Origin of the sequence: Edaphobacter modestus (genome assembly GCF_004217555.1) — a bacterium.
Classification (GTDB): Bacteria; Acidobacteriota; Terriglobia; order Terriglobales; family Acidobacteriaceae; genus Edaphobacter; species Edaphobacter modestus.
In genome coordinates this window covers 2,710,565-2,765,769 of the sequence record NZ_SHKW01000001.1, presented here as the reverse complement: position 1 = coordinate 2,765,769, position 55,205 = coordinate 2,710,565, and the positions used below count along the sequence as shown (strand labels likewise).

General features: G+C 60.1%; 58 protein-coding genes (2 of these 58 running past the window's edge). 37 read left to right on the top strand and 21 right to left on the bottom strand.

Going from position 1 to position 55,205, the window contains the following annotated elements; all coding sequences use genetic code 11:
* The 5 genes from BDD14_RS11650 to BDD14_RS11630 form a co-directional block, all read left to right on the top strand.
* On the top strand, positions 1-164 hold the end of the coding sequence (locus BDD14_RS11650; protein ID WP_130418954.1) for a YfiT family bacillithiol transferase. It extends 370 nt beyond the left edge of the window; 164 of the gene's 534 nt are visible here — the last part of the coding sequence; the start codon falls outside the window, past its left edge; it ends in the stop codon at positions 162-164.
* A 5-nt stretch (positions 165-169) separates the two neighbouring features.
* Positions 170-592 carry a GNAT family N-acetyltransferase gene (locus BDD14_RS11645; protein WP_130418953.1) on the top strand — a complete coding sequence of 141 codons (423 nt, stop codon included), beginning with the start codon at positions 170-172 and terminating at the stop codon, positions 590-592.
* Between the two features lie 23 nt (positions 593-615).
* Positions 616-2,262 carry a hypothetical protein gene (locus BDD14_RS11640; RefSeq protein WP_165420033.1) on the top strand — a complete coding sequence of 549 codons (1,647 nt, stop codon included), beginning with the start codon at positions 616-618 and terminating at the stop codon, positions 2,260-2,262.
* Between the two features lie 28 nt (positions 2,263-2,290).
* Positions 2,291-3,133, top strand: coding sequence for a glycoside hydrolase family 16 protein (locus BDD14_RS11635; protein WP_242617893.1), 843 nt, complete (start codon positions 2,291-2,293; stop codon positions 3,131-3,133).
* Between the two features lie 116 nt (positions 3,134-3,249).
* Positions 3,250-4,809 carry a flavin monoamine oxidase family protein gene (locus tag BDD14_RS11630; RefSeq protein WP_130418951.1) on the top strand — a complete coding sequence of 520 codons (1,560 nt, stop codon included), beginning with the start codon at positions 3,250-3,252 and terminating at the stop codon, positions 4,807-4,809.
* Between the two features lie 11 nt (positions 4,810-4,820).
* On the opposite strand, the gene BDD14_RS32395 is transcribed toward BDD14_RS11630, so the two are convergent.
* Both BDD14_RS32395 and rpmE read right to left on the bottom strand, forming a co-directional pair.
* Positions 4,821-6,224 (bottom strand): tRNA dihydrouridine synthase, encoded by a 1,404-nt coding sequence (locus BDD14_RS32395; RefSeq protein ID WP_207231721.1) that lies wholly within the window; start codon positions 6,222-6,224, stop codon positions 4,821-4,823.
* An 83-nt stretch (positions 6,225-6,307) separates the two neighbouring features.
* Positions 6,308-6,541 (bottom strand): 50S ribosomal protein L31, encoded by a 234-nt coding sequence (gene rpmE, locus BDD14_RS11620; RefSeq protein ID WP_130418950.1) that lies wholly within the window; start codon positions 6,539-6,541, stop codon positions 6,308-6,310.
* 238 nt (positions 6,542-6,779) lie between these two features.
* On the opposite strand from rpmE, the gene BDD14_RS11615 reads away from it, so the two are divergent.
* The gene (locus BDD14_RS11615) at positions 6,780-7,538 is read left to right on the top strand and encodes an ATP-binding protein (RefSeq protein ID WP_130418949.1); all 759 of its coding nucleotides are present in this window, start codon (positions 6,780-6,782) and stop codon (positions 7,536-7,538) included.
* 12 nt (positions 7,539-7,550) lie between these two features.
* Here the strand turns inward: BDD14_RS11615 and BDD14_RS11610 are convergent, their stop codons facing one another.
* Complete coding sequence (locus BDD14_RS11610) at positions 7,551-7,739, bottom strand: hypothetical protein (RefSeq protein ID WP_130418948.1); 189 nt, start codon at positions 7,737-7,739, stop codon at positions 7,551-7,553.
* A 179-nt stretch (positions 7,740-7,918) separates the two neighbouring features.
* On the opposite strand from BDD14_RS11610, the gene BDD14_RS11605 reads away from it, so the two are divergent.
* Entirely contained in the window at positions 7,919-8,530 is a 612-nt protein-coding gene (locus tag BDD14_RS11605) for a DUF2393 family protein (protein WP_130418947.1), read from the top strand.
* A 224-nt stretch (positions 8,531-8,754) separates the two neighbouring features.
* Positions 8,755-9,672, top strand: coding sequence for an OmpA family protein (locus tag BDD14_RS11600; RefSeq protein ID WP_130418946.1), 918 nt, complete (start codon positions 8,755-8,757; stop codon positions 9,670-9,672).
* A gap of 218 nt (positions 9,673-9,890) precedes the next feature.
* Here the strand turns inward: BDD14_RS11600 and kdsA are convergent, their stop codons facing one another.
* A complete protein-coding gene (kdsA, locus tag BDD14_RS11595; protein ID WP_130418945.1) occupies positions 9,891-10,727 on the bottom strand; it encodes a 3-deoxy-8-phosphooctulonate synthase in 837 nt (278 codons plus the stop codon).
* A 108-nt stretch (positions 10,728-10,835) separates the two neighbouring features.
* Between kdsA and BDD14_RS11590 the strand changes: the two genes are divergently transcribed.
* The 3 genes from BDD14_RS11590 to BDD14_RS11580 are packed head-to-tail and all read left to right on the top strand — an operon-like array spanning position 10,836 to position 12,633.
* Complete coding sequence (locus BDD14_RS11590) at positions 10,836-11,246, top strand: hypothetical protein (RefSeq protein WP_207231720.1); 411 nt, start codon at positions 10,836-10,838, stop codon at positions 11,244-11,246.
* Between the two features lie 9 nt (positions 11,247-11,255).
* Positions 11,256-11,726 carry a MarR family winged helix-turn-helix transcriptional regulator gene (locus BDD14_RS11585; RefSeq protein WP_130418944.1) on the top strand — a complete coding sequence of 157 codons (471 nt, stop codon included), beginning with the start codon at positions 11,256-11,258 and terminating at the stop codon, positions 11,724-11,726.
* A gap of 16 nt (positions 11,727-11,742) precedes the next feature.
* Positions 11,743-12,633, top strand: coding sequence for a hypothetical protein (locus BDD14_RS11580; RefSeq protein WP_130418943.1), 891 nt, complete (start codon positions 11,743-11,745; stop codon positions 12,631-12,633).
* Position 12,634: 1 nt separating this feature from the next.
* On the opposite strand, the gene BDD14_RS11575 is transcribed toward BDD14_RS11580, so the two are convergent.
* The 4 genes from BDD14_RS11575 to fdhF form a co-directional block, all read right to left on the bottom strand.
* On the bottom strand, positions 12,635-13,018 hold the full coding sequence (locus BDD14_RS11575) for a VOC family protein (protein ID WP_130418942.1): 384 nt from the start codon (positions 13,016-13,018) through the stop codon (positions 12,635-12,637).
* A gap of 46 nt (positions 13,019-13,064) precedes the next feature.
* On the bottom strand, positions 13,065-13,262 hold the full coding sequence (locus tag BDD14_RS11570; protein WP_130418941.1) for a hypothetical protein: 198 nt from the start codon (positions 13,260-13,262) through the stop codon (positions 13,065-13,067).
* A 1-nt stretch (position 13,263) separates the two neighbouring features.
* Entirely contained in the window at positions 13,264-13,722 is a 459-nt protein-coding gene (locus tag BDD14_RS11565; protein ID WP_130418940.1) for a helical membrane plugin domain-containing protein, read from the bottom strand.
* 117 nt (positions 13,723-13,839) lie between these two features.
* Positions 13,840-16,893 (bottom strand): formate dehydrogenase subunit alpha, encoded by a 3,054-nt coding sequence (gene fdhF / locus BDD14_RS11560; RefSeq protein WP_130423000.1) that lies wholly within the window; start codon positions 16,891-16,893, stop codon positions 13,840-13,842.
* Between the two features lie 107 nt (positions 16,894-17,000).
* On the opposite strand from fdhF, the gene BDD14_RS11555 reads away from it, so the two are divergent.
* The 4 genes from BDD14_RS11555 to BDD14_RS11545 all read left to right on the top strand — a co-directional run bounded on the left by BDD14_RS11555 (position 17,001) and on the right by BDD14_RS11545 (position 18,868).
* Positions 17,001-17,960 carry a DUF72 domain-containing protein gene (locus BDD14_RS11555; protein WP_130418939.1) on the top strand — a complete coding sequence of 320 codons (960 nt, stop codon included), beginning with the start codon at positions 17,001-17,003 and terminating at the stop codon, positions 17,958-17,960.
* A gap of 59 nt (positions 17,961-18,019) precedes the next feature.
* Positions 18,020-18,274, top strand: a complete 255-nt coding sequence (locus BDD14_RS11550; RefSeq protein WP_130418938.1) for a glycosyltransferase — start codon at positions 18,020-18,022, stop codon at positions 18,272-18,274.
* A gap of 207 nt (positions 18,275-18,481) precedes the next feature.
* On the top strand, positions 18,482-18,604 hold the full coding sequence (locus tag BDD14_RS33715; protein ID WP_278045478.1) for a glycosyltransferase family protein: 123 nt from the start codon (positions 18,482-18,484) through the stop codon (positions 18,602-18,604).
* Positions 18,605-18,679: 75 nt separating this feature from the next.
* The gene (locus BDD14_RS11545) at positions 18,680-18,868 is read left to right on the top strand and encodes a hypothetical protein (protein ID WP_130418937.1); all 189 of its coding nucleotides are present in this window, start codon (positions 18,680-18,682) and stop codon (positions 18,866-18,868) included.
* A gap of 44 nt (positions 18,869-18,912) precedes the next feature.
* On the opposite strand, the gene BDD14_RS11540 is transcribed toward BDD14_RS11545, so the two are convergent.
* Both BDD14_RS11540 and BDD14_RS11535 read right to left on the bottom strand, forming a co-directional pair.
* Positions 18,913-20,193 (bottom strand): flavin monoamine oxidase family protein, encoded by a 1,281-nt coding sequence (locus BDD14_RS11540; protein WP_130418936.1) that lies wholly within the window; start codon positions 20,191-20,193, stop codon positions 18,913-18,915.
* Positions 20,194-20,431: 238 nt separating this feature from the next.
* On the bottom strand, positions 20,432-21,829 hold the full coding sequence (locus BDD14_RS11535; protein WP_130418935.1) for a CCA tRNA nucleotidyltransferase: 1,398 nt from the start codon (positions 21,827-21,829) through the stop codon (positions 20,432-20,434).
* Between the two features lie 22 nt (positions 21,830-21,851).
* Here BDD14_RS11535 and tsaD point away from each other — a divergent pair, with 22 nt between their 5' ends.
* From tsaD to pqqE, 7 genes are all read left to right on the top strand, one after another.
* Complete coding sequence (gene tsaD, locus BDD14_RS11530) at positions 21,852-23,063, top strand: tRNA (adenosine(37)-N6)-threonylcarbamoyltransferase complex transferase subunit TsaD (protein ID WP_130418934.1); 1,212 nt, start codon at positions 21,852-21,854, stop codon at positions 23,061-23,063.
* A gap of 125 nt (positions 23,064-23,188) precedes the next feature.
* The gene (gene cysS / locus BDD14_RS11525; protein ID WP_130422998.1) at positions 23,189-24,661 is read left to right on the top strand and encodes a cysteine--tRNA ligase; all 1,473 of its coding nucleotides are present in this window, start codon (positions 23,189-23,191) and stop codon (positions 24,659-24,661) included.
* Positions 24,662-24,797: 136 nt separating this feature from the next.
* Positions 24,798-24,878 carry a pyrroloquinoline quinone precursor peptide PqqA gene (gene pqqA / locus BDD14_RS34445; RefSeq protein WP_130422996.1) on the top strand — a complete coding sequence of 27 codons (81 nt, stop codon included), beginning with the start codon at positions 24,798-24,800 and terminating at the stop codon, positions 24,876-24,878.
* A 3-nt stretch (positions 24,879-24,881) separates the two neighbouring features.
* On the top strand, positions 24,882-25,793 hold the full coding sequence (pqqB, locus tag BDD14_RS11515) for a pyrroloquinoline quinone biosynthesis protein PqqB (RefSeq protein ID WP_130418933.1): 912 nt from the start codon (positions 24,882-24,884) through the stop codon (positions 25,791-25,793).
* Between the two features lie 2 nt (positions 25,794-25,795).
* Positions 25,796-26,545, top strand: a complete 750-nt coding sequence (gene pqqC, locus BDD14_RS11510; RefSeq protein ID WP_242617892.1) for a pyrroloquinoline-quinone synthase PqqC — start codon at positions 25,796-25,798, stop codon at positions 26,543-26,545.
* Between the two features lie 19 nt (positions 26,546-26,564).
* Complete coding sequence (locus BDD14_RS11505; RefSeq protein WP_130418932.1) at positions 26,565-26,825, top strand: PqqD family peptide modification chaperone; 261 nt, start codon at positions 26,565-26,567, stop codon at positions 26,823-26,825.
* Positions 26,826-26,830: 5 nt separating this feature from the next.
* Complete coding sequence (gene pqqE, locus BDD14_RS11500) at positions 26,831-27,916, top strand: pyrroloquinoline quinone biosynthesis protein PqqE (RefSeq protein WP_130418931.1); 1,086 nt, start codon at positions 26,831-26,833, stop codon at positions 27,914-27,916.
* 34 nt (positions 27,917-27,950) lie between these two features.
* Here the strand turns inward: pqqE and BDD14_RS11495 are convergent, their stop codons facing one another.
* From BDD14_RS11495 to BDD14_RS11485, 3 genes are all read right to left on the bottom strand, one after another.
* The gene (locus tag BDD14_RS11495) at positions 27,951-28,394 is read right to left on the bottom strand and encodes a MerC domain-containing protein (RefSeq protein WP_130418930.1); all 444 of its coding nucleotides are present in this window, start codon (positions 28,392-28,394) and stop codon (positions 27,951-27,953) included.
* Positions 28,395-28,494: 100 nt separating this feature from the next.
* Positions 28,495-31,224 (bottom strand): TonB-dependent receptor, encoded by a 2,730-nt coding sequence (locus BDD14_RS11490; protein WP_130418929.1) that lies wholly within the window; start codon positions 31,222-31,224, stop codon positions 28,495-28,497.
* Positions 31,225-31,345: 121 nt separating this feature from the next.
* Positions 31,346-31,696, bottom strand: a complete 351-nt coding sequence (locus BDD14_RS11485; protein WP_130418928.1) for a hypothetical protein — start codon at positions 31,694-31,696, stop codon at positions 31,346-31,348.
* Between the two features lie 126 nt (positions 31,697-31,822).
* Here BDD14_RS11485 and BDD14_RS11480 point away from each other — a divergent pair, with 126 nt between their 5' ends.
* Positions 31,823-32,890 carry a hypothetical protein gene (locus tag BDD14_RS11480; RefSeq protein ID WP_242617891.1) on the top strand — a complete coding sequence of 356 codons (1,068 nt, stop codon included), beginning with the start codon at positions 31,823-31,825 and terminating at the stop codon, positions 32,888-32,890.
* Between the two features lies 1 nt (position 32,891).
* On the opposite strand, the gene BDD14_RS11475 is transcribed toward BDD14_RS11480, so the two are convergent.
* The 7 genes from BDD14_RS11475 to BDD14_RS11445 form a co-directional block, all read right to left on the bottom strand.
* Positions 32,892-33,977, bottom strand: coding sequence for a sensor domain-containing diguanylate cyclase (locus BDD14_RS11475; RefSeq protein ID WP_242617890.1), 1,086 nt, complete (start codon positions 33,975-33,977; stop codon positions 32,892-32,894).
* A gap of 85 nt (positions 33,978-34,062) precedes the next feature.
* Positions 34,063-35,157 carry a GTP 3',8-cyclase MoaA gene (gene moaA, locus BDD14_RS11470; RefSeq protein WP_130418927.1) on the bottom strand — a complete coding sequence of 365 codons (1,095 nt, stop codon included), beginning with the start codon at positions 35,155-35,157 and terminating at the stop codon, positions 34,063-34,065.
* 161 nt (positions 35,158-35,318) lie between these two features.
* Positions 35,319-36,290, bottom strand: coding sequence for an electron transfer flavoprotein subunit alpha/FixB family protein (locus BDD14_RS11465; RefSeq protein WP_130418926.1), 972 nt, complete (start codon positions 36,288-36,290; stop codon positions 35,319-35,321).
* The gene (locus BDD14_RS11460) at positions 36,287-37,054 is read right to left on the bottom strand and encodes an electron transfer flavoprotein subunit beta/FixA family protein (protein WP_130418925.1); all 768 of its coding nucleotides are present in this window, start codon (positions 37,052-37,054) and stop codon (positions 36,287-36,289) included. The genes BDD14_RS11465 and BDD14_RS11460 overlap by 4 nt, the downstream gene beginning before the upstream one ends.
* Entirely contained in the window at positions 37,051-38,940 is a 1,890-nt protein-coding gene (locus tag BDD14_RS11455; RefSeq protein ID WP_242617889.1) for a (Fe-S)-binding protein, read from the bottom strand. The genes BDD14_RS11460 and BDD14_RS11455 overlap by 4 nt, the downstream gene beginning before the upstream one ends.
* Before the next feature lie 234 nt (positions 38,941-39,174).
* A complete protein-coding gene (locus BDD14_RS11450) occupies positions 39,175-39,459 on the bottom strand; it encodes a hypothetical protein (protein ID WP_130418923.1) in 285 nt (94 codons plus the stop codon).
* Between the two features lie 246 nt (positions 39,460-39,705).
* Positions 39,706-39,978 (bottom strand): hypothetical protein, encoded by a 273-nt coding sequence (locus tag BDD14_RS11445; protein ID WP_130418922.1) that lies wholly within the window; start codon positions 39,976-39,978, stop codon positions 39,706-39,708.
* 145 nt (positions 39,979-40,123) lie between these two features.
* Here BDD14_RS11445 and BDD14_RS11440 point away from each other — a divergent pair, with 145 nt between their 5' ends.
* Genes BDD14_RS11440 through BDD14_RS11415 form a run of 6 tightly spaced genes read left to right on the top strand, consistent with a single transcriptional unit; the run spans position 40,124 to position 44,828 of the window.
* Positions 40,124-40,306 (top strand): hypothetical protein, encoded by a 183-nt coding sequence (locus BDD14_RS11440; protein ID WP_130418921.1) that lies wholly within the window; start codon positions 40,124-40,126, stop codon positions 40,304-40,306.
* Positions 40,303-41,031, top strand: coding sequence for an SIMPL domain-containing protein (locus BDD14_RS11435; RefSeq protein WP_130418920.1), 729 nt, complete (start codon positions 40,303-40,305; stop codon positions 41,029-41,031). Before BDD14_RS11440 ends, BDD14_RS11435 begins: the two co-directional genes overlap by 4 nt.
* A gap of 40 nt (positions 41,032-41,071) precedes the next feature.
* On the top strand, positions 41,072-41,872 hold the full coding sequence (locus tag BDD14_RS11430) for an acyltransferase (protein WP_130418919.1): 801 nt from the start codon (positions 41,072-41,074) through the stop codon (positions 41,870-41,872).
* A 57-nt stretch (positions 41,873-41,929) separates the two neighbouring features.
* Positions 41,930-42,631, top strand: coding sequence for a site-2 protease family protein (locus tag BDD14_RS11425; protein ID WP_130418918.1), 702 nt, complete (start codon positions 41,930-41,932; stop codon positions 42,629-42,631).
* A gap of 35 nt (positions 42,632-42,666) precedes the next feature.
* Positions 42,667-43,836, top strand: a complete 1,170-nt coding sequence (gene trpS, locus BDD14_RS11420; protein ID WP_130418917.1) for a tryptophan--tRNA ligase — start codon at positions 42,667-42,669, stop codon at positions 43,834-43,836.
* A 2-nt stretch (positions 43,837-43,838) separates the two neighbouring features.
* A complete protein-coding gene (locus tag BDD14_RS11415; protein WP_130418916.1) occupies positions 43,839-44,828 on the top strand; it encodes a segregation and condensation protein A in 990 nt (329 codons plus the stop codon).
* Between the two features lie 161 nt (positions 44,829-44,989).
* On the opposite strand, the gene BDD14_RS11410 is transcribed toward BDD14_RS11415, so the two are convergent.
* Positions 44,990-46,000 (bottom strand): choice-of-anchor A family protein, encoded by a 1,011-nt coding sequence (locus BDD14_RS11410; protein ID WP_165420032.1) that lies wholly within the window; start codon positions 45,998-46,000, stop codon positions 44,990-44,992.
* A 252-nt stretch (positions 46,001-46,252) separates the two neighbouring features.
* Here BDD14_RS11410 and BDD14_RS11405 point away from each other — a divergent pair, with 252 nt between their 5' ends.
* From BDD14_RS11405 to BDD14_RS11370, 8 genes are all read left to right on the top strand, one after another.
* Entirely contained in the window at positions 46,253-47,857 is a 1,605-nt protein-coding gene (locus BDD14_RS11405; RefSeq protein WP_130418914.1) for an inorganic phosphate transporter, read from the top strand.
* Between the two features lie 138 nt (positions 47,858-47,995).
* Positions 47,996-49,039, top strand: coding sequence for an SMC-Scp complex subunit ScpB (scpB, locus tag BDD14_RS11400; protein WP_207231719.1), 1,044 nt, complete (start codon positions 47,996-47,998; stop codon positions 49,037-49,039).
* A 78-nt stretch (positions 49,040-49,117) separates the two neighbouring features.
* Complete coding sequence (locus BDD14_RS11395) at positions 49,118-49,534, top strand: cupin domain-containing protein (protein WP_130418913.1); 417 nt, start codon at positions 49,118-49,120, stop codon at positions 49,532-49,534.
* A 46-nt stretch (positions 49,535-49,580) separates the two neighbouring features.
* Positions 49,581-50,492: a pseudouridine synthase gene (locus BDD14_RS11390; RefSeq protein ID WP_130418912.1), complete on the top strand. Its 912-nt coding sequence runs from the start codon at positions 49,581-49,583 to the stop codon at positions 50,490-50,492.
* Between the two features lie 306 nt (positions 50,493-50,798).
* Positions 50,799-51,275 carry a peptide-methionine (S)-S-oxide reductase MsrA gene (gene msrA / locus BDD14_RS11385; RefSeq protein ID WP_207231718.1) on the top strand — a complete coding sequence of 159 codons (477 nt, stop codon included), beginning with the start codon at positions 50,799-50,801 and terminating at the stop codon, positions 51,273-51,275.
* Positions 51,276-52,138: 863 nt separating this feature from the next.
* Positions 52,139-53,686 (top strand): DEAD/DEAH box helicase, encoded by a 1,548-nt coding sequence (locus BDD14_RS11380; RefSeq protein WP_130418911.1) that lies wholly within the window; start codon positions 52,139-52,141, stop codon positions 53,684-53,686.
* A 121-nt stretch (positions 53,687-53,807) separates the two neighbouring features.
* Positions 53,808-54,098: an ArsR/SmtB family transcription factor gene (locus BDD14_RS11375; protein ID WP_130418910.1), complete on the top strand. Its 291-nt coding sequence runs from the start codon at positions 53,808-53,810 to the stop codon at positions 54,096-54,098.
* Between the two features lie 94 nt (positions 54,099-54,192).
* Positions 54,193-55,205, top strand: partial view of an ABC-F family ATP-binding cassette domain-containing protein gene (locus tag BDD14_RS11370; RefSeq protein WP_130422986.1) — the 5' portion only. It continues 625 nt past the right edge of the window; 1,013 of the gene's 1,638 nt are visible here — the first part of the coding sequence; the start codon lies at positions 54,193-54,195; its stop codon lies off the right edge, out of view.

Below are 55,205 nucleotides of genomic sequence, written 5' to 3'. Positions count from 1 at the left end.
GGGTGATGCTGCTGCAATCTTTAACGGAAGAACAGTGGATGCGGGGCTTTCGCCATCCGGAGAGCGGGGAGACGCCGCTTCCGGTGGTGTTGCTGATGTATGCCTGGCATTCGCGTCATCACGTCGCTCATATCACGCATCTGCGCGCAGCCGAAGGCTGGTAAGCACCATGGTCTCCATCCGGCTCGCGGAGAGCAGGGAGCAGATTGCCCGCTGTTTTCCTGTGATGCATCAGCTTCGGCCAAGGCTGGTGGCCGATGACTTCGTGGAGCGCATCGAGCAGCAGCAGCGAGAAGGGTATCGCCTGGCTTTCCTGGAGCAGGACGGAGCCGTCGCGTCGGTTGCTGGATTTCGCGTGATGAGCGTTCTCTGGAGCGGACGAACTCTCTATGTGGACGACCTGGTGACGGATGAGGCTATGCGCTCTCAGGGGTTCGGGGAGCAGATGATCTCCTGGCTGGCGGCGCTGGCGCGGGAAGAAGGCTGCGAGACGTTTTCGCTCGACTCGGGAACGCACCGCCAGCAGGCGCATGCGTTCTATTTTCGGCAGGGTCTCCGCATCACGGATTTCCACTTTCAAATGCAGCTCTGATGGATTGTGGTAGCGTTCGGGCTATGCCTTTCACTCGAGGAGCAGGGACCGGCTCGGCCGGCAGGGCACGGAAGCCGGTCGAGGAGCAGGCGCCGGAGACGATTGCCGCAACTCTTGAGGATTTTCTTACCCGCTCTCCTCAGGCTGTGGTGCTGGAAGATGGCCGGGTTCTCTTTGATATGCGTTCCACGAAGTACCGGCTGAGCGACGAGCATGGCCGTTGCACGCTTCAGTTGTGGAGCGACGACGCGAATCTTGTTCGCCGGGTGACGGCGATTGAGGAACGCAATGGAGTTTTGCGTGTCTCCGTTCTGCGCTTCGGACAGACGAAACCCCAGACGCTCGAGATAGCCCGAGACCGTGACCGGAGAACGCCTTCGACACGCGAAGCCACGAGGGTGAAGTATCTTCGTGTGCTTGAACGTATCGCTGTGCGGGCATTTCCCGAGTGGAAACTCGAGGGTCTGCGGACGGCGATGGACCTCGAGAAGAGCTTTGGTCCTGCCTATGCTCGCGGATCGCTGGTGCAGGGGCAGCGCGCCTGGGCTGTGATCGCAGTAAACCCTGAGGAGACGCAGGCGACCATCGACGGCATTCTGACAATCGGGATTCTCTGGCTCGAGCATTGCCGCTCGACTGGTGACGGACGTCGCGTCTGGCAGGGGCTCAAGGTGATTGTTCCGCGAGGAGCAGGAACGCTGACGGTCTCGCGCATGGCGTGGCTGAACGAGCGTGCGGCACAGTGGCAGCTGTGGGAGCTGGATTCCCAGACGGAAGAGCTTGAGCAGCGCGAGGCCGCCGACACGGGCAACGTCACGACACGCCTGATCCATGCTCCCAACCGCCAGGCGGTGCGAGAACGCCTTTCCCATGCTGCGGCACGGGTGATGGCGCTGGTCCCGGAGGCGATGCAATCCCAGGTCGAGATTGTGATTGCGAGTGGAGCGGAGATGGCCTTCCTGCTTCATGGCCTGGAGTTTGCACGAATCCGGTCGGGATATGCGGGCAATTCGTTCAACGTGCAGGAGCAGATCACCTTCGGTGCAGGGCCGAGCGAGACACCGCTCGCGACTGACAACGAAGATGTTCTGCGCGAGCTTGTGACAAGGCTCTTTGAGCGCAGGCACGCCGGGGGAGATCGTCGCGATCCTCTTTACCGCATGCAGCCGGAGCGCTGGCTCGAAAGTATCCTTCGCCAGAACCTCGAACCGCTGGACCCACATCTGGACCCCAACCACGTCTACACCCAGGTTCCCGCGTTCGTGGCTGGAGATCGCGGGATGCTGGACCTGCTCGGTGTATTGCACGATGGCCGGCTTGCCGTGATCGAGCTGAAGGCGGAGGAAGATCTGCACCTGGCGCTGCAGGGGCTCGACTACTGGATCCGCGTGCGCTGGCACCACCTGCGCACGGACGCCGGCGGTCCGGGAGAGCTTCAGCGAGCAGGCTACTTTGGCAGGATGGTTCTCTCGCAGCTCCCGCCGAAGCTCTACCTGGTGGCGCCGGCGCTGCGTGTGCATCCCGCAACCGAGCTGGTGCTGCGTTATCTCTCACCCAAAGTCGATTGGGAACTCGTCGCACTCGATGAGCGCTGGAGGACGAAGGCGAAGGTGGTGTGGCGCAAGCGCAGCACCGATCCTCGCGATGGTGCAGGAATCGCGGCGGGGTAGGATGGCTGTGCAGGTTCGGAGGTGCAGGATGCGCTTGCCTGTTTGTGCCACTTTGCTGGCGGTATCTTTCTGCTGTGCCCTCGTCTTCCGCTCGGAGATGACGCCGGCCCATGCCGCGGAAGCGCAATGGAAGCTGGTTTGGAGCGACGAGTTCAACGGAGTGGATGGGTCTCCGCCGGATCTGGCGAAGTGGACCTACGATACCGGAGGCGGCGGCTGGGGCAACAAGGAGCTGGAGAGCTACACGTCGCGTCTCGAGAACGTGCAGCAGAGAGGCGGCAACCTCGTCATCACAGCGATCAAGGAGCCTTACACGGGGTTGGACACGATCGCCAGACCCTACTCTTCGGCGCGGATCACCACCAAGGGACAGTTCCTCCAGGCCTACGGCAGGTTCGAGGCGAGGATGCAGCTTCCACTCGGCAAAGGAATCTGGCCTGCCTTCTGGCTGCTGGGCAACGACATCGACAGTGTGCGCTGGCCCGGTGCGGGCGAGATTGATGTGATGGAGAACATCGGCGAGGCCGGAAGGATCTACAGCACGCTGCATGGTCCGGGTTACAGCGGCGCGAAGGGCATCTCCGCTCCGTACGATCTTCCTTCCGGAGAGACAGTGAATGGAGGGTTCCACACCTATGCGGTCGAGTGGGCTCCGGGGAGCATTCGGTTCTATCTGGATGACAAACTGATCGTGGAGCGCACCCCGAAGAACCTTCCCGTGGGAACCAGGTGGGTCTACGATCATCCGTTTTTTATGATCCTGAACGTTGCTGTCGGAGGCGGGTGGCCGGGTTATCCGGATGAGACGACAACCTTTCCGCAGCGAATGCTGGTGGACTATGTGCGGGTATATTCGAGGGTTCGAGGATGATACCTCCAGCACTCTAGTCACCGCGCTCTATTTGCTTGCGTGCGGTTGTTGCCGTGTCCGATACTGAAGGCAGGCTACCCCTATATTTCAGTCACGAGAGAAGAGGCGTTTTCGATATGAGCCTTACCCGTCGTGTTTTTATCCAGCGTATCGCGCAGCTTGGCGGATACTCCGCCGCGTACTCGACGATGCACGCACTTGGACTGATTCCAGCTACGGGCGCGTCGGAGCTGCCGGACCTGCCATCGGACTTTGGCAAGGGCAAAAAGGTAGTCATTCTTGGCGCGGGTATTGCTGGGCTGGTGTCTGCGTATGAGTTGCGTAAGGCTGGGTTTACGGTGGCGATTCTTGAGGCACGAAATCGTCCTGGCGGACGCTCGTGGTCGGTGAGAAAAGGATCGACGGTTGAATTTACAGATGGCACGAAGCAGGAGTGTACGTGGGAGGATGGGCACTACCTGAATGCCGGGCCTGCACGCATTCCGTCACATCACACACACATTCTCGACTACTGCGAGAAGCTGAACGTACCGCTGGAGGTGGAGATCAACTTCTCACGTTCGGCGCTGATGCAGGCCGATGTGTTGAACGGTGGCAAGGCGGTTGAGGAGCGGCAGGTGGTGCACGATACGCGGGGCTACATCGCTGAGCTGCTTTCGAAGGCTGTGAATCAACATGCACTCGATCAAGAGCTTACGAAGGAAGACTCGACGCGCCTGCTGGACTTTCTCCAGGGCTTCGGCGATCTGAATGAAAAAGGCAAGTACATGGGAACTCTTCGCGCCGGATTTACGCGGCCGCGCGGAGCTGGACCGGACAATGTGCATCTTCATGATCCGCTGAAGTTTTCGGAGTTGCTTGCGGCGGATATGTCGAAGGGCGAGTTTTACGAAGAGCAGATCGACTGGCAGGCGACGATGTTCCAGCCGATCGGCGGCATGGATCGCATCGGCTATGGCTTCGCGAAGGTGCTCGGCGACCTGATTACGTATGAGGCTCCGGTATCGGAGATTACAACCGGGATCAACTCCGTGACGGTGAGCTACACCAGGGGTGGCAAGACGCAGACGATGACTGCGGACTGGTGTATTTGTACGATGCCCCTCTCGGTGCTGGCGAAGACGAAGAACAACTTTTCGGCGGAAGCGCAGAGAGCGTTTACGGCTATGCCGATGACGGCGCTCTACAAAATTGCGTGGGAGTCGCCGCGGTTCTGGGAAAAGGAGTATCGCATCTATGGCGGAATAAGCTTCGCGCAACAGATGGTCGACCTGGTGTGGTATCCGTCGAACAAGTTGTTTTCGCCGAAGGGCATTCTTATTGCCGGCTTCAATGCGGAGCGCGACGAGATGGGTGCGCCCACGCCGTTTGGTGCGCTGTCGCGTGAAGGCAAGCTGGATGCTTCGCGTGCGGCTGTCGATAAGCTGCATCCAGGCAAGTCATCGCTGCTGACGAAGCCGATCTACGTGAGCTGGGAGAAGATTCCGTACTCGCTTGGGTGCTTCGCGAACAATCACCTGCCCAGCAGTGATTCGGCGTACAAGCAGCTCGACAATCCGGAGGGCCGCACAGTGTTTGCGGGTGACTACTTGTCGCACCTTGTGGCATGGCAGGAGGGAGCGGCGTTATCGGCTCATCGCGCGATCGATCGGATTGCGGCTGCAATGCGAGGGTAGGTGCTGCGTTGCTAGTCGCAGTATGCGGCTTCGGTGAGGAGTGTTGTGTCGTCCGTCACAGCATCGAGCGAAGCCTCATCGACGATCTGGTGTGATTCGAAGAAATTCTCGACTGCGGCTATGACAGCATTGCCGTTCTTCGACTCGAAGATCTGCTTGCGCAGCGCGCCTCCACCGGGCACGCCGTGCGTGAACCAGGCGGCGAACTGCTTCATCTTTCCGACGGCGTCGCGATTGCGCTTGTCGCGGGCGATTTGACCGGAGGCGATGATGGCCTCGGCACGGGCCGCTTCGGCGGCCTCTTCGAGCGCGATCTCGTCGACCAGCATCTGGAAGTAGGTGCGGATCATGCGGTAGCGGTCTTCGTTGGTGGGATGGTCGTAGGTGCCAACGCCGGTAGCTTCCTTCGAAGCGGTGTACTGCGCGATCTGGCGGAAGATCCACGGATTCGCCGGGGCGGTGCGGCCGATCATGACGGCGTCGCATCCGGTCGCCTCGACCATCGCTGCTGCGTCCTCGGGGGTGCGGATGTCGCCGTTGCCGATGACAGGGATGCTCACGGCATCTTTGACCTGAGCGATGTACTCCCAGCGCGCCTGACCGGTGTAGCCGTCTTCGCGGGTGCGGGCGTGCAGCGCGCAGGCGTTCAGGCCGCAGTCTTCGGCCATCTTCGCCAGCTCGACGCAGACGATGTGGTGGTCGTTCCAGCCCATGCGGAACTTCACCGTGAAGGGGATCGAGACGGCGGTGCGGATGGCTTTGAAGATGCGCTCGATCTGGGGCAGGTCCTTGAGCAGGCCGGAGCCGCCGTTGCAGGCGACGACGCGCTTGGCCGGGCAGCCGAGGTTCAGGTCGACGAGATCGAAACCGGCGTCCTGAACGATGCGGGCGGAGTCGGCGAGGGTCTCGGGATTGGAGCCGAAGAGCTGCGCGGAGATTGGGTGCTCGTCGTCGTAGTAGGTGAGGTAACGCTTGCGCTTGGTCTCGCGCATTCGAGAAAGCCCGTCGGCCGAGGTGAACTCGGTCATGATGAGGCCGCAGCCGGATTGCTGGTTGGTGGTCTCGGCAGCTACGTTGGTGGCGTCTGAGGCAAACCGCAGGTCCTTCGACTCCGCCCCTCCGGGGCTCCGCTCAGGATGACAACTCTGAGGAGGATCAAAGCTCCGCTCAGGATGACAACTCTGAGGAGGATCAAAGCTCTGCTCAGAATCCCTGTGGGCATTGAACTGGCTGGCGTTCTTGATGAAGCGGCGGAAGACGGTGTCGGTCACGCCGGCCATCGGGGCGAGGACGGTCGCCGGAGCGATGGTGACGTTGCCGATGGTGAAGCTGGCAGGCACGCGAGTTTGCGCGGGCATCGCGTGTTCGACCGGCGAGTCCCACTTCTTCTGCTCGAGCGTGTAGCGCTTCTTCATACGGGAATCAGTATCTCAGGTGAGGTCCAAGAAGAAGGCCTCCGCAGTGGCGGAGGCCCCTTCGATGGTTTTCGCTTCGTCGCTTACTTTGTAGCAGCTGCCTTGCCTGCATCCGACTGGGCGAATTTGCGACGGAAACGCTCGACGCGTCCGGCGGTGTCGACCAACTTCTGCTTGCCGGTAAAGAACGGGTGGCAGGCGGAGCAGATTTCGAGGACGATATCGCCTTTGTGTGTGGAACGGGTCTCAAAGTGGGTCCCGCAGGCACACTTTACGGTGATGGTCTGGTACTTCGGGTGAATTCCTTCTTTCGGCATGAACCGATCCTTTCGCCGGACGATCTTCTCGCCGGCGTTTGAATTTGGCTTTTCCGGGTCGCGGATCGCTTGCAACGGTACGGTCACGTCACATCGATGGGCCTGTCGCGACGCCGTGCCAGGCCAGCAGAGCCGGAATGGCGAGCACATAGCTTATTTTACCATTTCGCAGCCTGTTTTCGCACAGGGGCAGCGAAGCCGGACTGCTGCGATACTGAGGATACGAAACGAGAAGGCAATGGCTGAAGTCTGTTCCATCTGCGAAGGCGCGGGGCTGCGGGTCGTCGAGCGCGACGGCCGCAGGTTTGCCGAGGACTGCATCTGCCGCATCCAGGAACGCGCCCGGCTCCGGGTAAAACGCGCGGCGATCCCGCGCCGCTACGAGCACTGCACGCTCGAGAGCTACGAGACCAACTTTCCCTCATCCCACCGATCGCTGGGGGTGGCGCTGCTGCGGGCAAAGCGGTTTGTCGAAAGCTACCCCCTGGAGACAGACGGCACGGGTCTGCTTCTGACCGGATCGATTGGGGTCGGCAAGACGCACCTGGCGGTGGGCATTCTGCAGTCGCTCGTAGTCGAACGCGGAGCAACGGGATTGTTCTACGACTACCGGGACCTTCTGAAGCAGGTTCAGAACAGCTACAACCCCCAGGTTCGCGAGACCGAGCTTGAGGTTCTTCGGCCCGTCTTCGAGACCGAGGTTCTCGTTCTGGACGAGCTGGGAGCTGCAAAGCCGACGGATTGGGTATGGGATACGGTCGCTCACATTCTGAACACGCGCTACAACGACCGGCGCACGACCATCATCACCACCAACTATGCCAACCAGGGGCCGCTTGGAACCATGGCCGGTGACGGGGCAGGCAGGATGCGCGAGGAGAGCCTGGGGGATCGCATCGGCGAACGAATGAGGTCGCGGCTGCAGGAGATGTGCGTCGTGGTGGAGATGCAGGGCGAGGACTTTCGCCAGAAGGTCAAACGCGCCAGCTTCGCCTAAGCGGGCAGGCGATTACATGACGGTCGCGAGCAGTACCAGGCCGGCGGTCAGGGCGGCTATGCGATAGGCATAGTCAGCGCCCCGGGAAGGAGCTCCCGAGCCGGGGACAATGGGGTCTGAAGAAACGGCAGGGCGAATCCCCATCGAGGTGCTGTTGGAGTCCGTCGATTTACTGGTCCGAAAGCCGATAGGGGGAGTCATGGCTCGGTTCTCCTGCTGCTACTCCATGTAGATGACGATGTTTGACCCGATGATGCATCTATCTGGTGGATTTCAACAATGAAAATTACGCTAAGTTCTGACCAGCGGAGTGTTGACGCCGGAACAGACCCGATATGGGAAGATCGCGGATGGGCATGACGGTATAGAATTTCGGCCATATGAGCGACCAGGAACGCAGACGTCAAGGTACGGACGGCCCGGATGGGAAGGAAGCGACTCCCAGCGAAGAATCTCCCGTTGCTTCGAATCACATTCCGCAGTCACCAGAGATCTTCGTTCCCCCGCTGGCTCGCTCCTCGGGCATGCCGCTCTCCGCCTGGCTGATTGCGGGAGCAGTGGTGCTTGCCGTCCTGGGAGGTCTTTTGCTTGCGGGACATCGCAAGGCACCAGTGGTCACCGGGGTTCAGCCCATCGATGCCTACGCTTCCAATCTGCAGCTTTCACAGCTCCAGATGAGCGAATCGACGAGCCTCTCAGGAGGCAAGTCGACCTTCATCGACGGGCATATTCGAAACTTGGGCCCGGCGGTGGTGACCGGGGTGACGGTTCAGGTTCTCTTTCACAACCAGGAGCAGATGCCTCCCCAGGTGGAGACACTGCCGCTGGCCCTCATCCGGACCCGCGAACCCTATGTCGATACCCAACCCGTCAGCGCGGCACCTTTGAATCCGGGGGATGAGCGCGAGTTTCGTCTTATCTTCGAGTCGATCCCGGCGAACTGGAACATGCAGATGCCCGAGATCCGGGTGATCCGGGTGGATACGAAATAACTACTCGGCGAAGAAGGCTGCGGAGGCTCCTCCGAAATACTTACCGGCTGCCTGGAAGAAATTGCAGGAGCTCCTGGAAAGCCTATTTTGGGGGAAGAATCTACAACTAGCTAACTTACTTGTTTTCAGTGCAAGTTAGCGCTAAGTGGTTTGGCACGGCACATGCTTTAGTTCCCGGTATACAGGCGTCTGAAACGGCAGATGCAGTGCAGAGGAGCGAAGACATGATAACCGGAACTAGATTTGGTCTCTCAGTTGTAGTACTCGGCACCGCGATGAGTATGAGCGCCCTGGCTCAGTCGGCTACGCAGGCGACTCCGTCGGGACAGGACACGAGCACCTCCGCCCCAGCCGCGGGAAGCCAGATGAGCGTGGACGACAAGTCCACCTATGCTACGGGTAAGCCTCTTGAATCGCAATCGAAGGAGGGTTTCTGGGGCAAGATGAACCCCTTGGCCCGTAAGAAGTGGGTACACAGACAGGTGGATCCGATCAAGGACCGGACCAACGAACTGGATCAGCTTCAAGCGAAGAATGCGAATGACATCCGTGACGTCGATTCGCGTGCGACAACCGGAATCAATAAGGCACAGAGTGCCGCAGATCTGGCCGATCAGCATGCAGCTGACGCCGCCAATAAGGCTGGCGCCGCACAGCAGACGGCAACCAACGCAAGCAGCCGCGCTACCTCCCTCAACACCACGGTCAGCAATCTTGATCAGTACAAGGAGATAAGCTCATCGTCCGTAGCCTTCGTTTCCGGACGTACCACTCTCGGTCCGAAGGCCAAGGCCGAACTGGACGATGTAGCAGCAAAGCTGGCCAACGAGAAGGGATACATTGTCGAGGTTCAGGGATATAGCCGCTCCGGCGTGCAGACCTCGCAGGCGATGGCGGACGCTGTTGTCCGCTATCTCGTAACGGAACACCAGGTCCCGGTATATCGCATTTACCGTACCGGCCTCGGGAAGAATACGGCTAAGCCAGTCGATGGCGAAAAGGCTGTCACAAATGGCGTCCGAGTAACGTTGCTGCACAACAGCCTGGCAACTATGGACTCCAACTCCGCATCGAACACGGTACCGGCCTCTCCCCAGCCCTCTCATTCGGGCGTCAGCGCACCACCAGAGGCAAACCAGTAATGTAGGCCCTCCCCCCAAAAGGGCGGCATAGTTCCCTCTATGTCGCCCGCAAGTTTAGTACGGTTTGTCGGCGAGCGGCTTAGATCGCTCCCGCAATAGACTCTCCTAACCAGAGAGAACCAAGGCAGATTGGCCCCTCAAGCGAGGGGCCGTTTTTTTTGTGTGTGGGAAGTGACAACAGGAAACCAAGGGAGACCGGGCGGGGAGTGACCAGAATGCTAGGCCACTACCCGATGGATCGCAAGAAGTTGTTCCAGAACGCCGCGCAGATGGTTTAGATGTAGCGCGTTTGCTCCATCGGATTTCGCCTTCGGCGGGTCGTTGTGGACCTCGAGAAAGACGCCGTCCACCCCGGCTGCGACCGCGGCCCGGGTGAGGATGGGGATAAACTCCGGCTGGCCTCCTGAGACGCCGTTCGCTGCAGAAGGTGTTTGAACGGAATGAGTTCCGTCAAAGACGACCGGCGCGAATTCCCGCATGATGGGGAGCGATCGCATGTCCACGACGAGGTTGTTGTAGCCGAAGCTGGCTCCCCGTTCGGTGAGCGAGACGCGGTTGCAGCCGCTCTCGCGAACCTTTTCGACGGCATGGCGCATATCGGCCGGGGCTACAAACTGTCCCTTTTTGATATTGATGGCCCTGCCATGCTGGCTGGCGGCCTCTGCAGCCGCGATCAGCAGATCGGTCTGGCGGCAGAGGAAGGCCGGGATCTGGAGAACGTTGACGGCTTCGGCAACCCTTGCGCAATCCTCGGAGGTGTGGACGTCGGTGAGGACCGGCAACCCTGTGGTCTCTGCGATGGTTTGGAGGATACGGGTACCTTCCTGGAGGCCGGGACCGCGAAAGCTATGAATGGAGGTGCGGTTGGCCTTGTCGTAGCTGGCTTTGAAGATGAGGGGAATCCCAAGGTCGGAGGTGATCCGCTGGATGGAGTCGGCCATCATGCGGGCATGCGGTTCGGATTCGATGACACAGGGGCCCGCAATCAGGAAGAGCGTTCCACGGCCTACGGAGAGATTGCCGATTTCGAAGGGATGGCTGGTTGGGTTGCTCACAAGGATTATTTGACCACGGCGAAGAATAGGCTGAAAGTTTTTGAAGCCCTCACTTTAAGGTTGCATCTGCAACTAAACAGTTGCATGTGCAACTGAAGGAGCGCTTCCGTGAATCTTCTCAGTCTTTCTGCTCTCGTTCTTGGTGTGGGTATGCATGCGCAGGCACAGGGTGCTGCGATGCCTGCGCCTCCTCCCGTGCCGGTAACCGATGTGATGGTGCTGCTTACCCGTAAGCCGAGTGTCAGTGTGTCCGATTTGATGAAGGTGCTTCCGGAGGAGGCACGGGAGACGATGCTGTTGTATCTGGATGGAAAGATCGATCAGTGGTACTCGCGCGCCGATGGCAAGGGGGTTGTCTTCTTTCTGCGCTGCAATACCGTGGAGGAGGCGAAGGCGATTATGGGGAGTCTGCCGCTGGACAAGGCGGGGATGGTTGATCTGGAATTTATTCCAGTGGGCCCGTTGTCTCCTATGCGGCTGTTGATGAAGCCTCAGACGGGAGAGACAGGAACGAAGTAGGGTTAAGAAATGAACGGAAGACGAACGGATGACGCGTCAAGCGGAGGTTTATCGTGCGCGCTGGCGGCGACGAGGCGCACGGCCCGGTTGATGACGCAGTTCTACGATGCCTGTCTGTCGGAGGCAGGCATCGAGGCGGCACAGTTTGCGTTGCTGCTGGCGCTGGATACGGCGAAGGACAAGGGACAGGCCGCGCTGGGGCAGATGCTGGGGATGGACAAGACGACGCTCTCGCGGAATCTGAAGGTATTGCGGGAGAAGGGATGGGTGGAGTCGGTCGCGGGAAAGGATGCCAGACGGAGATGTGTGTCTCTGACTGCGGAGGGAAGGGTCCGGCTGCGTGAGGCGAAGCCGGCCTGGCGCAGGGCAGGGGAGAGGTTTCGCGATGGAATGACGGAGAGGGAGTGGGCGGCGATGTGGTCGAGCCTGGAGACGATGACGCGGGCGGTGGCGAGAGCCGGGGAACGAAAGGGCGGCTAGCGGTGTCTGTGGAGGCATGGGACAGCGTGGTGGGTTGAGTTGGCAGACGATTCTCTGCGCGGTTATTACCGTTGCCGGCGCTCTCTCGGCTCCAGCGCAGACGGGCACTTCACCAGAGGGGAGTCCTTATCGGGGCAGGGTTGTGACTGATCCGGAGGGATTGTCGGGGTTATGGGAGACTCCGAACGGACACGGCGGCTTTGTCGGGATTCACATGGTGTTGTGGACTTCGGTGGCACCGGATGCGACATCGGACCACCAGACCCTTGCCGGAGTAGAGCAGCAATGGGAGTCTCTGGATCTTGGCGTGTATGAGCAGAAGGGAGCCGAGTTCACCTTTGGAGAAGAAGGTTATTTCTCGGACCATGCGCGCGCGGCACAGGTGAAACTTGAGGATGGACATCTGGAGTTGCACTTCGTTCCGCCAGTTGCAAGTATGCCAGCTGTAGATCTGAACCTGACGAAACAGGAAGGCGATTTCTGGGTGGGACGTTTCCGTCGTGGAAGCTTCGATGAGCAGGTGACGCTGGAGCGTCCGGAGGCGGGAATGAAGACGCACAATGCGATCACGGGCTCGTGGAGTTCAGTTGGATTTATGAGCAGAGTGGTCCACATTGGGGAGCAGGCTCCGGGCCAGTTTGTCGGTTGGTCGGACATACTGCAGATTCCGGGTACGGTTCGATTGGCGCCAGGGATTCAGCCTCACCGTCTTTTTGAGATCTATGGCGACCGTCTTAAGGTTCAACGAGCGGGGGAACGAGGTGTCCTGTTTGAGTTTGGGGCGTACTCAGGCGCATGTTGTTCGCGAACCTTCGCAGGCAAACTGTCTTCGGACGAGAGTTGGATCGAGAGCGGAGCAGGGCCGAGCGCGGCAGGTCCTTTTACGAAGTTGACGCGAGTTCACTGAGTCAGACACTGGCGTGTTGAGAGAGCGAGAGGACGTTGCCGTCAGGGTCTTTGAACCAGGCGACCTTGGCGGCACCGTCGGGAGCGGTCCAGATACCGGAGGCGTCCTGTTCGAGGAAGGGATAGCGTTCAAATTTGATTCCGGCAGCGGCAAACTGCTGGACGGAGGCATCGATCGACGGGACCTTCCAGCCAAGGATGGTGTGAGGAGACGGATTGAATGCCGCGATACGGGAGATGCGGATGTCGATGCCACCGGAGCGGACGACGATAGCGAACTCATCGTCGGAGACGAAGGTGAGTCCGAGGGTATCGACGTAGAATTTGCGGGCGCGGTCGGCATCGACGGTGGGGATGAAGCCGATAAGTTGAGTCTGTGCGAGCATGGAGAGCTCCTCGGTTACAAGAGATCGAGCTGCCAGTCCTGAGAGATCAAATCTTTTCCGAAGGCAGTGTACGGCTTTTCGTGCATAAGCCGGTAGCCTTCGCGCTCATCGATGCGACGGACGAATAGAGCGCGCCGTGGCGTTCGATGACCCAGCCAATGTCGCCCTGGCGATGGGTGCGAAGGAGGATCGGCGGAGTTTGGTGGACTTCGGCACGGGGCTTCTTTGCGGGCTTTCGGCTCATCTTACCGCTTGAACGACCTGCCGAGATTGGTGAGTACAAGCGTGAAGAGGGAGAGTCCGCGCCGTCCATCTGCGCTGGTGGCGCGACGAAGGAGCTGCCAGGCTGAGGGCGGAGTGCTCTCGCGACGGTACTCTTCGGAGCTCTGCCGCACGACATCGGCGAGTGGCGCCAGCAACTCGGGATCGAGGGAGGCGAGCACCTTTGCCGCTTCAAGGAGGTTGAGCAGAGCGGCCTTTCCTTCCTCGGTGTTTGCGGCTTCGGCGAGGCGTCCTGCAATTTTGTCGCGCGCCGTGATGAGACCGTGGATCGCGTCCAGGGTGCCGTTATCATGGGCGGCCTGAATGACGTCGTAGACGACTAACAGAGCTTCGGCGTGCTCGCGCGGGGCACGGGCGAGGCGGCGCTCGAGCTCCAGGTGCGGATCGACGGGCTGGGGTTTGAAGCTGAGCGGGTTAGCCATGCGGATTCCTTGGGTGAATCGAAGTTTACGGCGGAGCGGAAGAAATACTGAGATTCTTTGCTGCGCTCAGAATGACGTTGATACGGTTGGCGATGACGTTGATACGGTTGATGCAGATCAGACCTTTCTGGAGGCGATTTGCACCAGCTTATCTCCGGCACCGGTGCCGGGAAGGTAGTAATCGGGACGTGCCCATTTGCGTTCGATCTCCACTCCGTTCTGGGGCGTGCGGGTTCCGAAGCGGAAGTTTCCTCGGGGGAGCGGGCCCTTGTCTTCGTGCGCGGCCTGGTTGGGGAGGATGGTCATGTTGACGGCCGTCTCCTTGAAGGCCGGCGTGTGCGTGGCCCGGTCGGTGTAGCTGCTGGTGAGGCGGTTGACGGGTTCGTCGACGGAGTTGAGGGGCATGTAGAGCTGCTTGCCCTCGACCCGGTCGGTGACGAGGACCTGGACGCGAACCTCGCCGTAGGGCGAGCGAAGTTTGACGTGAGTTCCGGTGGTGACGCCGCGCTCGCGGGCGAGCTCAGGGGAGACCTCGACGAAGTTGTCTGGGGTCATGGCGTGGATGCCAGGGGTGCGGCGGGTCATCGAACCCTGCTCGAAGTGCTCGAGCAGGCGGCCGTTGTTGAGATGAAGGTCGTAGATGCTGTCCTGCGCCTCGGAGGGACCGCGGTACTCGATGGGGTAGAAGCGCGCCTTGCCGTCGGGGAAATTGAATCTCTCGGTGAAGAGGAGCGGGGTGTCTTTGCCGTCGGGCTCGACCGGCCACTGGAGGCTCTTGAAGCCTTCGAGTCGCTCATAGGTAACGCCGGCGAAGAGCGGAGTGAGGGAGGCGATCTCGTCCATGATGTCGGAGGGGTGAGTGTACTTCCAGTTGCCTCCGAGGCGGTTGGCGATGAGCTGGATGATCTGCCAGTCGGCTTTGGATTCGCCGAGAGGATCGAGGGCCTTGTAGATGCGCTGGATGCGGCGCTCGGTGGAGACGAAGGTTCCGTCTTTTTCGAGCGAGGCGGCGGCGGGAAGGACGAGGTCGGCGTAGCGGCAGGTCTCGGAGAAGTTGATGTCCTGCACGATGAAGAAGTCGAGTTTGGAGAGTGCGGTGGCGACGTAGTTGGCGTTGGAGTCCGAGGTGATGGTGTCCTCGCCCTTGATGTAGAGGGACTTGAGTCCGCCTTCGAGGATGGCGTCGATCATCTGGTGATTGTCTTTGCCGGTGGTGGTGGGAAGGGTGACTCCCCAGGCGGCCTCGAACTTTGCGCGGACGTCTTCGTCGTCGACCTTCTGGTAGCCGGGGAAGAGGTTGGGCATGGAGCCGAAGTCGCTGGCGCCCTGAACGTTGTTATGTCCGCGAAGAGGATAGGCACCGGCGCCGGGGCGCATGTAGTTTCCGGTGAGCAGGAGAAGGTTGGAGAGCGCGGTGGAGGTGTCGGAGCCGCTGGTGTGCTGGGTGACGCCCATGGCGAAGAGGATGCAGACGCCATCGGCGGCGGCGATCTCGTTGGCGACGGTGATGAGGGTGGCCTGGGGGATGCCGGTGATGCGCTCGGTGTGTTCGAGGGTGAAGGGCTCGAGGGACTTTTTGTACTCGTCGAAGTGGTGGACCCACTGCTGGATGAACTGGGGCTGGTGGAGGTTGTGGTCGAGGATGTACCTGGCGACGCCGTTGAGCCACGCGGAGTCGGTGGCGGGGTTGGGCCGGAAGAAGATGTCGGCGCGCTCGGCCATCTCGTGCTTCCGCAGGTCGGCGACGATGAGGCGCTGGCCGCGGAACTTGTGCGAGCGTTTGACGCGGGTGGCGAGGACGGGATGATTTTCAGCGGGGTTGGCCCCGACGATGAGGACGAGGCCCGCCTGCTCGATGTCGGAGATGGAGCCGGAGTCGCCGCCGTAGCCGACGGTGCGCTGCAGGCCCTCGGTGGCGGGGTTCTGGCAGTAGCGGGCGCAGTTGTCGACGTTATTTGTTCCAATGACGGCGCGGGCGAGCTTCTGCATGAGGAAGCTCTCCTCGTTGGTGCACTTGGAGGAGGCAATGAAGGCGAGGGCGTCGGGGCCGTGTTGCTGCTTGATCTCGGTGAATTTCTGCTGAATGAGGTCAAGGGCTTCGTCCCAGGAGATCTCGACGAAGGTGTCGCCCTTGCGGAGGAGCGGGGAGACGAGGCGGTCGTCGGCGTTGATGTGTCCCCAGGCGAACTTGCCCTTGATGCAGGTGGAGATTCCGTTGGCGGGGCCGTGGGTGGGCTCGATCTTGAGGATGTGGCGATCGCGAGTCCAGACCTCGAAGCTGCAGCCGACGGCGCAGTAGGTGCAGACGGTTTTTGTGCGTTTGACGCGAGCGTGGCGCATCTCGGATTCGATGTCGGAGATGGCGAGGATGGGGCTGTAGCCGATGGGGGGCTCGACGGCCTTGACGACGTCGATCATCTCGTCGATAACCTCGTGCGGCAGGTTGGTGAGATAGCCGGCGTGGCCGAGCATGGATTTTTCCATGAGCGCGTTGCAGGGACAGACCGTGACGCAGTGGCCGCAGGAGACGCAGGAGGAGCCGTCGATCTGGTTTGCGTTGTAGGGATCGGCGCCGTCCCAGAGCACGCGCGGATTGTCACTCTCCCAGTTGATGGAGAGGGTTTCGTTGACCTGTACGTCCTGGCAGGCCTCGACACAGCGGCCGCAGAGGATGCACTGGTCGGGGTCGTAGCGGTAGAAGGCGTTGGAGTGGTCCTGGGGGTAGGGTTTGGGGGTGTAGGGGCGGACCTGGTGTTTAACGTCAAGAACGGCAGTAGTGTTGTGGATGGTGCAGTTCTGGTTATTGTTGTCGCAGACCGTACAGTAGAGCATGTGGTTCTTGAGGATGCGGTCGAAGGCCTCGCGCTGGGCCATGTCGGCGAGATTGCTGGAGGTGACGACATCCATGCCGGAAACAATCTGGGTTCCGCAGGCGCGCGCCAGTTTGCCATCCACCTCGACCATGCAGGTATCGCAACTTTCGACAGGGCCCATCTGTGGGAGGTAGCAGACCTGTGGGAGCGGTTTCTGCCCCCGGCTCTCGCGGGAGTCGTTGATGACGTCGACGAGCAGGTCGCCGGTGCGTGCGGCGACGACGAGACCATCCAGGGTAATTTGGGTGTTCGGGGTACGGTCGCGAGGAGTATTGAGCAGCGGACGTTGGACAGTCATATCGGTCTGATGCTCCGTGGAAGTGGGGCGTTGCTGAGTGGAGTTGTAGTGAGGACCCTGCTCGGAATCTACGGTCTTCGCTGGAAGGGAAGCCATCCAATGAGGACATGAACCATACGGCAGCGGCAAAGGGCAGGCAAGCGGGTCGGATCCGGATCGGCATCTCCGGCTGGCGGTATGCGGGGTGGCGGGGAATCTTTTATCCGAAGGGACTTCCGCAGCGGAGGGAACTGGAGTTTGCGGCCCAAAGCTTTGAAACGGTTGAGATCAACGGAACGTTTTATTCGCTGCAGCGGCCTGAGAGTTTCACAGAGTGGACGCAGCAGACTCCGGAGGATTTTGTCTTTGCAGTGAAGGGGTCGCGCTTTATCACGCACATGCTGAAGCTGCGTGAGGTGAGGGTTCCGCTGGCGAACTTTTTTGGCAGTGGCGTGCTGCGGCTGGGGGCGAAGTTCGGCCCGCTGCTTTGGCAGTTCGCGCCGCAGATGCGATTTGATCGCGAGCGCTTCGAGACGTTCTTCAAGTTGCTCCCAAGGTCGCATCGCGAAGCAGCGGCCCTGATGCGAAGGCATGCGGATCGGAGGCGGGAGGATCCGGGGTTTCGCGTGAAGAGGGATGCTCCGCTGCGGCATTCGGTGGAGATTCGCCACGAGAGCTTCGTGGTGCCGGAGTTTGTGGAGTTGTTACGGCAGCACGACATTGGCCTGGTGGTCGCGGATACGGTGGAGTGGCCGCTTTTGATGGATGTGAGCTCGAACTTTGTGTACTGCCGGCTGCACGGGTCGGAACAGTTGTATACGAGCGGATATGGGGAGGCAGCGCTGGACGAGTGGGCCGAGCGTGTTTTGACCTGGGCGCAGGGCGGACAGCCTGCGGGGCGTCGCGCGGATGCGGCGGACGCTGAGGTACGGCCGCGCGATGTTTATGTCTATTTCGACAATGACGCCAAGGTGCGGGCTCCGTTCGATGCGCAGGGGCTGCGGGAGAGAGTGGGGGCGTTGGCACGGGAACGAGGCGTGAAGCTTCAGGCGCAGGATAGCTCTTCTCAGGGCTCTGTAATAAAGTAAAAGGTTGGGAGAGATCTGCAGGTGAAGATGATCGAAGAAGAAAAAGCCTCCCCTGGCGTTTGCTGCGTGATCGTGAACTGGAATGGGTGGCGGGACACGTCGATTGCCTGGCTTCCCTGCGAAAGCAGGATTATCGCAATCTCCAAACGATCGTGGTGGACAACGGCTCGACGAACGATTCCGTGGAGCGCATCCGATCGGCGTTTCCTGAAGTGACCGTGATTGAGACCGGAGAGAATCTGGGCTACTCCAAAGGATGCAACGTGGGGTTGCGGGAGGGTCTCAAGGGAACCGACGAATTTTCTAGCTGCTGACCAATGACACGGTCTGCCCCCCGGATACTTTGCGGAAGCTGGTGCGTCGGGCGGTCGAGAACCCAGAGGCAGGACTGGTTGGTACTGTCCTGTTCTACGCCCATAATTCTGCAGAGGTACAGGCATGGGGCGGAGGCAGGGTTATGCCCTCGATCGGGTACTCGACTCATTTCCATGCTCCGGCCCGGTTTGATCGGAAACTCGTACATGACCTTTGCGAGCGTTCTGGCTCGAAGAGCGATGCTTGAAGAAGTAGGTCTGCTGTGCGAGGGGTATTTCATGTACTTCGATGACGCGGATCTGTGCCTGAGAATGCAGAAGACGCGGTAGAAGATGGTCATCGCGGAAGATACCGCGGTTCTTCATAAAGAAGGGGCAAGCGCACCGAACAAGGAGAGTTTCTTCATGTCGAAGACGCTGACCCTGTCTGATCTTCGCTTTATCCGTCGCAACTCGCCGCTGGCTTTTCTCGGAATGCCTGCGTTTGTGGTTTTGCGCACAGGGAATCGGATTGTCAAAAGAGAGTGGGAGGCACTGCGAGGGGTGTGGCAAGGGACGAAGGAATTTCTGCTGAACCCGATGCCGCAGGATTGAATCGCTCGCGTTGGGTCCTCGCATTAGCTTCTTAGGAGCATCTCCTAAGCGGTTTGATCAAGCACCTGCCGGGCGGCGCGCAGGCCGGAGCGCAGGGCTGCGTGGACCGTTCCCCAGTGGCCGGTGGTGTCGGTGTGCTCGCCAGCGAAGAAGAGTGTGCCGGCCACGGGCTCGGAGAGCTGGCGTGAGGCGTCGATCCCTCCTGCTCCGACGTAACTGTAGGCTCCCAGAGCGAAGGGATCGCTGTTCCAGTTGTGGGTGTAACAGCCGAGAAGAAGGTTCTGTACGCGGGCGGGCTTGAGCGAGAAGATCCGGGCCAGGGTGGAGCAGGCGCGTTCGGCGAGCTGATCCGGAGTGAGGCTCGCCAGCTCGGCGGAGCGTGGACCCCCGACCCAGCCGGTGAGCAGGGGGCTGGGGTGGGGATGAGTCGTCCACCAGACGGGAGGCATCTCGTCGAGGCTGAAGAGGAAGCTGAGGTCTTGCATTCGGGATGAGCGCCGTGTCGTCGTCCAGAATGCATCGCGGAAGAGAAGCGTGAAACGGGTGGCGTGACCCATGCGAAGCTGAGAGGCGGCTTCGAGGATGGTTTCGGGAAGCGGCTCGATGGTGAGGCTTCCAGACTGAAGAACGCCCAGCGGGATTGTAAGGATGACTCGAGGTGCGGAGAAGGTCTGCTTGTCATCGATGATCTCGACCGAACCGGGGCTCCAGCGAATCTCGCGCACGGGGCTGTTGAGGCGAATACTGCCGCCGTAGTCGACGATGCGGTTGGCGAGGTATTGGGCGAGGCGATCGTAGCCGGCGCCCAGGTAAAAGATGCGGTCGCCCTCGATGGAGTCCTCGGCTCTCTGCTGCGCGCCCAGGGAGGCGACGCTGATCTGGTTTGAATCGGCGGCATTGAAGCCCTCGACGAAGCTGCGAGCGGAGGCGCGCTGGGCCTCGGTGGCGTCGAGGCCGGCGACGTATTGGTTGAAGCTCACATCGGGGCCCTTGAATTCTTCGAGGCCCTCGAACGGATGGAAGGCGCTGTCTTCTTCGCGGCAGCGTTTGAGCGAACCATCTTTGAAGCAACCCTGGGAGCCGTCGCGCTCGTAGGTGTCGAGGCCGGTTTCGGTGATGAGGGCCCAGAGCTCCGGCGGGCGTCCGTGGATGAACTCTGCGCCCAGCTCAAGCGTTTCGCCGCCCACTCGATGAGTGAGAATGCGGCCTCCGATGCGGTGGCGGGCTTCGACGACCGTAACGCGAACTCCGGCCTCGGCGAGAGTCCGCGCGGCGGTGAGCCCGGCGATGCCAGCTCCAATCACGACGACGTCGAGTTCGCTCATGTTCCTTTAGATGCAGCGGTTTTGACCCAGGACACGAAGGCATCGAGAGCGCGCTGGGGGGCTGCTGCCGTACCACTGATCACCGTTACGGCGCTGGGGCGGAGAGGTCGTCGGCAGTGTCGCGGTAGGTCGCCGCTTTCGCCGGTGGCCAGCGCGAGGGGCCTCGTAGTTGCGGGCTGCAGGGAAGTAGGCATGCCTGAGCAGATGGACGAACGTCGATGAAAAGAAGACGCCGCGCTTACCGGTGAGGCGGGCCGAAGCGGTTCTGGACGAAGCGTAGCGCCTCAGCGGGGGTGGCGACGGTGCCTTCCAGCTGTGCGTCTTCGGCGGCCTCGAGCATCTTCTTGAACCGCGGGCCGGGATGGTAGCCCGCGGCGATGAGCTCGCGCCCGGTGAGGAGGAGCTTCGGTTGGATGGATTCGGGGGGAGCGGCCTCGTACTTTTCCCTCGCGAAGTCGTAGAGGCTGAGATCACCGTGCGAGGAGAGACAGTCCATGCGGTGCAGCGCGAGGTGCTCGTCGAAGTCCGGGAGGCGGAGGAAGCGCTTGAGGGTGGATTCGCGCATGTGGAGAACGTCGCCGAAGCGCATGTGATTTTTTACGAGGGCGGTGATCTGCGCGATCTCTTCGTTGGAGAAGTGGAGGCGCTGGAGGATCTTTTCGGCGATGCGGACGCCGACCTCGACGTGGCCGTTGAAGCGGATGCGGTCGTTGGGGTTAGCGGGGTCTGGAGCGCGGAAGGTTGCGGGTTTGCCGACGTCGTGGAGGAGGGCGCCCCAGGCGAGGGTGGACGAGGCTCCGGCGGGAAGTTTTTCGAGGAGGAGGAGGGTGTGGATCCAGACATCGCCTTCGGGGTGGTACTCGGGCGGCTGCTGGACGCCGTGAAGTTTTGTGATCTCAGGCAGGATGTGGGGAAGCAGGCCGAGCTGGTCGAGGAGTTCAAAGCCAGGTCGGGCGCCGCCTTCGGTGAGGATGAGGGTTGTTTCGTCGCGGATGCGCTCGGGGCTGACAACGTTGATCTGCGCTGCAAGCTGGCGGATGGCGGTAGCCGTTGCTGGCTCGATGGCGAAGCCGAGCCGAGCGGCGAAGCGGACGGCGCGGAGCATGCGCAGCTTGTCTTCGGTGAAGCGCTGCAAGGGGTCGCCGATGGCACGCAGGGTGTGGGTAGCGAGGTCGTCGCGGCCGCCGACAAAGTCGAGCGTGGCCTGGGCAGCGTCGCCCGTTCGTTCGTAGATCTCGGGGTCGAGCAGCATGCCGTTGATGGTGAAGTCGCGGCGGAGAACGTCTTCGCGGGGATCGGTTGAGAATCGGACGGCGTCGGGACGGCGGCCGTCGGTGTAGGCTCCGTCGTGTCGGAAGGTGGCGACCTCGGTGGAGGTTCCGTCGGAACCGTCGTTGGGTTCACAGACGAGGACAACACCGAAATGTGCTCCTACAGTGAGGGCTTTCTTGCCGGGAAAGAGGCCGAGGACGACGTCGGGGGTGGCAGAGGTGGCGACGTCGTAGTCCTTGGGAGTGAGGCCGAGCAGGAGATCGCGTACGCAGCCGCCAGCGAAGTAAGCCTCGTGGCCTGCGGTGCGTAGTGTCTCGGCGATGTTGCGGGCTGCGAGGTACTTCGGGTTCGCTGACTCGGCCATCTCAGTCCCCTATGATAAAGAGATGCGCGATGCGAGCCACAATGACGAACCGAAAGGCCTGATTCTGGCCATCGAGAGCTCGTGCGATGAGACGGCTGCGGCGGTGGTGCGCGGTGGATGTGAGGCGCTGTCGAATGTGGTGGCGTCGCAGATGAAGCTGCATGCCAATTACGGCGGCGTAGTTCCGGAGCTGGCATCGCGGGAACACTTGCGCAATATAGTTCCGGTGGTACGGGCGGCGATGGAGCAGGCGGGAGTGTCGCTTGATGATGTGGATGCGATTGCCGTCACCGAAGGGCCGGGGCTTGCCGGTGCGCTGCTGGTGGGGATTACGTATGCGAAGGCGCTGAGCTTCGGGCTGGGCAAGCCGTTGATCGGGGTGAATCACCTGGAGGGTCATATCCACGCGGTGCTGATGGAGGCGCGGCAGCGGGCTGAGAGCCCGATGGAGCTTCCGCTGCTGGCGCTGGTGGTCTCGGGCGGTCATACGCACCTGTATCTTGCGGAGCAGCGAGGCGAGGGCGGCTGGCGTTATCGCAATGTGGGCCGCACGGTGGATGATGCGGCGGGCGAGGCGTACGACAAGGTGGCGAAGCTGCTGGGACTGGGGTATCCCGGAGGGCCGTGGATCGATGTACTGGCGAGGCGCGGGAATCCTCAGGCGGTGCCGTTCCGCTTCGGGCAGATCAAGCCGCGTGCGCATCGCGAGGGAATCTCGCTGTCGAACAAGAAGGCCCCTGCAAAGGGGTCGGGAGATGTAGCGAGCTTCAACTTTTCGTTCAGTGGGATCAAGACAGCGGTGCTGCGCTACATTGAGACGCACGAGATGCGCGGGAGCGCGGAAGCGCGGCGTGGGGTGCTGGCGGAGCATCCGGAGTGGAAGCCGGGGTCGGAAGAGACGGCGGCGCTGTGCGATGCGGAGACGCTGGACCTGATTGCGTCGTTCCAGCATGCGGTGGTGGGGAACCTGCTTCGCCAGACATTCGCTGCGGCCGAGAGGTTTGGCGCGCGGGGCGTTGTCGTCTCCGGAGGCGTTGCGGCGAACAGCGAGCTGCGGCGGAGGTTTCAGGCGGAGGCGCACCGACGCGGGTTGCCGGTGGCCTTTCCTTCGCTGGCGCTGTCGACCGACAATGCGGCGATGATCGCGGCAGCGGCGTGGCCGAAGTTTGTCGCAGGCGAATTTGCCTCCGAGGCGCTTGGGGCGACGCCTCAGCTTCGACTGGGTGGAGCTTAGTTGGTTCCTGCGGTGACAAGCAGCTCCCGGGGATCGGCTAAAATCAACAGGGAAATTCCAAACGGGAGAGGTCTGCACCGCGCTGCGTGCTCGGCTGCGACAGGACAAAAGCGCACGTGGCAACGATGGAACTCTTCAACACCCTGGGCGGCAAGGTCGAGACACTGGAACCGGTGGGCGCGCCTGAGCTGAGAATGTATTGCTGCGGGCCAACGGTCTACGACTACGGCCACATTGGCAACTTCCGTACCTTTCTGCATGTAGACGTGCTGCGGCGTTTCCTGCGCCAGCAGGGGATGACGGTGAAGTTCGTGATGAACATCACCGATGTGGATGACAAGATCATCCGCAACGCCGCCGCGGCCAGCAAACCGATCGCCGACTACACGGAGAAGTACGAGCGCGCGTTCTTTGAGGACTCGGACGCGCTGAGCATCGAGCGGCCGGAGCTTGTGGCCCGGGCTACCGATTGCATCCCGGACATGGTGACGCTGATCGAGAAGCTGGCGTCGGAGGATATCGCGTACCAGACCGAGGACGGCAGCTGGTACTTCCGCATTGCGCGCTTCCCGGAGTACGGCAAGCTGTCGCGGAAGGACTTTGATGGGATTGAGGACGGCGCGCGGGTAGACGTCGACGAATACGAGAAGGATGCGGCAAGGGACTTCGCCCTCTGGAAGGCGTGCAAGCCCGGAGAACAGAGCTGGACGACGGCGCTGGGCTGTGGAAGGCCGGGATGGCATATCGAGTGCTCCGCGATGGCGACCAAGTATCTGGGCGAGGCGTTCGATCTGCACTGCGGCGGCGAAGACCTGATGTTTCCGCACCACGAGAACGAGATCGCGCAGTCGGAGTCGGCGACGGGACACGCCTTTGCGCGGCACTGGATGCATGTGCGCTTCCTTCTGGTGGAAGGGCGCAAGATGTCGAAGTCGGAGGGAAACTTCTACACCCTGCGCGATCTGCTGCTGAAGGGATATCGCGCGTCGGCGATCCGTTTCCTGCTGATCTCGGTTCCGTACCGGCACCAGATGAACTTTACGTTCGAGTCGCTGACGGAATCGACCAATGCGATCGACCGGCTGCGCACGTTTCACCAGCGAATGCTGAAGGGCGGGTTTGCCGAGGGGATAGACGATGCTTTGGCTGCGGCTACCGCGAAGGCGGAGCAGGGGTATACGGCCTCGCTCGCTAACGACCTGAACACGGCGGAGGCGCGGGCGGCGGTCTTTGAGCTGGTGCGGGCGGCGAACTCGGCTGCGGACGCGGGCACGCTTCGGGCCGGAAATGTCGATGAGATTCTGCGGGTGCTGGAGCTGTTCGACGGGGTCTTTTCCGTTCTGAAGGACAATGACGCCGAGATCACGCGCGCTGCCCTGACATGGGCCGAGGCCGAGGGCCGGCTGGGTGAGGCGGCACCGGAGTTGGTGACGAACCTGGCGCAGTCGGACGCGGAGATTGAGGCCCTGGTTGCAGAACGCACCCAGGCCAAAAAATCACGTAATTTCGCCCGCGCGGACGCGATCCGTAACGATCTGTTGGGCAAGGGCATCCTGATCGAGGATTCGAAGGACGGGGTCCGCTGGCGGAGAAAATAGCTTGGAACGGTCTGACAAGCTAACCACTCGAGTTTCCACGCGTCCTTAAAATTATGTACAATTCCGGATACGATTCCGGTGGGCGAGGCAAACGAACCTGCTGGGGTTTATCCAAAGAAACAGGAGAAAACCGCGAATGAAGACCTGGACCCGCCCTGATTTTAAAGAAGTTAGCCTTGCTTGTGAGATCAACTGCTACGCCCCTGCAGAACGCTAAAGAATGTTTCTGTTCAAAATGCTGGGGACTGCCGCCGGTGGCGGCGTTCCCCAGTGGAACTGTGCCTGCCAGTTTTGCGAGCTGAGCAGGTCTGCGCCCCAAAGCGTGCCACCCCGCCTGCAGCTGCAGGCTATCGTCTCTGGCGACGAAGAAAAGTGGTTTCTGCTGAATGCCTCGCCTGATCTTCGCTTTCAGATAGAAGCGAACTCCGAGCTGCAACCTTCCGCAAAATATGGCCGCCGCAATACGCCGATCGAAGGCATTGTGTTGACCACGGCGGACCTTGACCAGGTGCTGGGAGTCCTGCTGCTCAGGGAGTTTCAGCCGCTTACGATCTATGCGACGCGGCTGGTGCGGAAGACGCTCGAGGCAAATAGTTTTTTCCGCATGCTTGAGCGGGTTCCCAATCAGCTGACGTGGATCGAGATCGTTCCCGGCAGAAGGTTCGCTCTGGGTGAGTCCGGGATCGATTGCACCCCGGTTCCCTTGGCGGGCTCGCTGCCATTCTATGCGCGGGAGCTTGATACGGGAGAGGCAGGACAGGCGAGTTTAGGGCTGCTGCTGGAGAAAGATGGCCGCCGGGTGGCTTACACTCCATCGGTTCCTGAGATCACGGAAGAGCTTCGGGCAATTTACCGAACCTGCGATACGGTGTTGGTGGACGGTACCTTCTGGAGCGATGCGGAGTTGAGCCGTACGCACTCCGGCACTCCGCTGGCACGATCCATCGGACATGTGCCTCTCAGTGGCGAGGACGGAACGATTGCACTGCTGGCGGACATAGACTTTTCTCGCCGGGTCTTCGTCCATATCAACAACACCAACCCGATTCTCGACAGCCGAAGCGCGGAGTATCGTGCTGTTGTGGACGCGGGATGGCAGGTGGCTCACGACGGATGGCAAGTGGATCAATGACGATGACGACTGTAGTTGTAGAGACGAACCTGCTTTCGCGCCAGGAGCTGCGAGACCGGTTGCAGGCGGTGGGAGATAGCCGCTACCACCATCGCCATCCCTTTCACCTTCGCATGCACAGGGGCGAGTTGACGCGCGGCCAGCTGCAGGCCTGGGCGCTCAATCGCTACTACTACCAGAGCCGTATTCCCATCAAGGATTCGCTCCTTCTGGCCAAGAGCGATGATCCGGCGTTCCGGCGCGCGTGGCGAAAGCGCATCCTCGACCATGATGGCGACAAGGATGGTTATGGCGGTGTCGAAAAATGGATTCAGCTTGCCGAGGCCTCCGGTCTTCGCCGCGAACAGGTGATTCCATGCACCGGCGTTCTGCCCGGCGTGCGTTATGCCGTAGACGCGTACCTCGCGCTGGTTCGAGATAACTCCCTGTTGATTGCGGTCGCCTCCTCGCTGACCGAGCTGTTTTCACGCGACCTGATCTCGCTGCGCATGGACCAGATGCGCCTGCATTATCCCTATCTGACTCCCGGGCTGGCCTACTTTGTAGGCCGTCTGACTCAGGCTCCGGAAGATGCGACCTTTGCTCTCGACTATGTTTCGACCCATGCGGCTACGCGAGCACAGCAGGAGCAGGTGATCCAGGCTTTGGAGGCAAAGTGCGCGATCCTGTGGGCGCAGCTTGACGCAATCGACTATGCCTATGTGGTGCCTGGCAATATTCCCCCGGGCGCCTTTGTTCCGGACTGCGATTGAACGACGAAGAGGTTTGTCCATGGATCTGAATTCGACCCCGCGACTGGCTCCGGGATGCCGCCTGCATCCGACCGAAGCCGTTCTGCTGATTCCAGAAGGCACGCTTAACCTTACGGGCCCCACCCGCGAGATTCTCGCGAAGCTGGATGGAACGAAAAACGTAACGGAAGTTGTTACAGACCTGCTCCAGCAGTACGAGGGAGCGGATGCGAACGAAGTGCAAAGCGATATTTTGAGTCTGTTGAACCGGCTGGAACAGCGGGGAGTTGTGAGGGTCTGAGTACGATGTCGTCGAATTCTTCATCGTCGGTTACTGGTTCACCGCTGTCGCTTATCGCGGAGGTGACGCATCGGTGTCCATTGCATTGCCTCTACTGCTCGAATCCAGTGGAGATGCAGCGCGCGGAATCGGAGCTGTCGACGGATGACTGGAGACGCGTCTTCCAGCAGGCAGCGGAGATGGGTGTGCTGCACCTGCATCTTACCGGCGGCGAGCCTCTCGCGCGCAGGGACCTGCCGGAGCTGATTCGAGCGGGCCGCGAAGCCGGACTCTACGTCAACATGATTACTTCGGGAGTGGGCCTGACGGAAGAACGCCTCGCTACCCTGGTGGAGGCTGGGCTCGAACACCTGCAACTCAGCTTTCAGGATCTCGACGAAGTTTCGGCGAACCATATTGCAGGGACGAAGGCGCATGCGATCAAGCTGGCGCTGGTGCCTGTGCTGAAGCGGTTTCCGCTGGCGTTCACGATCAATCTTGTCGTTCACCGGATGAATCTCGACCGGCTGGAGGAGTTTATTGCGCTGGCCGAGGACCTCAATCCCGATCGCCTGGAGATTGCGCATGTTCAGTATTACGGCTGGGCTCTGAAAAACCGCTCACTGCTGATGCCGACAGAGGACCAGGTGCAGCGGTCGCTGCCGATCGTCGATGCGGCAAGGCAGAGGCTGAAGGGGCGCATTCATCTCGAGGCGGTCTTCCCGGATTACTTCGGCAGCTTTCCCAAGGCATGCGTTGGAGGATGGGGCCGGCAGATGATGTTGATCGATCCGGCGGGACAAGCGCTGCCTTGCCACTCCGCGGCGATCATCCCCGGCCTGAGCTTCGACACTGTTCGCGAACACGACCTCGCGTGGATTTGGGAGTCGTCGTCGGCTTTTCAGCGTTTCCGGGGAGACGCGTGGATGTCTCCGACCTGCCTCGCATGCCCCCGAAAAGAGCAGGACTTCGGTGGGTGCCGCTGCCAGGCGTTCCTGATGACCGGCGACCCGGACGCGATCGACCCAGTGTGCAGCTACAGTCCTCATCACGGCCTTTTACAGAGCCTTCGCGTCTCCGATCCCGAGGTGCTTCCGATCTGGAGAGGCTAGTGCGGGGACGATGGCTGCACTAGCCTTCTCTCGTCTACAAGTTTGTTGCCTGGCACCTCGTGAGGTCTTTGCAACTGCGGCACTGCCTGCAAAAGCTATGGTTCAGCAGGTGCGCCGCGACCAGCATGGCCGACCCGGTGACGCTGAGGATGAGTTCCAGCGAGTGGCTTAGCGTCTCTCCTGCCCAGGCAACGATCAGGATCAGCGAAATTCCGGCACCGATGAGGGCCAGAAGCGAGTGGCGGCGGTGGATGCGATATCCCGGAGCGAATGCCGCTGCTCCCAGCATGACGATGCCGATCGCGAGAGCGCGGTGAAACCACGCGTCTCCCGGAAGATAAGGAATGATGTCCGGGAAGAGGCTGATCACGACAGGCGTGAGCAGGCAGTGGATAAGACAGACGCCGGAGGCGGCAGCGCCGGCGAGGTCGGCATAGCGCCGCAGATGCGTCTGCGACGAGTGCAGGAGGGTGCCCATCAGTTCTTGTTCCTTCTGTGTTTTGCTGGTGCAGAAAAGAAGGGAGAGCGCGGAAACAGTAGCAGAACGCGCTCTCCCTGAATTGATTGATTGGATTGATTTAGAAGCTGTAGCTGATCTCTCCAGTGATCGCACGTGGAGTGACGTAGTGGGTTCCCGAGAAGGTCGACAGGAAGTTGTAGAGAGCGTACTTGTTGGTCACGTTCACGGCGGTTACGCGCAGACCCACCTTCCGCTTATCGCCGTGAAAGAGATTGTCCTCACCAAGTGCGATGTCGAACAGGCTGCGAGGCTGAACGCGGGGCGGGTTGTGGTCGTCGTTTTCTGTTCCGGGGGCGGGGATGCTGAGCAACGACGAGGTGAGCTGCGATGCGAGGCAAAGGCCGGGCAATGCCGTTGTCGGCGTTGCTTTTACACCGCCGCATGCCAGACCAGCCTGGAACTGCTGGTCGGCTGTCAGACTGGAGAGGTTGATCGCCGGCTGGCCATTGATCGTCAACGGGGTCCCATTGTTGTCGAACGAGAAGCCTGCGCATCCGCTGTTGGGGTCGGTGACGTTGTAGCAGGGAGTTGCTCCTGCCACGAGACCGCTGTCGTAGCGCCAATTGAAGCCGAACCACGTGCTTTTGCGGAAGGGCAGAGTGTACTGCAGGTGCGCGGTCTCGTTGAAGCGCTCGTCGTGGTCGATGCGGAAGGGGTAGTTGGAGCCGGGCGTTCCGGGGGTTGCGCCGACTCCGCCGACCTGCGGGTTGAAGAAGCGTGCGGCGACCGAAGACATGACGACGAAGGCGCTGATGCCGTGCGTCTCAGGAACGTTGGCGCGCAGGGCGAAGCCGGGAATCTTCGAGTTCTTCCACTCGATGGGGAAGGTGATGGGCGTGGCGCCGAAGACCGAGAAGTCGTAGGCGTTGTGCGTGTACTTCCAGATGTACTCGGCGCTGACGACGAGGTGCTTGCTGAAGGCCTGCTGGAAGCCGGCGTGGAACTCATTGCGCATGCCGGGGTTGAAGGGCGCGGGCGTGCAGGCGCCGAGTGTCTCGAAGATTCCCTGAATGACGGGGTCGTAGCAGCCGTTGGTGGAGAGAACGAGGTTCTCGTTGAAGGGAGTCTCCTGCACACGGGCGTAGGAGACGCGGAGGACGGTGTTGGTCTTCTTGATGTTGTAGGAGATGCCGACGCGGGGCTCGATCATGCGCTGAATGGCGAGGCCGTTGTAGAGGTCGCCGCGAATGCCGAGGTTCAGCAGCCAGTTGCCTTTGGTGATCTGATCCTGGGCGTAGAGCGCGAGCTGCTTGACGTCAGTCTGTCCGTGCCAGAAGTAGTTGGTTCCGCCGCGAGTGAGATCGTACGGGAGTAGAACAGGATTGAAGGCGCCGTTGGCGGCGAGGCCCGCGCCAGCGCACTGCGCCGGATCGTTGAAGCCATTCGCCGGAGTGCCGTCGGCATCGACGCATGGGGCGTTGAGGGCGGGGTCGACAAGGCCGGTGTGCAGGTTCTCGCGAAGGAAGGTCTGCTGATAGAGAATGCCGGCCTTCACGTTATGCATGCCCTTCGTCCAGGTGAGATCGGCGTGCGCGCCCGTGTTGGTAAGGGTGCGATACTGCTGCACGGTCTCCTGCTGGATGGGGCCGAGATCGGCCAACGGGTTGTTGCTGGGGATGTAGTTGTAGCCATCGCGGCGGATGTAGACGCCGAGATTGGCGACGGTGTTGGGGTTGATGATGTGCGTCCAGGTGGGCGCGATGTTGTAGGTCTCGATCTTCGACCGCTGGTCGGTGGGTCCGACGGAGTTGCCGAACTGGTCGAGGACATTCATCGTGTCGAAGGCATTCGGCGTCTGGAACCAGGAGCGCGTGTACTGCAGGTTGGTGTGCAGCGAGTCGGTGTCGTTGAACTGGTAGTCGACGCGGTCGAAGACGTTCTGCTGGTTGCCCTTGTCGTGCAGGGTCTGGAACTCGGGGCCGTCGAGGAATCGTCCGGTGTTCAGGCCGCTGACTGCGACGAAGTTGCCCCAGCGCTGTCCGCCGTAGGCGAGGTTGGCGTCGAGGCTGGTGGTTCCGAAGGTTCCGTAGTCGAAGGCGATGGAGCCGTGCGGTGTGGTGACGCCTTGTCCGGAGCGCGTGGTGGCCACGATGACGAGGCTGGTCTTGTCGCCGTACTCCGCAGGTGGAGCACCGCCGATCACCTCGAGCGACTGAATTGCGTCTGAAGGCACCTGGTTGGAGAAGACCTTGCTCTGCTGGTCGGTGATGGGCTGGCCATCGATGGAGAAGGAGTTCTCCGCGTGATCGCCGAGGCCATGGAAGAGACCATTCGAGTCGGCTGCAACGCCCGGCGACGACAGCGTCACGATGGAGCTGAGCGAGGAGGACTGGCTCTCGACGGGCATGTGGTCGATGGTCGAGCGGTCGACGTCGGTGTGGAAGGTCGAATCGTTCTCGATCAGGTCAGACCCGCTCTCTACCGTCATCGTTGACGATGACCCGGCCACGGCGAGCTTGACAGGAACAACAATAGGCACGATCGCGCTGATGTCGATAGACTTCGATGCGGGACCGAAGCCCTCTGCCGTTACATTGATGCGATAGGGATTGAACGGAACGTTATAGAAGCGGAACTGTCCGGAGGCATCGCTGGTGGCCGTGCGGGTGTAGCCGCTTACGTGATTGGTAATTTCTACCTTGGCGCCGGGAACAACGGCTCCGGTGGGGTCGGTAACCGCTCCGGAAACAGTGCCGGAGTTACTTTGATACGCGTGCGCGTACGGGAGAAGCGCTGCAAAGAAGACAAACAGCGAGATGGAGAAAATCCAGGGAAGGGACCTGCGCATGAGAAAGAACTCCTGTCGAACCTGAGAAGAAAGCGCATTCGAATACGACTCCGAAATGCATCACAGGTAGGCGAACTGTCCGGGGTGCTATTGCTTTCAGAACGTCGGCTACCTGCAGGGACTAGGCGTGATTCTGGACAGGTGGAGGACGGCTGGCCATCTCGAAGCGCCACCGAAAGATGCGAGCTGCCTCGGCCGCGACAGAATCGAGACGCTGAATCGCAAGCATCGGTTCCGGTGCGAAGTAATCTGGCGTCGCGAGTGCCGAATGCATCGCCACGCACAGGGGGCAGTGGTCGTCGGGGGACGGGCCATTATGGTGAGAGCCCTGCTTCAGGGCGGAAAACTCGGCGTGGGTATGAGAGACCTGGGCCGTGCTCATGACGCAAACAACCAGCACGCAGACGACGGCAAGCACCTGCAGCCAGATAGGCCGGTGCTCTCGTAATCCGAGTTGAGAGAGCTCGCGCATGAAAGAATGTCTCTTCCTGTTTAGCACAGCCTGTCGACAATGCCAAAATCGCACGTCAAGATGCTCGTTTTGCACCCTGGACGCGCGTCTAAGGAAGCGCTGGCACTACACTGTGGAATCAGGTCTATGGGTAAGACGAAACGAGTACACACAAAGTTCCTTCTGATTTTACTCCTCTTTGCGGGGTGGTTCCCGGCAACGGCCGTGCTGACGGCCCAGTCGCCGCGGCAGACGCCGCTTCCGGCCCCGGACGCTGCGTCGCCCCGTCGCACGCGCCTGATCCTCAAGGACGGTAGTTACCAGATCGTGATGAGCTACCGGATCGTAGGGGATCGGGTACGTTACATCTCGGCGGAACGGGGCGGAGCAGAGGAAGAGATCCCCTCAGCGCTGGTCGACTTTGAGGCGACCACTCGATGGGAGCGAAGCCATGCGCAGCCGGACGCCTCACAGAGTCCCGGGACCGCCCCGGCGATCGACCCTGAGCTGCTGAAGGAAGAGGCCGACCGCGCCGCCATGACGCCCGAGGTCGCGAAGGACCTGAGGCTACCCGATCTGGACAACGTGCTCGCCCTCGATACCTTCCGAGGCCAGCCGCAGCTGGTTCCTCTTCCGCAGTCCGATGGGGAGCTGAACCACAAGACGGCGCACAACATCCTGAAGGCGGTGGTCAATCCGCTGTCGAGTCCCCATCAGCTGGTTCAATTGAAGGGAGAGCGTTCGATGGTGCAACTGCACGTTGATCAACCGGTGTTCTACATCCGTCTGGGAGAGGCCGCGGCCCCGAGCGGCAGCGCTCCCCTTACGGTGGACACCCACGGCGCCTCGACTGCGATGAAAGAAAATCCCGGCGACCCGCGGGCCAGCCGTTATGTGGTCGTGCGCGCCGACGTGCGAACCGGATCGCGCATTGTGGCGTCGTTCAAGATCAGCATGTTGGGAAATGTGCAGCAGGATGAGGACCTGGTGGAGACGTCGGTGGAGGTACTTCCGGGAGATCACTGGATGAAGTTGACCCCTCGTCAGTCGCTGACGTTCGGCGAGTATGCGTTGCTGGAAGTGCTCTCGGACCGCGAGGTGAACCTGGGCGTCTGGGACTTTGGGATCCATCCCACAGCTCCGGCTAATCGCGATGCCATTCTTCCCCAGCCGAAGCGGCCTTTTGCGCTCTCACCGCGCCGGCCGGATCAGTGAGTCAGCGTGAGGAGCGGATGGCCGTGGGGACGTTTGCCCGCTCCATCAGAAGGCCTCGACCCGCGACCGCTACATTATCGCGTGTGGTCTTGGCTTCGTACATCATCTCGTCGGCGGAGCGAAGAATCGTCTGGACGTTGTTGCCGTCCTCTGGAAAAGTCGCAAGACCAAAGCTGCCCGAAAGCTTGAGCGAGAGCCCTGCTCCTTGAAGCAGCGGAGTTCGGCGAAGATCTTCACAGAGGGCCAGGGTTGTGCCGGTCGCGGCAGCCTTGCCCATTCCCGGAAGCAACGCCACAAATTCATCTCCCCCATAGCGAAAGGCGGAGTTCGCCGGACCGAGGGAGCGCCGCATGAGGTTACCGACCTCGGCGAGCAGCCGGCTGCCGATGAGGTGACCGTGAGTGTCGTTCACCGATTTGAAGCGGTCAAGATCGACAAAGACAAGGCTGAACTCTTTGCGCTGCGCCACCTGTTCCTCAAGCATCGTGTAGAGGTGCCGCGCATTGAACAGGCCAGTGCAATCGTCGGTAATGGTAAGTTCCTGGATCAGCGTCATCGACTGCGCGTTCTGGATCGCGATCGCGGCGTAATCGCAGAGGATACGAAGAAAAGAGATGGAATATTCCGAGAGCAGGTCCAGCTTGCTGTTCAGAAGCTGAATGACTCCCAGCGTCTTTTCTCCTGAACGCACCGGAACGCAGGCGATCGACTGGATATTGAGATCGGGGTGCTTGGCGGAGAAGGCAGCCCAGTGCGGATCGAGCTTTACGTCGGGCACGACGAGGGGATTTCCGGTCGCGGCGACCCAGCCGGCCACGCCTTCTCCCATGGGAACACGAAGCCCGCGGAGCGTTTCGGCATTTTCCCCGACCGCGATCGCGTAGTAGAGCTGATTACTCTTCTCGTCGACCATGAGCATCGACCAGCGTTCGGGTCCGAAGAAGTGCGCCATCTTGTTCATGATGACGCTGAGGATCTCTTCGAGCTCGAGACTCGCCGTGAGGGCGCGCGCCACATCGTGGAACACCCGGAGGTGATCCATCTGGCGGCTGTCAATGACCTCAAACTGGCGCCGGTCTTTTAGCACAGGTCCCTTGGATTCAATTTGTTATGTCACTCCTAAAGACCAGGAGTCGAATTTTTTGTTTCTGATAAAGCGAGAAGAATAGTTCTTAGCCACCAATATGAACCATGTTTCGGGAGGGCTTCTCGAAACCGGGTTCTCCGATGTGGTGACGTTCTTCCTTATCAAGGACGACTTTACGCGTATACGCAGCAAGTTCCTCATCGGTTCCACCGCGCAGCATCCGTCCATAAAGATCATGATCGCTCTGTGAGAACAGACAGGTGCGGAGCTTGCCGTCGGACGTGATTCGGATGCGGCTGCAGTGTCCGCAGAAGGGATTCGAAACCGGAGCGATGATACCGATCTCACCGAGTCCGTCATCGAAGGTAAACCGTCTGGCGGTCTCGCTTGCAACATGCCGCGGCAGCTCAACCAGGGGTCGAAAGGCCCTCAGGCGCTCAAGGACCTCTTTCATGGGAACTACGGTTTCGGGCTTCCAGCTGCGATCCTCCTCGAGTGGCATGAACTCGATGAAGCGCACGATAACCCCTTCGCGACGGGAGAACTCCCCAAAGGCTTCAATCTGGTGATCGTTAAAGCCGCGAAGCAGAACACAGTTGATCTTGACAGGTCCTAAACCGACGTCCGTCGCCTTACGTACGCCTGCGAGAACGCGTTCGAAGCTCCGTGGAACCCGGGTGATCGCGGAGAAGGTTTCGGGCTCGACGGCATCCATGCTAACGGTGACCCGGCTCAGTCCCGCGTCCTTCAGCGGGGCCGCCAGAGTCTCCAGAAGGTGACCATTGGTGGTGAGAGCGAGATCGAGGGGCGGTCCGGACTCGGTTGGAGAACCATCGGGGAGGAAAGCCGTGCGCAGGGTTGAGAGCTCACGCACCATGTCAACCAGGCCCGATCTTAGAAGGGGTTCGCCGCCCGTCAGGCGGACCTTTTCTACGCCGAGGGAGACCAGGATGCGAACCATCCGAAGATAGTCGTCAATGGCAAGCTCGGTGTACTGTGCACCTTCATTGCCGGTGCGGCAGTAAACGCATCGGTAATTGCAGCGATCGGTGACGGAGAGGCGCAGATCTGTGATAGCGCGTCCGAACCGATCGCGCAGGCGGCCCTGCTCCAAACGATTGGTCGCTATCGGATCCCCGATTTCATTTCGAATCTGCAGGGGTAGGGAGATGGTCGCCATGGCCCTCTTCTTTAATCCATTCGATGCGCGTGGCCGAGAAGTGAAGCAAATGATGCAGATTCCAGTATAGAGGCCCATAGAAAAAAAGCCCGCGGAATTAGGACCAATATGGGGAAAATCAGTCCGAGCAGGCAGACAACCATTGTTTTCCACAAAAGCCGTTAGGATTTTGCAACAAGAACGGCTTTCGTCAGCTCCGGGACAATCTCAAAGAGGTCCCCCGCAACACCATAGTCTGCTACCTCAAAGATGGGGGCGTTCTCGTCTTTGTTGATCGCGATGACGGCCTTCGAGCCCTTCATGCCCACCAGGTGCTGGATGGCCCCGGAGATGCCGATGGCAAGATAGAGCTTAGGAGACACCGTCTGGCCGGAGCTCCCAACCTGCCGCTCCATGGGGAGCCAGCCGTTATCGCAGATGGGGCGGGATGCGGCCAGCTCGGCTCCCAGCGCCGTGGCAAGTTCTTCCACGATGCCGAGGTTCTCCTGCTCCCCGATTCCACGTCCCACCGAGACGATCACGGGTGCGGAGGAGAGATCGACTGTCTGGGCAGACTCGCGGAATGGCTCGCCTGGTTTGCTGCGCAGCTGTTCGGGCGATAGCTGAGCCGTAAAGCCTTCGATTGTCGAGGTTCCCCCTTCGACTGCATCGGCGCGGAAGGTTCCTGCCTGAACGGAGACGAAGCAGGGACCTGAGGCTGTGTGGCGGTAGTCGGCATTGAGCCGGCCCTGGAGGAGCTGGCGAACGAAGACGGGGCCTTCGTGAATGGCGATGACGTCGCTGATCAGAACCTGTTGAAAGCGGGTAGCAAGCGCAGGCGCGAAGTCCCGCACCTGGTAGGTGTGAGGGAAGAGAACATACGCGGGTTGAACCTGCTTGATGAGCTGCTCAAGCGCCGCGAGATGACCGTCGGAGGTGTAAGTCCCCAGCAGATCGTGCTGCACGGCATACGCCTTTGCGAGCTTCTTTGTGGCAAGCTCCGCGGCCAGAGAATCGACGCCTGCTCCAATGACGACGGCAGAGCACTCGGCTTGCAGGCTGGCGGCAAGCTGCTGGCCTGCGGCGAGAGCCTCGAAGCTCATACGATTCCACGTGCCGGCGCGCTGCTCCATTACGACGAGAACTCCGCTCATATCACCCTCACCTCGAACTTCAGCTTTTCCACGATCTTTGCCGCGATCTCCGCCGGCGAACCGGTCAGCATCTCGGTCTTCTTCTGTTTCTCGGGCAGGTAGACCCGATCGAGCGTTACGGCAAGCGTGCCTGGAGCCGCTGCCGCCGCTACCGCCTTCAGCTCTTTCGTCTTTGCCTTCTTGATGCCCATCAGCGTGGCGTAGCGCAGTTTGTTGCCGCCGGATTGGATCGTGAGCAGCGCAGGAAGCGGCATCTCGACATGCTGGAACCAGCCATCTTCGAGCTCACGTTTGACTTTGAGGCCGGCAGCCGTGGGCTCCACCTGCATGATGATGGTTGCGTGTGGAATCCCGAGCAACTCGGCCACAACAACGCCTGTCTGCCCCAGGCCGAGATCATCGGACTGGAGGCCGGTGAGGATGAGGTCGGGCGATTCGGCCTTGATGGCATCGGCGAGGATGCGGGCGACACCTAGCGTATCGAGGGAGCCGAGGTCGTCAAGCTCGATGTGAATGGCACGATCGGCGCCTTTCGCCAAAGCCTCGCGCAACGTGCTTTGTACTCGCTCCGGACCGGCGCAGACCACGATCACCTCGCCGGTGCCGTTCTTCTCCTTCAGCTGCAACGCCTCTTCGAGCGCGTAGGCATCCGGCTCGTTGATGGTGTAGCTGAGGTCGTTCTCATCGATCCATTTGCCGTCGGCGGCGATGTGGACAGGGGCATCGCGTTCGGGGACCTGCTTGATTGCTACGACGATCTTCAATGCACTCCTCCTGAATCTGTTGGCAGGGATTCTCTCTGTGTCTGCGATGCCGGCAGGGCACGGGCGGTCAGCTGTGCGATATCGAGCAACTGGGGCGGTGTATCGCTGACTGCTGTCAGTGCGTCGCGGAACATGGTGTTGCAGAACGGACAGGCGGTTCCGACGATCTGGGCTCCGGTTCCGGCAAGCTCGCGAGCACGAACATGACTGACGCGCTCGCCCTGCTCTTCGCCGAGGAAGGCCAGGCCGCCGCCGGCCCCGCAGCAGAAACTGCGTTCGTGCGAACGCGGTGCCTCGACCAGCAAGCCAGCCTGTGAAACCACAGCCCGCGGCTCGTCATAGATCTCCTGATAACGGCCGAGATAGCAGGGGTCGTGATACACGATGCTTTCGCCATTCTGCTTCGGCAGCCTGTCTTTGTGGCGCGCCATGAACTCGGAGTGATGCTCGATCTCGGGAGCAACGCCGAACTCCCGCCAGTCGGTGGCGATGGTGCGGACGCAGTGGGGACAGATAGCCACAATCTTCCGGACCTTCGCGGTTTCAAAGGCCTTCAGTCCATTCTCCGCGAGGGTCTGGAAGACGAGATCGTTGCCCAGCCGCCGCGCCGGATCGCCCGTGCATTTTTCTTTCTTCAGCACACCGAAGCTGGTTCCCAGATGCTGCATGACGCGGGCGAAGTCGGCGATGATCTCGCGGCCCTTCGGATCGTAACCTCCCATACAGCCAAGCCAGAGGCAATACTCCTGGGTGCCATCGAAGATAGGGAAGGCCTGCTTCTGGATAAACTTGTCCCGCTCGGTTGCGCTGAGCCCAAGGGCGTTGCCGTTCTTCTCGAGCGCGAGAAAGAGCTTGGTGCCGTAGTTGTCTTCCCAGGCGCCGGTATTGGTCGCTCCCCGCCGCAGGCCGACGATCACAGGAACGTGTTGAATTCCGACCGGGCACTGGAACTCGCAGCTTCCGCAGGTCGTGCACTCGAAGGCTGCCTCCATGCTGAGGTACTTCTCGGGCGGATTGTCCGGGGAGGCAATCCGGGATTCAGTGAGCAGCGGCGTGTCGGAGCTGGGACCGAACTCGTTCAGATATGTGCGGAGCCCGAGAATGATCTCCTTCGGGTTAAGTACCTTGCCAGTCGTCGACGCCGGGCAGTGCTCGGTACAACGGCCACACTCGACGCAGCTATAGGTCTGCAACGAGATGAGCCGGGTCAGGTCCTTACCCGCGATCAGTCCAAAGTCCTCATCGCCCGCCAGAGGCGGGATCTTCGAAAATCCGTCGCGCTTGAGAAAGACGGTCACCGGGCTCAGTACCAGGTGCAGATGCTTGGTATGCGGAATAAGCGGCAGAAAGATAAGCAGAGCCAGCGTGTGGGTCCACCACAAGGCCTTTACGGTTGTGCCACCTTCTTCGACAAAGAAAGCGGCAAGGTAGCTGACCATCAGCAGAAAGATAAGGAAGGCGATCAGACCCGATTCGTACGAGACCTTGCGCCCGAGCCAGATGGGCCGCACGAAGAATCGTCGGACGAAAAGTCCTGTGATCGAGATCGCCACCAGCAGGGCCCAGGCTGCGGCAAAGAGAAAGTAGAAGTTGCCGACAATGCTCGCTGGAGGAAGAAAGCCGATTCCGAAGCCAAGAGCCAGATGATTCAGGCTGACGAGCGCGAAGGCGAGAAAGCCCCAGAAGACGAACGCGTGGGCGAGCCCGGGCAGAGGACGCTGTTGGATCACCTTGCCCTGGCAGAGGACCTCCCAGAAGAAGTCCCAGACCCGCCGCCCGATAGGATGCAGTGAGAAGTCGACATCTCTTCGAGAGCGGAGAATCGTTCGGAGGATTGGACCGAAGCGCCAGAAGAAGAGACCGGCGGAGACAAGAATGCTTGCCACGAGCAATACGCTCTCAAGCGCAGAAAAGCGTCCGGGCTCAGCCAGGGTCGCCGAAAGCCTTAATTCGTTCTGGAAAAGGAGAATCGCACCCGCGGACCAGCGGGTACATGCCGCCAACTGAAGCGCCCCAGCAACCATCCGAACCTGTCCGCGAGCGAAACGTCCTTCGACGGTCCACCCGCTCTTTCGAACAATCTTCCGAGGCTGCCGAGCCTGCGCGTCCTAAGCTGTCGCTTAGTAGCTGATAAACTCGTTGGAGCCGCGGCGCAGACGAATCCCAGTCGTAAGGAAGATCACGGCCAGCGTTCCCGTGATTGCGTCCCAATAGACCATGGGGTGCGCCAAGCCTGGCGAAAGCGTGAAGTCCTGCCCGGCCCAGAGCGTCACCAGCGAGAAAACGATGAGGCACTGAAAGCCGACCACCAGGAAAAGCTGACCGCGACGGCGGCGTTTATCCAGGAGTTCGACCTCGTCGGGGGTCAGGTTCCGTTCTTCGATCGGCAGCAGCGTGTTAGCCATGAGTCCTTTATGTCTCCCTGCGTTTTGTTGCGGTTCGAGGAAAGGCTGCCGATGCGGCAGCAGCTCCTGCTCTATTAAAACATAGCAGCGCTCGAGCTTTCCCGTCCCGCTCCGGCACGCAGGCCGACATGGTGTTCATCCAGCAGGCGAAAGCATATCTGAACGGTCATTCATTCGTAAAGCAACGCCATAAAACTTAACAATTTACCGGAATAGTCTCGGATTTCCTCTTGGCCGGGTCTCCCGTTACAGGAAGGCCACGGACTGAATTCCCGCGACCTCGAACCGCTTGCGGCAGCGGACATTTTTGCAGCCCACCATGTCGTCGCGACGCACCATGTAGCTCTGCGCCTTGGCGTATCGCGCCCGATCGCGATCGTCGGCCCCCCGGGGGACTTGGTTCTTCTTGCGCCTCACAATCCATCCCAGTTCGTACTCCCCCTGTTGGCCGCAATGCGGACAGGTCATCGTGTGGGTCCGTTGTTCCGGACGCTCATCGAAAAAATCGCGTTCTTCCATTCTGCACCTCTCGGGTCTGCGGCTCGTCGTTCTCCGCCAGTCGCATCCTTTGTGCGGTCCGGCAGTTACCGGACCATAAGTACAAGAGTATTGCATAATCGCAGAGGGCCTCGCAGTCGTCTCAACCCGCCCATGGTGCACGGAGATGAAGAAAGCGAAGAAGCAGGTATTTTCCGCGGTGAAGGCTGTGAAGTCCAACGCACGGGACCGCGTCGGCACTCCACCTCCCGAGCGCGTTCTGCCCGATCCGAAGCAGAAGCGCACCGCGAATCCAAAACACAAAGAAACCCTTGCCGCTCTCATCAGCAAAACAGGAGAAGAAGCATGATCCGATTCCGCATCGCCGCCCTGAGTGCCGCAGTGGTCCTCACAGCGTTTAGTGAGGCGCAGACGATCCAGGTGAACAAGGAGAATCGCACCATAGCCATCACGGCAACCGATAAGGTGACTGCGATCGCCGATCAGGGGACGCTTCACATCGGCTTTATCGCATACGGTCCGGACAGCAACACGGCTTACGCGAACGGCTCGCGTCTCTCGAACGCAATCGTCAAGGCGCTGACGGATGCGGGGATCCCGAAGGATACGATTCAGAGTGAGAATCAGCAGATAGCGCCGGTGCAGAACTATCAGGTGGACAAGCTGACCGAAGCCCAGAAGGCGCAGAGGCAGTTTCAGGTTACGCAGAGCTGGACGGTGAAGACGGGAGCGAACGACGCCGCGAAGGCGCTCGATCTTGCCGTGAAGGCGGGAGCCAATCAGTCCGGCCAGATCGATTGGGGATTCAAGGATGAGAACGCTCCCGAGGTCGAAGCTGCCGCCAAGGCCCTGAAGCGCGCGCATACGCAGGCCGAGCAGATGGCGATCAGCCTGAACACGAAGCTCGGCGTTCTTCTCTACGCCAGCAATGAGGTTCAGCCCAGCGGCCCCCGGCCGATGTTCCGCAGCATGGCCGCTGCGCCGATGGCAATGGATAAGGTTCAACCGTTGGCCATCAATCCAAGGGAGATTGAAAAAACGGCGACCGTCTATGCTGTCTTCGCCATCGAATAGTGCAACGGCTCGGCCGAATATTTTAGAGAGAGAGAGATTCATGCCCCAGTACACCTATCGCGAATTGAAGCCGACCCCCGAAGCCGAGGCGACCTTCCGCCGCTGGCTTGCGCAACTTAACGAAGAGTTCAATCGGCATGAGTCGGTCGATCGCCGATCCGAAATTGTCCGCGATGAGCTTTACCAGATCTATCTGGGCAGACCCCATGGCGGCCGCACGCAGGCCACTTTGAACAGCGAGCTTGCGAGCTATACGCTGATGGAGAACTTCGATCCGCGCAACGTGACGCTGGAGCCCGAGTACTACGGCGACATCGATGCAGAAAAATACGCCATTCGAAAGCCCCTGATCTGGTTCTGGCAGATGTTCGACCGCTCTCCCCTGGGGCTGAACCACTGGCTCGGCTTCCGCTTTCGATGCATGCTGGGGCATCATATCTTCAAATCGATGGGGAAGGGAGTAAAGATCTTCCACAACGTCGAGTTCACCTACGGGTACAACCTCACAATAGAAGACAACTGCACCATCCATAAGAACGTGATGCTCGACGACCGCGGTGGAATTATCTTGCATGAAGGCACCAGTGTCTCCGACTACGCCAATGTTTACTCGCACACGCACGACATCAACGTGCAGGCAGATGTGACCAACAAGCCGACGGAGCTGGGTCCGCGGGCCCGCATCACGTACCACTCGACCGTGCTGGCTGGGGCCAATGTTGGCGAGAATGCCATGCTGGGGGCGATGGCTCTTGCCACCAAGCCGGTTCCGCCGGCAACGGTTTCCGTTGGGATTCCTGCAAAGGTGAAGCGCGAGAAGGATACATCCACGCAGCCGTAAAAGCTGCCGTTACATAGTCTTGTTTCGCTTCAAGCGGTAAGCTTATAAGCTAAAGGAATGAACCAGGACGTCGTTCTCATCCTCTTCCAAGTGGTAGCGCTTATTCTTGCCTTCAGCGTGCACGAGTGCGCCCATGCCTGGATGGCATGGCGGTTGGGAGATCCTACGGCCAAGATGCTTGGCCGCGTCACTCTGAATCCATTGAAGCACCTCGATCCTTTCGGTTCCGTGCTGATGCCATTAATCGCGCTGGTCTATCACTGGCCGCTGATCGGCTGGGCAAAGCCGACTCCCGTGACTGCACGCAACTTCAAGAACTACAAGCGCGACGATATTATGGTGACCCTTGCCGGGCCGGCGAGCAACCTTCTGCTAGCCACGGGCGCGCTGATTCTGCTGCTGATCATCAAGCACGTGGTTCCAGGCGGAGCGGTCGCGGTCTTTACCGCCATGGCGCTCGCAATGCACTATCCCGGAGTTTCAACGGAGAACCTCCCGGCGCTCTTTCCCATCGCGCTTCTGCTCTACTTCATCATCCTGATCAACCTGCTGTTGTTTGTCTTCAATCTGGTGCCGTTTCCTCCGCTCGATGGCAGCCGCATCCTGCGCCACTTTTTGCCGTACAACGCCCTCCAGGTCTATGACCGCATGGGCATGTTCGCGCTGTGGATCTTCATGCTGGTGGCCGGGGGATTCATCTTCCGGGTCTTTCTCTATCCGCTGCAATCCGCTTTTGACCGCATCCTCGCGGCTCTTTAGCCGCATGTTTCCCGTATCATCTCTATTTGAGCATCATGACCGATTCCACCCCTTCCACATCACGCCCGCGAATTCTAAGCGGCATGCGGCCCACGGGAAAGCTGCACCTGGGCAACTACATGGGTGCGCTCTATAACTGGGTGAAGCTGCAGCACGAGTACGAGTGCTACTTCTTTATCGCCGACTATCACGCATTGACGACCGACTATGCCAATACGGCTAATCTCAGGGAGAACATCCGTGAGGTGATGCTGGACTTCCTGGCTGCCGGTCTCGACCCTGCGGTCTCGACGTTGTTCATTCAGAGCGACGTGAAGGCGCACTTCGAGCTGAACTCCCTGTTCAGCATGATCACTCCTCTCAGCTGGCTTGAGCGCGTACCCACCTACAAGGACCAGCAGGAGCAGCTGAAGGAGAAGGATCTGGCCACCTACGGGTTTCTTGGATATCCCCTGCTGCAGAGCGCGGACATCCTCCTTTACAAGCCGCGTTATGTCCCGGTGGGCGCCGACCAGGTCGCCCACGTCGAGCTGACGCGCGAGGTCGCCCGGCGCTTCAACCAGTTCTTCCCCGGAGACTTTTATCTCTCGCCCGGTGCCGCTCCCTGGGAGATGGGTGCCATTCAAGAGAAGGCGCGGAAGCTGGCTGACGATAAGACGAAATCGACCTTTTCCGCGCATGAGCTTTACGAGGCCGCCCATCAGACCAGGAAGATCACCGGCTTCGGCCGCCACGAAGTTCTGCCTGAGCCCGATGTGTTCCTGACCCCATCGCCCAAGCTTCCAGGAACCGATGGTCGCAAGATGTCCAAGAGCTACCGGAATACCATCCTGCTCTCCGACCCGGAGACGGAGGTGCGCGCCAAGCTCAAGACGATGGTCACGGACCCGGCGCGCATACGTCGCGAAGATCGCGGGAATCCCGATGTCTGCCCGGTCTTCGACCTTCACAGGGTCTTCTCAACCGAACAGACGCAGCAGAATGCCCGCGTCGGCTGCACTACCGCGGGAATCGGTTGTATCGAGTGCAAAAATTGGCTTGCAGATGCGGTCGTCGAACACCTGGCTCCCATTCAGGAGCGCCGCCGCTACTACGAGTCCAACTTCGTTGAAGTAGAAGAGATTCTTGCCCAGGGAGCCGTGCGAGCCGCCACCCGCGCGAATCAAACGATGCAGGAAGTCCGCGATGCTGTAGGTCTTCGCTAACCATGACCGACGAAACTCTCCATCCCGAAGATCCGGCTGCACAGCCGGACGAGACCATCGAGACCGATACTGGGCAGTCCACCGCCGCGAGCGCAGATGCGCCGGAGCCGCATGAGCCTTTCGCCCTCAAGCACCCGGTTCCCGCGCCCGCGCCTGAGCCGAAGCGCGCCACGGCCAAAGAGAAGGAGAAGGATAAAAAGGACAAAGAGGAAGCCTCGCAGTCGCCCTTCTCCGTCACCGTCGGGCTCGTGTACGACGGTCCGCTCGACCTTCTTCTCGATCTCATCCGCAAGCAGAACATCGATATCTACGACATTCCCATCGCGCGTATCACCGAACAGTTTCTGGAATACACGCACAAGCTGCAGCAGACCGATGTGGATGCGGCCGGCGAGTTCATCTACATGGCTTCGCTGCTGATTCACATCAAGTCGAAGATGTTGCTGCCACGGGATCCCAGCGATGTCACCGGGACCGACTCGGAAGACCCGCGCCGCGAGCTGGTGGAGCGGCTGCTCGAGCACGAGCGGTTCAAGGCTGCTGCCCAGATGCTGATGCAGAAGCAGCAGGTGGAAGATGCCACGTGGACCAACCCGGGGATGCGCGATTTTCGCGAGTCTGCCGCTGCCGAACGCGAGATTGCAGCCGATACCGTAGACCTGGTCCGCGTCTTTCAGGACATCCTTGGCCGTATGCGCACGCGGCCGGTGCTCGATGTCGATGAAGAGTCCGTCACGGTTGCCCAGATGATCGACTACGTAAAGCGCCGGCTGGTGATGGAAGATAAGCCGGTCTCCCTGCGCCGGCTTCTGCACAACACGCACACCGAGCGTGCCCTGATCTGCATGTTTCTGGCGATGCTCGAGCTGGTGCGTCTGCAGGCAGTCCTGCTGCACCAGCCGATGACGGAGGGCGACATTCTCATCAAGAAGACCGACAACTTCGACCAGGTCTTTGCCGACCAGCAACAGGCTCGCGACGACTGGCGATAAGCCACAGGACGTTCCTGTCGATGCCGAATCGCCCGCGAACCACGCAGCTTCCTGCTTGTGGCTCGCGGGCAATCCGATTGTCCCGATTGCTCCTGATTGCTCCTGAAGATTCGTCTTTCCCTCTCAACGGATATCTCAACGAGAGGTCGTTGAAGTTCAGGTCAGCTCTTTTTGTTCCGACGCCGCCGAACTAATCCGGCGAGTGCGGTAATTCCGGTTCCCATCAGCGCAAGCGAAGCCGGTTCTGGCGTGGATGCGATGGTTGGGGGCAGCGTGCCGGTAAACTCCTGGTTGTGAACCTCTCCCGTCTGACCGATAGCGGCGGCGATAAAGGTTCCTGCCATCTGTCCGTTGCCACTCAGGATCGCGAACGGAGCAAGAGCCGACGCCGTGAACTGGCCATTGATCGTGACCGTGTCCGCATCGGAGAAGTTGAACAGAATGTCGCTGTTCGCGCTGCTGTCGCCGGAGTTCTGTTGGTCGTTGTAGTAGATCCCCGTCCCCAGCGTGACGTGTTCGCCCTCGACATTGATGATGATCGTCGAACCAGCCGGAGCGATGATGTCCAGCGGATGATTCGTATCGCCAAACTGCGCAGCGGTAATGTTGAAGATATTCAGCGTCGAACTCGTTCCCTTCAGGACGAAGAAGGATGGGTTGACCGAGGAGTGGTTGGTCCCGAGGACTTGGCCATTGGCCGTCAGCGCGGCCAGTGCCAGCGACTGGTTATCCAGCGTTGTGCGCAGGCTGTTGAAGTCGATGCCTGAAGAGCCCGTGCTGACACGGTGGCCGCCGCCGTTGAAATTGAAGTTGCCGTTTGTGCCGGGAGCGTAGACGTTCCCGTGGCTGTTGATGTTGAACTGCGATCCCGGATTCAGGCCGCCGGTCGAGACCAAATCGTAGGACGCCTGCGATCCCCAGGGGTCGCTGTAAAGGTTGCTTCCGATGGTCGTTCCATTCAGGACCATTCCCGCGGCTGCAACACGTCCCGTGATGTCCGCATTTGTGGAGATATTGCCGGCGATGACCGTATTTCCTTGAGAGTTAACCGTACCAAGGGCCACTAGATTGTAAGCACTAGCTACACCGAAAGGGGCTACACCGTCGGCTTTGCACACAACTGGGAGAGAACCAAGAATTACTGCAGCGAGGAAAAGGAGCTTAATCTTCATATGCCATGACATAAGGCACGCCATGGACCAAATCGCGAACCCCGGTTTTTGTCCGATTTCGCTCCCGCTGGGCCAAAACATGTCTCACGGTGTGAAAATAGTTGCACATCTGGGGATTTTTCACCTCTTCCTGGGGAAACAAATTTCCCTTTCAGCCAGTGGGATCTTTACCTACCATTCACACTCTGTTCGCAAAGCGGGCCTATCGTCATCCTCACGAATCGGGCCCTAATTCCTTCCAGGTGACAACTTATGGCAACGCCAGCCGCGCTCCCTTCAGGCTCCCTTCTCGATGAGAAGTTGAAAAAATCATCCCCCGGCCGGATCGGCAGCATTGTCTTCGGGCTTCTGCTTCTCGGTGGCATCGGCTACATCGTCAGCAAGTTGCACGAGGATCTCTCGTTCGTCCATACGGGCTCGATCTTTCCGTATTTTCTACTCGGGATTGCGCTGCTGATCGCCCTCGGCTTCGAGTTTGTTAACGGATTTCACGACACCGCGAATGCGGTCGCCACCGTCATCTATACCCATTCGCTCGAACCCCACGTCGCGGTGGTCTGGTCGGGTCTTTGGAACTTTGTCGGTGTGCTTACCAGTTCGGGCGCAGTAGCGTATTCGGTCATCACGCTGCTGCCGGTAGAGCTGATCCTCAAGGTCAGTCGGGGATCAGGTTTCGCCATGGTCTTCGCCCTGCTGGTGGCGGCAATTCTGTGGAACCTCGCGACCTGGTATCGCGGCCTTCCCGCGTCGAGCTCCCACACCATGATCGGCTCGATCATCGGCGTCGGCATCACCAACCAGCTGCTACACGGAGCCAGCGGCGTGAGCGGTGTCGATTGGGAGCAGGTAACGAAGGTCTTCAAGGCGCTACTGTTCTCGCCCCTGGTTGGTTTCATCGGTGCCGCTCTTCTATTCGGGCTCTTCAAGATACTGTTGCGCGATCCTCGCCTCTATGAGGCGCCTAAAACCACGGATCCACCGCCGTTTTATATCCGCGCCCTGCTGGTTCTTACCTGTACCGGCGTCAGCTTCGCCCACGGCTCCAACGATGGTCAGAAGGGCATGGGCCTGATCATGCTGATCCTCGTGGGGACAGTTCCCACAGCCTACGCGTTGAACCACGCCGTCACACGCTCGCAGGTCGAGACCTTTACTGCGGTCTCGCACCAGGTATCCGACTCCATCTCCCGCTACGTCGACCAGAAGGTGGTCATCGCCGAGCCTGGTCCGGAGCTTGAGCACTTCGTCTCCACCCGGACCTTCCAGCCGACGACGATGCTTGCCCTGCAAGAGACCGTTAACGACATACAGAACGAGGTCACACGGTACGGAGCCCTTAAACAGGTACCTCCCAATATGCAGTCCAACGTTCGCAACCAGATGTACCTGGTCAGCGAGACCATGCGCCTGCTGCCGAAGTATGGCCCTAAGATCTCCGACGACGACCAGAAGGTCTTTGGTAATTACAAGGTCTTTCTTGACCGCGCGACCAAGTTCATTCCCTCCTGGGTCAAGGTCGCGGTTGCCCTGGCCCTCGGACTCGGAACCATGGTGGGCTGGAAGCGCATCGTCGTCACCGTCGGTGAGAAGATCGGCAAAACTCACCTGACCTATGCGCAGGGCGCCTCGGCGGAGCTGGTCGCGATGATGACCATTCTCGCTGCCGATGGCTACGGGCTTCCTGTCAGTACGACGCACGTCCTCTCCTCGGGCATCGCCGGCACGATGGCCGCGAACAAGAGCGGGCTGCAGACCTCGACGCTGCGGGACATCGCCCTGGCCTGGGTCTTTACCCTGCCGGCCGCGGCGATCCTTTCCGGTGTTTTGTACTGGCTCTTCAATATGTTCGTGAAATAGCTCCAGATTTCGATCCAGGTGGACGATCCAAAAGGGGCGGGGAGAGACTATCCTCGCCCCTTTTGCTGTGCAAAAGAGGTCCCGAATGGCACCTTCCGGGGACACCGTACGAGGGTCATTCTTATACACTCAAAGGCAATGAGCCTGAAAGCAAAGATTGAAGCCGTCATTTACGCGTCGGAAGAACCGGTGACTCTGGCGCAGTTGATGGGCCTGCTGGGTCAGGAGGCCCAGGCAGAACTCGACCATCTCGCCCAGGCACAGCAAGCGCTTGCCCTCGAAGGCGATGGCGCGGGCGAAGCTGCCCCTCAGCAAGAGGTCGATACCGACGTGGACGGCTTGAACGGGGAGATTCTCTCCGACTCCGAACAAGCTGCACCGGATGCTTCCGAGTCTGTCGCCGCGGCCGCTGAAGTCCCGCCTGAGGCCCCTGAGGAGACCACTCAACAGAGGTCAACGCGCGAGAACAAGGAAGAGAAGGAGAAGAATCGTCGCCTCCGCGAGTACTTCCGCTCCATCCTCGCCCAGCTCGTTGCCGACTACGCGAACGGCGACCGCGGCCTTGAGATTCGTGAGGTCGCCAGCGGTTACCGCCTCGCCACCAAGCCGGAGTATCACGACGCCGTCCGGGGCTTCGTCAAATCGCTCAAACCGCCGCTGAAGCTCTCCCTGCAGGCGCTCGAGACGCTGGCCGTCGTTGCCTATAAGCAGCCCATCACCGCGCCTGAGGTCTCCGAGATCCGCGGCGTGGACTCCGGCGGCGTACTCGGCTCGCTGATGACGCGCAAGCTCGTGACCACCGCTGGACGGAAGCAGGTCATCGGCCGTCCCATCCTCTACAAGACCACCAAGGACTTTCTTCTTCGCTTCGGCTTGAGGGACATCAATGAGCTTCCCTCCATCGAGGAGTTCGAAAAGATGGCCGGCGAGCTCGCGGAGCAGGAAGAGATTCCCATGGAGCCTGGAACTGCCGCCGAGCACCATGTGCCGGAGACCGCTGACGAGCTGCAACCCGAGCGCCATACCCACCTTCCCCAGGCCGACGGCAGCCCCGATCCCGTGGACGATCCGCTGGATGACCAGCTCCCCGATGACGAAGAAGAAGAAGAAGGGGAAGCAGAGAGATCCGACGAGCCGAAGTCCGAACAATCCTCCGAGCTTGTAGAAGAACCAAATCAATAAGAATCAGTCAGACGGAGTCCCTCTGCTACGCTGGTGTAGCCGTTGTGGGGAAACGATCACGCGAGGTCGGAGCCTGGGATGAAACCCATCAGAACCTTCAATATTCTCGGCGAGACCCTTGAAATTCTCGTCGATGGAAGTATGACCGGCGGAACCTCGACGACGATGATCCAGACCACCCCTTCCGGCGGCGGTCCGCCACCGCATTGCCATACACGCGAGGACGAGACCTTCACCGTTCTTGACGGGGACTTCGAGATCCTCAGCGAGGGGGAGTGGCGCAAGGCCACCGTCGGCGAGATCTTCTTCGCTCCCCGCGGCTCCGTTCATACTTTCCGCAATGCAGGCACGACGACCGGCAGAATCGCCATCTTCATCTCACCGGCTGGAATCGAGCGATTCTTTGCGGATCTGGCTGGCCTCACCCCGGCGGCAGACATGCCGCGCATCCTCGAGCTCTTCTCCGAGTACGGCCTTTCGCTGCACCATCCATAAGCGCTCTCGATGCGCGCATCGTCGCCGTTCGGGGGATAATGGAGAGATGACCGAACCGACCGAACCCAGGGGCGAGCGCCTCCAGAAGATTCTCGCGGCAGCAGGCATTGCCAGTCGCCGCAAATCCGAGGAACTCATTCTCGAAGGCCGCGTCCAGGTCAACGGGCAGGTCGTCACCGAGTTGGGCACACGTGCCGATCTCGATCGCGACCACATTCGCGTTGACGGCAAATTGTTGCACGGTCGTGAGCAGCAGCGCTATTACATGCTCAACAAACCCCGGGGATACGTCACGACTCTCTCTGACCCAGAGAAGCGCCCCACCGTGATGGAGTTGATGGCAAAGAAGCAGGGTCCCCATGGGGACCGCGTCCGGCTATATCCTGTCGGCCGCCTCGATTACCTCTCCGAGGGCCTCCTGCTGATGACCAACGATGGCGATCTTGCCAACAAGCTCTCCAAGGCGGCAGCGGGAGTGGAAAAGACCTACCTGGTAAAGGTTTCGGGCGTACCGTCGGCAGAGAGCATCGACCAGCTTCGTCGCGGCATCATGATCGACCGAGGCCGCCTCAATGAGGTTCGGAGCGGCCGGCGCGATCGCGTTGTTACCGCCCCCGCAAAGGTCGAGCAAGTCCGGGGAGGCGACAATCCCTGGTTTGAACTCTCCCTCACCGAAGGGCGGAACCGACAGATCCGTAAGATGTTCGAGGAGATCGGCCATCACGTCGAGAAGATCCGCCGCATCGGCTACGGTGCTCTCCGGCTCGATGTCGCTCCGGGCGAGTTTCGCGAGCTCACGGCAGGCGAGGTCACAGCGTTGGGCCGGGCGGCTCGAGGGCTGAAGGTAACTCCGAAACAGAAGACGCCGGAGTTCGCACAGCTCAAAAAGCCAGTTCCTCCTAAAGCCAGCAAGCGTCGAGCTCCCGCCTCTCGAACGCGAGTCCGGCCGCGCGATTGACCCCCTCTCGCTGAGTGGCAGTACGGCTCCCACCTCCGAGGAAGATCGTTTATGTATCCTGCCGAAACTCTTCCGGGAAGGATCAGGTTTGGGATCGTGCCAGGCTCTCTTTCGGTCATCGCGAAAGATAATCAGCAGGACCATTGACAGCTCTAGATTAAGAGTCCCAAAATTACTCCCGCTACTCATCATCGGGGGATGACAAACCCATGGGGAAGAGCATCAAATAGGTATCGTTCGACCGCAGACCCAGGCCTGTCGGCTATTTCGTATGAAGCAAGTGCAATTCGCAGCAAAGGAGTAAAAGTGGCAATCGAGAAGGCTACATTTGGAGCAGGATGCTTCTGGGGTGTAGAAGCAAAATTCAATGAAATTATTGGAGTCATCGATACAGCAGTAGGCTACGAAGGCGGAGACCTCGAGCACCCAACCTATAAAGATATTTGTACGGACCGCACTGGCCATGCGGAGGTCGTTCAGGTTACTTTCGACAACTCGCGAATCAGCTACGCGGCACTTCTGGATGCATTCTTTGTCCTGCACGATCCCACACAGGTCAACCGGCAGGGACCGGACTGGGGAACCCAGTACCGCAGCGTCCTCTTTACCCATAACGATCAGCAGGCCTCCGAAGCGCGCGCCAAGATCGCGGAGCTAAACGCTTCCGGAACCTATCGAAATCCCATTGCGACTCAGGTATTGCTTTCAACAAGATTCTGGAAGGCGGAGGAGTATCACCAGCGTTACCTCGAAAAGCGTGGCATGGTGAGCTGCCATATCTGATCATTGAATCAGCTACTCGGGTGCGCCACAGCTTGCTGGCGCGCCCTCCTTATCAGGGCAAAATTACACAATCGGGCCGCTTCAGATGGGATCGGTCGATCTCCATCGAAACAGATCCACCATCCCTGCGATATTCTTCAACAATCCGGAGCGATAAAAAGCCAAATCTCACAGTGGTCTCTATCCGCTTCCATGCACTCTCGCTCTGTCCGCTTTGTAAATACGCTTCCAAACAGCCCTCGCTCCTCAGGGGTCATCAGATCTCCGTGCAACCGCAGTAACGCCTCCGCCTGTCGCTCGCGTTTCAAGCGTTCTCTACGTCGATTCCCACTCTCAAAGATTCGCGACTTCAACCGGTCCAAATTTCGCATGCGACGCTGGTTCTTCAACAAGGGGCTCATCGACAGTGTTTTCGATCGAATCTTCGTCAGGGTGTCCCGTTTGTTGAATGTGCCTGTGGATCAGACTTTGGGAAAAGCGCAAGCTCAAATCGAAATCGTGGCACAGAGATTGAACAAATAAAGACATGTTGGTCGCCGCAGACCTACGCTTCTAACGGTTGCGTGATATTCTGTAAGTGCGCTTTGGGTAAGAATCGTTGCGCAATAGCATCGCAGGCAAAGACTCCACCGTGGAATCAGGAGATCTGGCCAGAGACTGCGATTTGCTTCCCCCACCGTTGGTCTTCCCCTTAGATGCGGAAGCTGCGTTGGTTGCTCTGGCTGGAGGCTGTGTCAACGGACACGAGCCTCGCCTGCAGCAGCAGCCTTTCGGACGCACGAGAGACATGCTGAGTCATAGTTTCGATAACGCCCACGGCGTTTCTGCATATCTCCGCCGCTTTATTCAACCAAAGGATTATTTTGACCAACGCAACGCTTGAACTGCAGCCGACCGGCGAGGTGGAAGCCCCGGTCGCACTTGCAACCTCATCCCCCCGCTTTACTGACTTCAACATCTCGGACTCGCTTAAGAGCCGCCTTACCGCCGCTGGCTTTGTCACGCCCACGCCCGTTCAGGCGGGGGCCGTTCCGCCTGCGCTCGAAGGCCGAGACATTCTCGCCACCGCCTCCACCGGAACTGGCAAGACCCTCAGCTTTCTCGTTCCCATCCTGCAGCGGCTGGACGCGACCTCGGTTCCCAGCACTCGGGGCAAGCGTAACCCAGTCCGTGCTCTTATTCTTTTGCCCACGCGCGAGCTTGCCATGCAGGTTCTCGATAACTACGCAAAGCTGATGCCTGGCGCCAAACAGGATGCGGTACTCGTCTGCGGCGGCTTGTCCGAGAACACGCAGTTCGATCACCTCGATCGCGGTCCACGTCTGGTCGTCGCAACTCCAGGCCGGCTCGAAGACTTTCTCCGTCGTCGCGAGATCGATCTCTCGAAGGTCGACATGTTCGTCCTCGACGAGGTCGACCGCATGCTCGACATGGGCTTCCTTCCTGCCATCCGGCGCATCGTCACGGCTGTCCCCCGAGGACGTCAGACCATGTGCTACTCGGCCACGCTCGATGCCAATATCCAGGAGATCGTTCGCGATTACGTCAAGGACCCCGTCCGAATCGAGATTGGAACCACTTCGAAGCCTTCCGACCGGGTCGAGTTGCGCGCCTACACCGTCATGCAGGACCAGAAGCTCGGCCTGCTGAACCAGATGCTCGATGAAGAGCAGGGGAGCTTCCTGGTCTTCTCGCGCACCAAACATGGAGCCGACCGTATCTCGCGCAAGCTGGAGAAGTTGGGTCACGATTCGAACGCCATTCACGGCGATCGGTCTCAGTCCCAGCGCACCTCTGCCCTCAAGGGCTTTGCCTCCGGAAAGCATCGCGTCCTTGTTGCGACCGACGTGGCGGCTCGGGGGATCGATATCTCCGACATCGCGCACGTTGTTAACTACGACATTCCTAACGCCAGCGACGATTTCGTCCACCGCATCGGGCGCACCGGCCGTGCCGGAGCTAAGGGAGTAGCGACGACCTTCGTTATGCCCCAGGAGCGTCATGAAGCTCGCAAGCTCGAACGGGAGCTGAATATGAAGTTCAACTGGCGTGTGGCCGATAAGAACCTTGAGAAGGAGGAGCGCAACAAGCCCCTCGATCTCAATGTGCTCCCTGCAAAGGGTTCTGGTGGCGCTTCCACCTCGGGTTTCGATGCGTTGCTTGCCCTGGAGACTCGAAGCTGGCGTAACAATTCGAGTTCGGCAGGACAGTCGAGTGAACCCGCAAACAACGGCCGTCCTGGTATTCGCGGCCGTCGCAAAGGCAAAGGTCATGGGACTGGTGCAGGACGTCCGCAGGGTCAGGCCGGCCACGGAGGCAGCGGAAACAACGCGCACCCGAGTCGTAACGCCTCGCACCCGCGCGGAGGCAACTCGGGCTCCCGCCCCAGCCGCGGTAATCGCGGACGCTGATTCTCACCCATCCGGTACTGCACGGCGGCCAACCAGCCCCGTGCAGTACGGACTCCCGGACAAATCTCCGTTCGGCCATCCTGCAACCATTTGCTGAACTTTTCATCTACATTTAACGGTTATGTCAAAGGCGCGGAAACCCGGCCTGACTCAGCAACAGTTCGAAGCGATCGGACGAGCCATCAGCGATCCTCGCCGTTACGCGATTCTTCACCAGATTGCCGCTGAGCCTGGTTTAATCTGTGGAGCCCTTGAAGCGCATCAACACATCAGCGCCCCCACCATCTCCCATCACCTCAAGGAGCTGCAGGAAGCGGGCCTGATCGATATAGCGCGTGAAGGCCGCACCGCCAGCCTCTTCTTGCGGCGCGAGGTCTGGGAGTCCTATCTCGATTCCCTGGCAAGCCTCTGATTCCAGAATCCATTTCCAATCGCACCTTTCAAGCCCCTCACTGAGGGGGGGGCAGCCCGTCTTTCTCTCGTGCTGCCATGAGAGAATTAGAGTGATGATTTCTGTCTCGAATGTAACGATGCGCTATGGCTCGAAGCTCCTCTTTGAGGACGTTTCGGTGACTTTTACTACCGGCCGCCGCTACGGCCTCACAGGTCCAAACGGTGCCGGCAAGTCCACCTTTATGAAGGTGCTCACCGGCGAGATCGACGCCCAGAAGGGGACCGTCGTCCGCCCGAAGAAGATTGGCGTCCTCAAGCAGAACCAGTATGAGTTCGACGCCTACCGCGTCATCGACACTGTCATCATGGGTAACAAGGGCCTCTGGGCCGCGCTCGAGGAGCGCGAGCGCATCTACGAGAAGCCCGAGCTGACAGACGAAGACGGCTCACGTCTCGGCGAGCTCGAAGGTATCGTCGGCGACGAAGACGGTTACGAGGCTGAAGCGAACGCCGCAGTCCTTCTCCAGGGGCTCGACATTCCTGATGAAGTTCACGAGCGTAAGATGTCTGAGCTTCAGGGCGGCCAGAAGGTCCGTGTCCTCCTTGCGCAGGCGCTCTTCGGCAACCCCGACGCCCTCCTGCTCGACGAGCCTACGAACTACCTCGACCTCGAATCCATTCATTGGCTCGAAGACTTTCTCAATCGCTACAACGGCACGGTCATCACCATCTCGCACGATCGCCACTTCCTCAACAATGTCTGCACCCACACAGCCGACATCGACTACGAGACCATCATCCTTTACAACGGCGGCTACGACGACATGGTCCTCCAGAAGACCAGCATTCGCACCCGTATCGAGAGCCAGAACGAGCAGCGTGAGAAGAAGATCGCGCAGCTCAATGACTTCATCGCGCGCTTCTCCGCCGGTACGCGGTCTTCGCAGGTGAACTCCCGCAAGAAGGAAGTCGAACGCCTCGCCACCAGCGAACTCGCCCGTTCCAACATCGCGCGCCCGTTCATTCGCTTCGATATGCTTCGCCCCTCGGGCAAGAATGTTCTCGAGTTCGAGGACGTCAACAAGTCCTACGCTCAGCCTGACGGAAAGACCGAGCACGTCATCAA

Excerpts from the sequence above, each read along its gene's own strand:
- BDD14_RS11645 (WP_130418953.1), top strand. The coding sequence starts at position 170 with ATGGTCTCCATCCGGCTCGCGGAGAGCAGGGAGCAGATTGCCCGCTGT.
- BDD14_RS11640 (WP_165420033.1), top strand. The coding sequence starts at position 616 with ATGCCTTTCACTCGAGGAGCAGGGACCGGCTCGGCCGGCAGGGCACGG.
- BDD14_RS11635 (WP_242617893.1), top strand. The coding sequence starts at position 2,291 with ATGCGCTTGCCTGTTTGTGCCACTTTGCTGGCGGTATCTTTCTGCTGT.
- BDD14_RS11630 (WP_130418951.1), top strand. The coding sequence starts at position 3,250 with ATGAGCCTTACCCGTCGTGTTTTTATCCAGCGTATCGCGCAGCTTGGC.
- BDD14_RS32395 (WP_207231721.1), bottom strand. The coding sequence starts at position 6,224 with ATGAAGAAGCGCTACACGCTCGAGCAGAAGAAGTGGGACTCGCCGGTC.
- rpmE (WP_130418950.1), bottom strand. The coding sequence starts at position 6,541 with ATGCCGAAAGAAGGAATTCACCCGAAGTACCAGACCATCACCGTAAAG.
- BDD14_RS11615 (WP_130418949.1), top strand. The coding sequence starts at position 6,780 with ATGGCTGAAGTCTGTTCCATCTGCGAAGGCGCGGGGCTGCGGGTCGTC.
- BDD14_RS11610 (WP_130418948.1), bottom strand. The coding sequence starts at position 7,739 with ATGACTCCCCCTATCGGCTTTCGGACCAGTAAATCGACGGACTCCAAC.
- BDD14_RS11605 (WP_130418947.1), top strand. The coding sequence starts at position 7,919 with ATGAGCGACCAGGAACGCAGACGTCAAGGTACGGACGGCCCGGATGGG.
- BDD14_RS11600 (WP_130418946.1), top strand. The coding sequence starts at position 8,755 with ATGATAACCGGAACTAGATTTGGTCTCTCAGTTGTAGTACTCGGCACC.
- BDD14_RS11585 (WP_130418944.1), top strand. The coding sequence starts at position 11,256 with ATGAACGGAAGACGAACGGATGACGCGTCAAGCGGAGGTTTATCGTGC.
- BDD14_RS11580 (WP_130418943.1), top strand. The coding sequence starts at position 11,743 with ATGGGACAGCGTGGTGGGTTGAGTTGGCAGACGATTCTCTGCGCGGTT.
- BDD14_RS11575 (WP_130418942.1), bottom strand. The coding sequence starts at position 13,018 with ATGCTCGCACAGACTCAACTTATCGGCTTCATCCCCACCGTCGATGCC.
- BDD14_RS11570 (WP_130418941.1), bottom strand. The coding sequence starts at position 13,262 with ATGAGCCGAAAGCCCGCAAAGAAGCCCCGTGCCGAAGTCCACCAAACT.
- BDD14_RS11565 (WP_130418940.1), bottom strand. The coding sequence starts at position 13,722 with ATGGCTAACCCGCTCAGCTTCAAACCCCAGCCCGTCGATCCGCACCTG.
- fdhF (WP_130423000.1), bottom strand. The coding sequence starts at position 16,893 with ATGACTGTCCAACGTCCGCTGCTCAATACTCCTCGCGACCGTACCCCG.
- BDD14_RS11555 (WP_130418939.1), top strand. The coding sequence starts at position 17,001 with ATGAACCATACGGCAGCGGCAAAGGGCAGGCAAGCGGGTCGGATCCGG.
- BDD14_RS33715 (WP_278045478.1), top strand. The coding sequence starts at position 18,482 with ATGACCTTTGCGAGCGTTCTGGCTCGAAGAGCGATGCTTGAAGAAGTA.
- BDD14_RS11545 (WP_130418937.1), top strand. The coding sequence starts at position 18,680 with ATGTCGAAGACGCTGACCCTGTCTGATCTTCGCTTTATCCGTCGCAAC.
- BDD14_RS11540 (WP_130418936.1), bottom strand. The coding sequence starts at position 20,193 with ATGAGCGAACTCGACGTCGTCGTGATTGGAGCTGGCATCGCCGGGCTC.
- BDD14_RS11535 (WP_130418935.1), bottom strand. The coding sequence starts at position 21,829 with ATGGCCGAGTCAGCGAACCCGAAGTACCTCGCAGCCCGCAACATCGCC.
- tsaD (WP_130418934.1), top strand. The coding sequence starts at position 21,852 with ATGCGCGATGCGAGCCACAATGACGAACCGAAAGGCCTGATTCTGGCC.
- cysS (WP_130422998.1), top strand. The coding sequence starts at position 23,189 with ATGGAACTCTTCAACACCCTGGGCGGCAAGGTCGAGACACTGGAACCG.
- pqqA (WP_130422996.1), top strand. The coding sequence starts at position 24,798 with ATGAAGACCTGGACCCGCCCTGATTTTAAAGAAGTTAGCCTTGCTTGT.
- pqqB (WP_130418933.1), top strand. The coding sequence starts at position 24,882 with ATGTTTCTGTTCAAAATGCTGGGGACTGCCGCCGGTGGCGGCGTTCCC.
- pqqC (WP_242617892.1), top strand. The coding sequence starts at position 25,796 with ATGACGACTGTAGTTGTAGAGACGAACCTGCTTTCGCGCCAGGAGCTG.
- BDD14_RS11505 (WP_130418932.1), top strand. The coding sequence starts at position 26,565 with ATGGATCTGAATTCGACCCCGCGACTGGCTCCGGGATGCCGCCTGCAT.
- pqqE (WP_130418931.1), top strand. The coding sequence starts at position 26,831 with ATGTCGTCGAATTCTTCATCGTCGGTTACTGGTTCACCGCTGTCGCTT.
- BDD14_RS11495 (WP_130418930.1), bottom strand. The coding sequence starts at position 28,394 with ATGGGCACCCTCCTGCACTCGTCGCAGACGCATCTGCGGCGCTATGCC.
- BDD14_RS11490 (WP_130418929.1), bottom strand. The coding sequence starts at position 31,224 with ATGCGCAGGTCCCTTCCCTGGATTTTCTCCATCTCGCTGTTTGTCTTC.
- BDD14_RS11485 (WP_130418928.1), bottom strand. The coding sequence starts at position 31,696 with ATGCGCGAGCTCTCTCAACTCGGATTACGAGAGCACCGGCCTATCTGG.
- BDD14_RS11480 (WP_242617891.1), top strand. The coding sequence starts at position 31,823 with ATGGGTAAGACGAAACGAGTACACACAAAGTTCCTTCTGATTTTACTC.
- moaA (WP_130418927.1), bottom strand. The coding sequence starts at position 35,157 with ATGGCGACCATCTCCCTACCCCTGCAGATTCGAAATGAAATCGGGGAT.
- BDD14_RS11465 (WP_130418926.1), bottom strand. The coding sequence starts at position 36,290 with ATGAGCGGAGTTCTCGTCGTAATGGAGCAGCGCGCCGGCACGTGGAAT.
- BDD14_RS11450 (WP_130418923.1), bottom strand. The coding sequence starts at position 39,459 with ATGGCTAACACGCTGCTGCCGATCGAAGAACGGAACCTGACCCCCGAC.
- BDD14_RS11445 (WP_130418922.1), bottom strand. The coding sequence starts at position 39,978 with ATGGAAGAACGCGATTTTTTCGATGAGCGTCCGGAACAACGGACCCAC.
- BDD14_RS11440 (WP_130418921.1), top strand. The coding sequence starts at position 40,124 with ATGAAGAAAGCGAAGAAGCAGGTATTTTCCGCGGTGAAGGCTGTGAAG.
- BDD14_RS11435 (WP_130418920.1), top strand. The coding sequence starts at position 40,303 with ATGATCCGATTCCGCATCGCCGCCCTGAGTGCCGCAGTGGTCCTCACA.
- BDD14_RS11430 (WP_130418919.1), top strand. The coding sequence starts at position 41,072 with ATGCCCCAGTACACCTATCGCGAATTGAAGCCGACCCCCGAAGCCGAG.
- BDD14_RS11425 (WP_130418918.1), top strand. The coding sequence starts at position 41,930 with ATGAACCAGGACGTCGTTCTCATCCTCTTCCAAGTGGTAGCGCTTATT.
- trpS (WP_130418917.1), top strand. The coding sequence starts at position 42,667 with ATGACCGATTCCACCCCTTCCACATCACGCCCGCGAATTCTAAGCGGC.
- BDD14_RS11415 (WP_130418916.1), top strand. The coding sequence starts at position 43,839 with ATGACCGACGAAACTCTCCATCCCGAAGATCCGGCTGCACAGCCGGAC.
- BDD14_RS11410 (WP_165420032.1), bottom strand. The coding sequence starts at position 46,000 with ATGAAGATTAAGCTCCTTTTCCTCGCTGCAGTAATTCTTGGTTCTCTC.
- BDD14_RS11405 (WP_130418914.1), top strand. The coding sequence starts at position 46,253 with ATGGCAACGCCAGCCGCGCTCCCTTCAGGCTCCCTTCTCGATGAGAAG.
- scpB (WP_207231719.1), top strand. The coding sequence starts at position 47,996 with ATGAGCCTGAAAGCAAAGATTGAAGCCGTCATTTACGCGTCGGAAGAA.
- BDD14_RS11395 (WP_130418913.1), top strand. The coding sequence starts at position 49,118 with ATGAAACCCATCAGAACCTTCAATATTCTCGGCGAGACCCTTGAAATT.
- BDD14_RS11390 (WP_130418912.1), top strand. The coding sequence starts at position 49,581 with ATGACCGAACCGACCGAACCCAGGGGCGAGCGCCTCCAGAAGATTCTC.
- BDD14_RS11375 (WP_130418910.1), top strand. The coding sequence starts at position 53,808 with ATGTCAAAGGCGCGGAAACCCGGCCTGACTCAGCAACAGTTCGAAGCG.